Below are 57,671 nucleotides of genomic sequence, written 5' to 3'. Positions count from 1 at the left end.
GGCGGGCGTCCCCCGGAAGAGCGTCGCCCGCTCGCCCGCCGCCAGACGCATGCCGAGCACGGTCTCGGCGGCGACGTAGTCGTCATAGGGCAGGATCTCGGCGATCACGTCGACGGAGCAGGAGCAGCGGCGCAGGGCGTCCGGAGTCTGCCCGTTCACGGCCATGCAGCCGAAGACGTATTCGACCCGCGCCTCGGTGGGATAATCGTTGAGCGTCCCGACCGCTCCGGCGGGCGAGGCGCCCAGAGCGGCCAGAGCGGCGGAAAGGAGGGCGAATCTGCGCATCAGGGAGCCTCCGGCGTCAGGGTGAGGCGCTCATGATAGCCCCCTTCCGCAGAGGGGGTATCGGCGGAAAGGCTGAGGAGCCGACCCTCCGGCGTGATCGTGAAGACGAGCAGCAGATCCGCGAATTCGCCCATGCGCGGGCGGTTGGGATCCTTCTCGAAGGGGCGGATCTCGACGCGGTGGGCCCGGACCTCGCCTTCGGGGGCGGCCGTCGCCAGAGCCTCGCCGAGGTCCGCCGCCACGAAGCCTTCGCGCAGCCGGTTGCGGATGTAGAAGGGGCTGCCTCCCGAGGTCTCCGCCATGGAGCGCACCACGGATTCCAGGAAATAGAGCGCCATCGGCCCCGCGGAGCCCGCGGCGAATTCGGCGATCTCCACGCCCGGACGCCCCTCGACGGGTTCGCGCGCGAGGATGAAGCGCGCGCGGCCTTCGGCGTCGGTCCCGGCGGAGAGGCGCAGGAGCTCGTCGAGCGGCGGCAGGGGCGCGGGGGGCTCGATCTCCGGACCCTGGCCCGCGCGGGGCTTCGGCGCGGGCGTGACGCGCTCATGGCGCCAGAGCCCCGGATGGGGGCTCTCGGGCGCCTTCTCGCCGAGCAGCAGGTCCGACAGGGGCCCCGCCTGCGCCTGAGGCGCCGTCAGGAGGGCGCCGCCGCCCAGCGCCAGAAGCGCCGCGAACATCATCGTCTTCATCTTGATCTGCGGGGAGAGCTTCACGTCTCCTCCTCCTCGTCGTCGCGCGTGAGCATGAAGCCTCGTCCGCGCAGGGTGCGCAGCGCGAGGCCGTAATCGGAAAGCGGCGCCAGCTTGCGCCGCAGATATCCCAGATAGACGTCCACCACGTTCTCCGTCGCGCCGCCGTGCGGCGACCAGAGCGCCGCGAAGATCTCGGCGCGGGTCAGCAGCTTTCCGGCGTTGGCGATCAGCCAGGCCAGCAGCTCGCCTTCGCGTTCGGTGAGCGCGGCCTTGCGTCCGCCGGCCCCGCCCGAGACGGTCCGCGTCTCCGGATCGTAGCGCAGATCCCCGAGGCGCAAGGATTCGACCTTCGGCGCGGCCCGCAGAAGCTGCACCCTCAGCCGCGCGAGCAGCTCGCTGAGCTGGAAGGGCTTGACCACATAGTCCTGAGCCCCCGCCTGAAGCCCCTGGGCGCGGTCCTCGACCCGCGAGAGGGCGCTCAGCACGAGGGCGGGCATCATGTGGCCGCGCAGGCGCATCTCGGCCAGAAGATCGGCGCCGCTCTCCTCGCCGAGCATCATGTCCACCACGGCGGCGTCGAATCTTTCGGCCTTCAGCCGCGCGAGGGCCTCGGCGGATCCCTGCTCCCAGGCGGAGTCGTAGCCCTCCGCCGCGAAGCCTCGCCGCAGCAGGGAGGCGATGTCGGCGTCGTCCTCGACGATCAGGATCCGGGTCATGCGCGCTCCTCCTCCAGATTCGGGCCCCGATCAGGGCCCGCGTTCAGGTCCGGCCTCCGCTCCGCGAGCGGCAGGAGGAAGCGCAGCCCCAGGCCCCGACCCTCCGGAGCCGCCGGACTGAACCCCTCCACCGAACCGCCATGGGCCTCCGTCACCCAGCGCGCCAGAGCCAGCCCCACCCCGAAGCCGCCCCTCGGGGGGCCTTCCTCGGGTTCGGCCCGCTCGAAGCGCGCGAAGGCCCGCGCCAGAAGCTCCGGCGGCAGGCCCGGCCCGTCGTCGCGGATCTCGACCAGAGCCGACCCCCCCTCGCGACGGCCCGAGATCGTGACGACCGCGCCGCGTCCGGCGTATTTGGCGGCGTTCTCGAAGACGCCCGCGAAGACCTGACGCAGCCAATCCGCGTCGCCCTCCACGATCAAACCCTCCGGAGCCTCCCGACGCAAGCCCACGCCTGCGCGTTTCAGCAGGGGCGCGGCGTCTTCGGCGGCCTGAGCCAGCGCCTCGCCGAGATCGGTCGGGGCGCGCTCGAGGTCCAGCCGCCCGCTCTCCGAGCGCGCGATGCGCAGCAGATCCTCGATGCGCCGATAGAGCCGCAAGGCCCGGCTGCGGATCGCGCCGAAGCTCTCGCGCCGCAGCGGATCGGGATCGCGCAGGCCAAGCTCGGCCTCGCCGAGAATCACCGTCAGAGGCGTGCGCAGCTCATGGCCGACGTCGGCGAAGAAGCGGCGCCGCTCGGCGTCGACGCGTTCGAGGCGCTGGTTGGCCGCCCGAAGCGCGGAGCCGCGCTCCTCCACGATGGCCTCCAGCCGCTCGCGGTCGGCGGCGAGCCGCGCCTGTCGGCGATCCAGACGCGCCCGCATCTGGCGGATCCGCGCGAAGAGGAGGCCGAGTTCGTCATGGCCGCCCGCGCCCTCGGGGGGCGCCAGGCTGAGCCCTTCGGCCGCCCGCGCCGCGCCTGCGAGCCTGCGCCCCAGCGGACGCACCAGCAGCAGATGCAGCGCGAGCAGAGTCAGGGGAGCCGCCGCCGCCAGAATCAGCGCCAGACGCCGCAGCCGCAGCCTGAGGGCCTCCATGTCGCCGAGGGCGCGGTCCCGGCGTCGGGCGTCCTGCTGGATGCGGGCGGCGATCAGCGGATCCGCCTGAAGCGAATGCTGGTTCAGAGCCGCCATGCTGGCGGCCGGATCTCCGTCGGCGAGCCGCAATTGCCGCTCAAGAAGCGAGAAATGGCCGCGCAGCCGGGCGAGGTCGATCTTGCGGCCCTCGCGGCGCAGACGCTCGGCGGCGTCGGGCGCGGCCTGGACGTCCTCGTCGAGGAGGACGTCGAGCAGGGCGAAGGTGGCCGCGACGGCGAAATCCTCCGCGCCTTCCTGAGCCCCCTCCGAGACGCCCGACACCCGCCGCAAGGCCCACTCGTTCACCCGGGCCGAGAGGCTGCTCAGACTCTCGATGCGGTGTTGAGCGGCGATGGCCTCGCCCGCGAGGGATTCCGTGCGCGCCAGCCCCCGCACCGCCAGCCCCGCCGCGAAGACCGCCAGAGCCGCCAGAGCCGTCGCCCCGAGACTCAGCCTCAGCCGCAGGCCGGGCGGCCTGAGCCTCACGCCGCGCCTCCGGGCGGCGCCGCCAGACGCCGCAGCCGGGCGCGCAGATCGGCTTCGGCGAAGGGCTTGGCGAGGAATCCCACGTCGCCGGGGAGTTCGGGCGCTTCGGCGCGGATCTCCTCCAGCCGCTCGCCGCTGAGCAGAAGCGCGGGGATCGGGCTGCGGAAGGCGGCGCGGATCTCCAGGATGGCCTTTGCGCCGGTCTCGCCGTGATCGAGGCGGTAATCGCTGAGCAGAAGATCGGGCCTCAGCCCGATCCGCCGGATGGCCGCCACCGCCGCCCGCGCGCCCGAGCCCGCGAAGACCTTGAAGCCGAGCCCCTCCAGCGAGAGGGCCAGAGCATGACGCATGGCCGGATCGTTCTCCACCACCAGCGCGACGCCTCCGGCGAAGCTCTCGGCGAAGCTTTCGGCGGGCTCCGGCGGCGCGGCGGAGGCGGGGAGGGGGCGGCTCTGCGGCGAGGAGACGAGCCCCTCGGGCGCCAGAGGCAGACGCACCCGGAAGAGCGAGCCGCGTCCCACCGCGCTGTGCAATTCCAGATCATGCCCGAGCTGGAGGCAGGCCCGCCGCACGATGGAGAGCCCCAGCCCCGTTCCGGGCTGATCGGCGCGCGACAGCCGCTCGAATTCGTTGAAGACGCGTTCGCGGTCTTCGGGAGCGATGCCCGGCCCGGTGTCATGGACCTCCAGCCAGACGGAATCGCCGTCTCCCTCCTCGTCCTCGGCGGGAGTCGCGGCGCGGCGCACGCCGACGATCACCCGGCCCGCGTCGGTGTATTTCAGCGCATTGGAGACGAGATTCACCGCGATCCGCCGCAGATAGGCCGGGTCGCTCAGCACCACCCGCGAGGAGGGCACGAAACGCAGCTTCAGTCCGCGCGCCTCGGCCTGGGCCTGGAGATCGGTCGAAAGCCTCTGGAAGAGCCGTCCCAGCGCGACCGGCCCGACGTTGATCTCCAGCTTGCGGGAATCGAGCTGGGCGATTTCGAGCAGCGTATGGATCAGCTCCTCGGCGGATTCGAAATTGTCGGCGATGCGCCCGATCAGATCCTGTTGCAGCGGCGCGGGCGCCGCCTCGCTCAGATGCGAGAGGAAGAGCTTGGCCGCGCTCATCGGCTGGAGCAGGTCATGGCTGGCCGCGCGCAGGAAGCGCGATTTGGCGCGGTTGGCCTCGTCGGCGGCCTCGCGGGCCATGGCCAGCTCGTGATTGGCCGAGCTGAGCTGGGCGAGGGTGCGCTCCAGATCGAGGTTGCGCGCCATGACCTCCTTCTCCAGCATGGCCGCCGCCTGGCTCAGGGCGTAGGCGGAGCTGCGCGTCTGCTCCAGCTGGTCGATGCGGCGGATGAGCGCCTCGTTGATGCGCTTCATCTTGGCGAGGGCGCGGGCCGGATCCTCCTGCGTCTCCTCAATCGTCCAGGGGGGCATCTTCCGCGCTCTCCGTCGCCGACCTGTCGGGGCGGGCCATGAAGGCCAGTCCGACGAAGGTCTGGTTCACATGCATGCCGCCATGCTGCTCGCCATAGGTGTTGAAGCCCGCCACCCTGTGGCGGCGGAAGATGCGTCCTGCGGTCTCCTCCAGCCCGGCGCGCTCCAGCGCGATGCGCCGCAGGATGCAGTCGAAGCCCAGCACGAGGGCGGGTTCGGCCTCCAGCAGCGCGAGCCGGTCCTCCAGGCCGTCGGTGAGGTTCTCGGCCCGCCCGAGGGTCATGACCATGCCCGTCTCCACCGAGGACATCAGCCGCAGGGCGCCGCCTTCGGCGACCTCGCTGATGGCGCGCACGAAGTTCCGTCCGCCGATGCGCGCCAGAAGCGGATTCTCGGCGAAGGCGCTGGGCCCGAGTTCGGCGGGATCCAGCCCGATCAGCCGGGCGTATTCCTGGACGGCGGGCTCGGCGTTGATCTCGAGGATGAGCCGGTCTTCGGGCCGGGCGTCGGTGACCACCAGCCGGGTTTCGGTCGGGAGGATATGGTCGAAGACCACCTCCTGGACGTGGAAGTCGGCGGCCATGAGGCAGAAGACGGCGCTGTCCTGCCGGACCTCGCCGTCGAGCGCCACCCAGGCGCTTTCGAAGCGCAGGCCGTCTCCCGCCGAGCCCCCGAGCGTCAGCAGGCCGGGCAGGGCGGCGTCGGCCATGGCGCTGACCAGCTCCTCGCGCTGGCTGAGCCCGTCGATGAGCAGCACCCCGAAGCGCGTCCAGTCGGGAGCTTCGGCGGCGATCTCCTCGGCGGCGCGCCGCAGCGCGCCCATCCAGTCGAGCGCGCTGGAGCGGCGCAGGTCGCGCAGCCAGACCGGCCGGATCCGGAAATGGCTGCGCGGGAAGGCCACCGCCGCCACGCCTCCGCCTCCGGGGCGTCCGAAGGCGAATTCGCCCGCCGTCGAGCAGCCGAGGATGCGGCATCCGGCGCCGAAGGCCTCGGCCAGCAGCGCCGAGACGGGGGCCAGGGTTTCGCCTTCCGAGGCGAAGATCATGATGGCCGCCGGATCCAGTCCGGCGAAGGCCTCGGCGAGGGCCGCGGCGACCTCTTCGGGCGCGCCCCTGGCGCCCGCCGCGTGAGGATCTCCGCGCGCCGCCCGAGGAGCCGCGCCGGGAGAGAGGGCTTCCGGTCGGGCTTCGGGCCTTGCGGCGGGCTTGCGCCGGGATGCGGCTTCGCCCGGCTCCATCACGCGGGTCTTCATGCGGGGCGGTCTCAGCGCGAGAAGATGCGCGCGCGATTGGCGAGGAAGGCCACCTGCGTGCGGTTGCGGACGCGGATCTTGGACATGATCGCCGCGATATGCGTCTTGACCGTCGCCTCGGCGATGGAGAGCTCGTAGGAGATGAGCTTGTTGGGCCTTCCCTCGCAGATCAGCCGCAGGATCTTGAACTGTTGGGGCGTGAGGGTGGCGAAATCGCGGGCGAGGGCTGCGGCGTCCTCTTCTCCGGCTCCGGCGGCTTCGCAGCCTTCGGGCAGCACGACGTCTCCGGCCCACATGCGCGAGAAGGCGGCGACCATCTCCTTGCGCTCCAGGGTCTTGAGCACGTAGCCGCGGGCTCCGGCGCCGATGACGCCCTCGACAAGCTGCGGGTCGAGGGTCGAGGAGATGACCGTGAGCGGCGCGTCCTCGGCGAGCCGGCGCAGGCTCATCACGCCTTCGAGCCCTTCGGCGTCGGGCAGATTGAGGTCCAGCGCCACGGCGTCGGGCGGCCCGTCCTGCGCGAGGCTCTCCTTGGCCGCCGCGAGGCTGGAGACGGTGCGCACGCGCTTCAGGTCGAAGGCGCGCTTGAGCGTGAAGGCGAGCGCGTCGCAGATCAGCGGATGGTCGTCGACGATGAGCAGGTCCCGCACGGATGCGATCCTGGCCCGGCGCGCGATCTCCTCGCCCGAGATGGGGGTGTCCATGTCGTCCTCCCTGTCGCCTGCGGTCTCTGGGTCCGCTGGGCTTCTTGAGAGAAGTTTAAGACCAAATCCTGCGAAAGACATATCAAACTTTGCGCGAAGGGCCGTTTTCCGGAGAAATCCCGGCGCGGAGGGGCGTCGGGCGGAGTTCGGCGAAGCTCGGGAGCGGGGCCGGTTCAGGGCAGATGCGCGCGGGCCGCCCTTCCGAGGGCGAAGGCGCGCTGCTCCAGAATCACCGGCGTCTCGCAGACGTAGGTCAGGGATTGCTGACGGTCCTGGAAGATGCGGGTGGACCAGTCGAGCTCCTTCTCGGCGGCGTCGAGGGCGTCGAAATCGGGCGGATCGGCGGCGTTCAGCTTCTCGAATCGGGCGCGCAGATCCTCGATGGTCCTGTCCATGGCGGCCTGCTTGTGGGCGTAGCGCGTGATGCCGCTCATGACGCGGCTGCGCGCGGCGTTGATCCGCTCGAAGACCGCGAGATAAAGGGCGGCGACGTCTTCGGGGGGGGCCTCTGCGGCGAAGGCGGCGATCAGCGCCTCGGCTTCGGGCAGGGGCGTGCGGCGCTGGGCGAGCCGCGCGGCGAGATCCTGGATCTTCGCCTCGCGGGCGCGGGCCTCCATGGCTTCGTCGGGCGCGGGGCCGCTCCAGACCTGCCCGAGCGTGATCTGCGGCACGCGCCTCTGGATGCAGGGCCAGTCCGGATCGAGGGGCCCCGCCGCCTGCGCGCTCCCGAGGCCGCAGACCAGAGCCGCCGTCGCGGCGAGCAGCGCAATCCTGAACATGCCGGGTCTCCTCCATCCTGCGCGGGCTTCAGGCGCCGCGTTTGCGCCAGAGCCCTCTGGCGGGATCGTACATCACGACGGTCAGGGCGAAGAACGCCATGGCGCATCCCGCCACCGCCAGAAAGGACTTCAGGTCGAATCTGCAATAGAGCGCGAAACGGATCAACTCCACCGCATGGGTGAAGGGGTTCCACTGACAGATCAGATGCAGCAGCGGGCTCGATTCGCGGATCCGCCAGAGCGGGTAAAGCGCGCTGGAGGCGAAGAACATCGGGAAGATGACGAAGTTCATCACGCCCGCGAAGTTCTCCAGCTGCCGGATCGTCGAGGAGATGAAGAGCCCCAGAGCCCCCAGCATCAGCCCCGAGAGGATCAGCGCGGGCAGCACCGCCACATAGCCCCAGAGCGGCGGCTCCACCCGCCAGAGCCAGGCGATGAAGAGGAAGGCGTAGACCTGAAGACAGGAGACCATCACGCTCGCCGCCAGCTTCGAGCCCAGCAGGAACCAGCGCGGATAGGGGCTGACGAGCAGGGTCCGCATGGCGCCGGTCTCGCGGTCGTAGACCATCGAGAGCGAGGATTGCATCCCGCTGAACAGCAGGATCATCGCGCAGAGCCCCGGCGCGACGTAGGTGTCATAAAGCACGTAGGTCTGGTAGGGCGGGATGATCGAGAGCCCCAGCACCGAGCGGAACCCCGCCGCGAAGATGAACAGCCACACCAGAGGCCGCACCAGAGCCGCCAGAAAGCGCCCCTTCTGACGCAGGAACCGCAGGCCCTCGCGCCAGAGGATTCCGCGGAAGGCCGCGAACCATCCGGGCCTCACGAGGCGCCGCCCGTCAGCGCGAGGAAGGCTTCCGTCAGGGTCTGGTCTCCGGCGAGCTCCGCCGCGCGGCCTTGCGCGAGAACCTCGCCCTTGTGCAGCAGGATCACGCGGTCCTCCGGTTCGATCTCGTCGAAATTATGGGTGGCCCAGAGCGTCGAGACGCCTTCGCGCGCGATGAGGCCGCGCACCAGAGCCAGCACTTCGGCCCGCGCCCGCACGTCGAGCCCCGCCGCCGCCTCGTCGAGGAGCAGGAGCTCCGGCTTGTGGAGCAGCGCGCGCCCGATCTCGGCGCGGCGCTGCTGGCCGCCCGACAGGGCCGCCGCCCGCGCCTCCATCTTCTCCTCGAGTCCGACCATCGCCGCGACCTCTTCGATGCGCGCCCGCGCCCTGCGCCCGGAGATTCCGTGCAGGGCGGCGTGATAGGTCAGATTCTGCCGCAAGGTCAGATCGAGATCCAGCGCCCGGCTCTGGAAGACCACCCCCATCCGCGCGAGGGCCTCGCCCGACTGGCGGCGCAGATCATGGCCCGCGGCTTCGATCAGGCCGCTCCGGCTGTCGTAGAGCCGGGTGATGACCGAGAAGAGCGTGGTCTTGCCCGCGCCGTTCGCGCCGAGCAGAGCGGCGAAAGCTCCGCGGGGGACCGCGAAGCTCACGTTCTTCAGCGCCTGGAAACGGCCGAAGCTGTGGCCGACTCCCTCGACCCTCAGGGCGGGGGAGCCGGAATCGGGCCGGGGAGCGGTCAGGCTCACTCCTTGCGCATGCCGATGACGTTGAAGTCCTTGTCCAGCTTCACGTCATACTGGCCGTCGCGACAGGCGACGTCGTCCACGTCGAATCCGCCGTTGTCCTCGACGTCGATCTCGTCGGGATCGACGTCGCAATCCTGGGCGGCGAGAACCGCCGTGATGCGGGCGATCTGCTCGGCGGTGGGATCGTCGTCGGCCAGGGCGGGCGCGGCGACGAACAGGAGCCCCGCGGCTCCGAAGGCGGCGAAAAGCTTCTTCATGGAGACTTCCTTCCCGAAAACCCGCTCAGCCCCGATGGCGAAGCGGCGCAAGAATCTGGAGAATCACTGGCCGGTGATGACGAAGGTGGCGCGCTGGCTCTCGCCCGAGGATCCGGGGATGCTCAGGTGATAGGTGCCCGGCACCACCGCCACGAAGGAGATCAGGGCCTCGCCCGCCGCGTCGAACTCGATGGAGTGGACGCCCATGGGGCGGATCTCGATCTTGTTGATGACGATCTCGTTGATCCAGATGGCGCGGAAGAAGTCGCCGCCCGAGAGCGCCAGCTCCGCCGAGCCGTCGGCGACGAGCTTGACCCGGTAATACTTGCCCGAGATGAGATTATAGGTCTCGGCGGCGACTGGCTTGCCGGAGGCCAGGGTGATGTCGGGCAGATCCTCGCGGTTGGTGCGCGAGAGCAGTCCCGCGAAGCCGAGTTGCGCCCGAGCGCTCTCGGCGCCGATCCCGAAGGCGAAAGCGCCCGCCAGCACGGCGGCGGCCAGAGTCTTCTTCATCACGTTTCCTCTCGAGTTTCTGATTTGAAGTTCGGGGCTCGGGACCGGGGGTCAGGGGACGGCCACGACGCCCCAGGGCTGTTCGCCCACCTGAACGGACTTGAGCACCTTGTCCGTCGCGACCTCGATGACCGACACGTCGTTGGAGTTGCCGTTGGTGGTGAAGAGATGCTTCCCGTCCGCCGAGAAGGCCAGCTGCCAGACGCGCTGCCCGACGAGGAGGTAATCCTTCACGGCGTAGGTCTCGGCGTCGACCACCGCGACGCGATTCGCCGGGCCGAGCGCCACATAGGCCTTCTTGCCGTCCGCGGTGACGCGCAGGCCGACCGGCTGGAGCGCCTCGGGCAGCACGCCGGGGACGGCGAATTCGATCTTGTGCGCGATCTCGTAGTTGTCGGCCGGATCCAGCACCGAGACCGTGCCGCCGATCTCCGAGGTCACGAAGAGCTTGCCGCCCTCCGGCGAGAACTGCGCGAAGCGGGGACGCGAATCCACCAGGGTGTTGGCGAAGATCTCGAAGGTCTCGGTGTCGATCATGTGGGCCATGTTGGTGGTCTCGGAGGTGTTGACCACCACCTTGCCGTCCGGCGAGACGCCCATGCCTTCGGGCTCGACGCCCACGGGGATCTCGGCGAGCACCTGCCGCGTATGGACGTCCACCACCGTGACGATGTTGTCGTCCTCATTGGCGATGAACAGCGGATTCCCCGAAGGATGCAGCACGAAGAGCTCGGGATCGGGGCCCGAGGGCAGGGAGGGAAGCTCCTCGTAGGTCTCGGTGTCGAAGACCCGCACGAGGTTGTCGTCCGAGGCGCAGATGTAGAGGGTCTTGCCGTCGGGAGAGGCGGTGATCCCGCGCGGACGCTGCCCGCCGTTGAAGGTGTGGATGACCTCGAAGCTCGTCCCGTCGAGGACGGTGATGGTGTTGCCCTTCTCGTTGCTGACGAAGATCTTCGAGGCGTCGGCGGGGGTGGCGAAGAGCGCGGCCGAAGCCATGAGCGCGGCGAAGACTCGGTTCACTGGACGTCCTCCCTGTGGTCTTGTCGTTGCGTTCAGAACTTGCAGGCGGTTTCCGGCCGGTCGATCCCCAGGCTGTCGAGCTGCGAGACCTGATGGAGAAACTGCTCCTGCGGCGAGACGGAGGCCGTCACGGGGCCGGAGGCCAGCAGGATCGGCTGACGCAATTGTCCGTCCCAGGGGCGGAAGCTCAGGGCCTGCCCCTTGAAGGCGGCGAGCTGGAGCTGATCGCCCCGGACATAGGCCGAGAGCGTGGCGAAATCGCCGGATTTCGTCCGCGAGGCCGCTTCGCCCACCGCCCGCAGAGCCGCCCAGGCCTGATAATCCTCCGGACGGGCGGGACGGGCGGATTGCCGCTCGAAGCGGGTCTGCCACTGGGTGGCGCCCCAGGCTTCGTGGGCCGGATGCCAGCTCACGGGACGCAGCCCCGCCGAGCCCGTCACCAGACGCGGCTCCCAGGTGTGATAGGGCAGCCAGGAGGCGAAGACGTCGGCGCGGTCGGCGGCGACCACCACCTCGTGAGCCTTCGCGCCCTGCATGAAGACCGGAAGCTGCGCCTGAATCTGCGCATGTCCGCTGTCGGTGCGGCGGGCGCCTCCGGCGTCCTCGAAGGTCCGCTCCTCGACGATGCGGGCGCCGAACTTCTTCGCCGCGCGCCGATAGGCCTCCGCGAGGGCCTTGTCCTCGGGGTGGCTCCCCGAGACCAGCAGCCAGTCGTCCCAGCGCTTCCAGATGAGGAATTGCGCCAGAGCGTCGGCCAGCATGGCGTCGCTGGGGGCGGTGTGGAGCAGATTGGCGCGGCAAAGCCCGGCGCGCAGGGAGTCGTCGGTGGCTCCGGCGTTGAAGATCAGGGCCGCCTCTCCCGCCTGATCGGCGAGCTTCGCGGTGGTTTCGGCGTCGGCCAGCACCACGATGAAGGGGATTCCGGCCTCCAGCAGCTTCGCCATTTCGGCTTCGACGGTCTCGGGGCTGGCGACGGCCTCCGTGAGGGCGAAGCTCTGGCCCATGAAGCGGCCCGTGGTGGCGTTGTCGGCGGTGGCGAGCTTCGCCCCCGCGAGCCCCAGATCCGCCGGAGGCAGATCCAGCCGCGAGATCGGCGCCGGACCGGGGGAATCCACGCGCAGCACGGCGGCGCGGATCTCGACGGGCTCCGGCGCGGGGGCTTGGGCCGAGGCCGTCGAGGCCGGAGCCAGCGCCAGAAGGACGGCGAGCGAAGGCGCGCGCGCGGCGGTCGCGGCGAAATTCATGAACTCCTCCCAAAGCCTTTTCGCGCATTGGGGAGGCCTCCAGAAGATTAGGCAACAGCTTTTTTTTATTAAGAATTGAATAAGACAATGAAATCATCAAGACTCATACTTTTGTTTGAAATCCACCAAAGTGGGATTGTTCTCAAGAATTTAAGCGGCGGATAATGGCGACGCGAAGCGTTTCCCGATCTGCGAAGAAACGCCCCTTGGGAGGATTTTCGAACATGCGCCACCCCCTCACCGCCGCCGTGCTTGGACTGGGCCTCGGCCTGTCGCTGCTGGCCAGCGCCGCCGAGGCCCATGGACCCTCGCGTCAGAAGACGTCTCAGGAGGCGCTGCTGAACGCCTCTCCGGATGAGGTCTGGGCGGCCGTCGGCCAGTTCGGGGACATGAGCTGGCATCCCGCCGTCTTCTCCACCGAGGCCCCCCAGGGCAACGAGATCAAGGGCCGGCGCACCCTGACCCTCGGCGCCGCCGACGGCCCGCAGCTCCTCGAGGAGCTGACCAAATACGACGCCGACAAGCGCAGCTACTCCTACCGCATCTCGAAGGACGACGTCACGATCCTGCCGGTGACGAACTACTCCTCGACGCTGAAGGTCGAGGACCGCGAGGGCAAGGCCCTCGTGACCTGGAGCGGCGCCTTCTATCGCGGACATCCGAACAACAACCCGCCTCCGGAGTTGACCGACGAAGCCGCGATCAAGGCCGTGAACGACCTCTATCGCGCCGGACTGGACAATCTCGCCGAACGCTTCGGCGCCGGAGAAGGCGGCTGATCCGCTTCCTTGCGCTGTGCTGCGCGGCGGCCCTGACCGTCGCGCCCCTCGCTGCGCGGGCGGGCGAGATCGCGGCGATCACCTCGCAGAACGCCGACCTGCTGACCCTCTACGACGTGGGCGAGGGGACGGAGATCGCGCGGGTTCCCCTGCCGGGCAAGCCCGCGGCGGCGGCGGCCTCTCCGCGCGGCGGAGCGGTCTACGCCGTTTCGGTGGAGCCGGGGCGGCTCTGGCGGGTTTCGACCTCGGGCGAGGTTCTGGCCGAATTCGCGCTTCCGGGCTGGAGTCCGCTGGGCCTGGCCCTCGACCCGGTTTCGGGGCGGGCCTACGTCTCCGACTGGGCGGAGCGGCGCGTGGTGGAGGTCTCGCCGGACCTCGAGGAGAAGCTGCGCGAATTCCCGACCGGCGGCGCGCCTTCGGGTCTGGCGGTCTCGGCGGACGGGCGGCGTCTGGTCGTCGCCGAGCGCGACGAAAACCGCCTTCTCGTGATCGACCTGGCCTCCGGCGGGAGCTTCGCCGTCGCGGTCGGCGAGCATCCCTTCGGCGTGACCCTGCGCGGCGATCTCGCCTTCACGGCGGACGTGCTCTCGAACAGGGTCAGCGTGGTGGATCTGGAGAAGCGCGCGAAGATCGCGGAGATCCCCACCGGCGAACGCCCCTACGCCCTGGCCTTCGCCAGAGGGCGCGGCTTCGTGACCAATCAGTATTCGGAAAGCCTCACCGTCTTCGACGCCGCGAGCCTCGCCGTGATCGGCGAGATCGCGGTGGGCGAATATCCCGAGGGAATCGCCGCCACGGCCGACGAAGGGCGCCTCTGGGTCGCCAACTGGTTTTCCGACAGCGTGACCCTGATCGATCCCGAAAGCCTGGAGGCGGTCGGGGAAATCGCGACGCCCGCCGGTCCCCGAGCCTTCGGCGCCTTCATCGGGCCGCGCGAGGCCGCCCCCTGATCGGGCGGGGGATCTGCGGAAATCCGATCCATTCCATATGCTTGAGAAGATCATGAGAAATCCGTCGCGGGATCGTGAGACTAAAGTCCATATTTGAAGGCGGGAGTCCGGCCTCTATGGTCTTTGCGTGACGGATTTCTTGGAAGCACGCCTGTCCGGGAAGCATTCATCAAAGACAAGCCAAGAATAACGGACGCCATCGGGGAATAATTCTCCGGGGAAATGGCGGAAGTTCGCGGAGGAGACTCATGAAGAATTCGCTGTTCAAGTCGGGAGTCGCGCTTCTTGCGCTCGTCGCCCTGCCGGCCCTGGCCGTCGCCAAGGACGTGACCTGGGAAGACATCCTCAACGACGCCGAGACGCCCGAAGACGTCCTCGGATATGGCGTCGGCCCCAAGGCCCAGCGCTTCAGCCCGCTCGAGAAGATCAACGTCGACAACGTCGGCCTGCTCAAGCCGAAGTGGGCCTTCTCCTTCGGCGACGAGAAGCAGCGCGGCCAGGAGGCCCAGGCCATCGTCCATGACGGCGTGATCTACGTCACCGCCTCCTATTCGCGCATCTTCGCGCTGGACTCCAGGACCGGCCGCCGCCTCTGGAAATACGAGGCCCGCCTGCCCGAGGACATCCGTCCCTGCTGCGACGTGATCAACCGCGGCGCCGCCATCTTCGGCGACAAGGTGTTCTTCGGCGCCCTGGACGCCAGCCTCATCGCCCTGAACAAGGAGACCGGCAAGGTCGCCTGGCGCGAGAAGTTCGGCGACCACAAGGTCGGCTACACGATCACCGGCGCCCCGACCATCGTCAAGGACGCCGAGACCGGCCGCATGCTGCTGATCCACGGCAACTCCGGCGACGAATTCGGCGTGATCGGCCGCCTCTACGCCCGCGATCCCGAGACCGGCAAGGAGATCTGGTCGCGTCCCTTCGTCGAGGGCCACAAGGGCACGCTCGACGGCGCCGAATCCACCCCGACCGGCGATCCCTCCGCGCCCTCCTGGCCGAACACCGAGTCCGGCGAGAAGGTCGAGGCCTGGAGCCATGGCGGCGGCGCCCCCTGGCAGTCGGCGAGCTTCGACGTCGAGAGCAACACGCTCATCGTCGGCGCGGGCAACCCGGCCCCCTGGAACACCTGGGAGCGCACCCCGGGCGACTCGCTCTACACCTCGGGCCAGGCCTACGTGAACCCGGCGAACGGCGAGCTGGTCGGCTTCTACCAGCACACCCCGAACGACGCCTGGGACTTCTCGGGCAACAACGAGATCATCATCTTCGACTACAAGCAGGAAGACGGCACGACGATCCGCGCCGGCGCCCATGCCGACCGCAACGGCTTCTTCTACGTCACCGACATCGAGAAGCTCTCGGCGCGCGGCGGCGAGATCAACCGTCCGACCGCCCTGCTCGCGGCCTATCCCTTCGTGGACCAGATCACCTGGGCCAAGGGCATCGACCTCGAGACCGGCCGTCCCATCGAGGTCGAGGGCCAGCGTCCGCCTCCGCCCGCCGAAGGCGAGCGTCAGGGCGCGACGATCCAGGTCACGCCGCCCTTCCTCGGCGGCAAGAACTGGAACCCGATGGCCTACAGCCCCCAGACGGGCCTGTTCTACATCCCGGCCAACAACTGGACCGAGGATTACTGGACCGAGAACGTCACCTACAACCCCGGCGCGGCCTATCTGGGTCAGGGCTTCCGCATCAAGCGGCTCTATGACGACCACGTCGGCATCCTGCGCGCCATGGACCCGACCACCGGCAAGATCGTCTGGGAGCACAAGGAGCACATGCCGCTCTGGGCGGGCACCCTGACCACCGCGGGCAACCTGATCTTCACCGGCACCTCCGACGGCTACGTCAAGGCCTTCAACGCGGCCACCGGCGAAGAGCTGTGGAAGTTCCAGACCGGTTCGGGCATCATCTCGGTGCCGGTCACCTGGGAAGAGGACGGCAAGCAGTATCTCGGGCTTTCCTCGGGCTACGGCGGCGCGGTTCCGCTCTGGGGCGGCGACATGGCGGTCCTGACCACTCAGGTCAGCCAGGGCGGCAGCTTCTGGGTCTTCGAGCTGCCGAGCGACGAGCACGCCGCGAACTGAGCTTGAGCCCCTCGCCGAGGCGAGGCGGATGTGAAGGGCGCGGGGCGCGGGCGGAGAACGTCCGCGCCCCGTCGCGTCTGGAGCCCCGAGGGGCGTAGGATTTCGGAGATGTCGACCATGAAGAAGCTTGTCGCGGCCCTGCTCATGACCGCTTTCGGAACCGGAGCCGCTTGGGCGGTCTCCGCCGGAGATTTCCCGATCATCACGGATACGGACGACGGTCCGCTGGTGATCAACGGCTGCGAGATCAAGGCGGGCGCCAAGTGCCCCGGCGTGGATCTGCGCCACGCCGACCTCAAGGACGCCAATCTGGCGGGGGCGGACCTCAGCCACGCCCTGCTCGACCGCGCCAACCTGCACCGGGCGAATCTGCGCGGCGCGAACCTGACCGGCGCGAGCCTGGTCGGCGCGAACATCTTCGGCGGCTTCATGCAGGGGACCAAGGCGCCCGGCGCGAACTTCACCGGGGCCAATCTCTATTACGTGCGCGGCCAGGGCGGAAACTTCCAGTATGCGAACTTCACCAGCGCCGATCTGGAGGCCTCGCAGTTCAACCGCGCCGATTTCCTCGGGGCGCGCTTCGAGGGCGCCAATCTGAAGGAAGCCAAGCTCTACGACACGAACTTCAACTCGGCCTTCCTGAAGGACACCCGCATCACCTTCGCCATCTGGGAAGGCGCCTACATGGGCGGCTGCAACGGCTGCCCCTTCGACTGGTGATCGCGTGAGCCCGCTCCGGATCCCCGGGAGGAGCCGCAGGATGTCGAGAGGGGCGCTTCTGACCGGAGCGGCCCTCTTCCTTTCGCCCGCCGCCGCGCAAGAGGCGCTGCACGAGACCCTTTCGGGGGTCGCGGCGCGCGGCGCCGAGGGCGCGCTCATCGCCCGGCTGGAGCATTGCGCGGGCCTCTCCGAGGCCGGGCGTCGGCTGGCCTGCTTCGACGCCCTCGCGCTGGATCGGGTGGAGCCCGCCTTCGAGGGTCGTCTTGGGTCGCGCACCGAGCCCTTCGAGGTGACCGCGCCCACCTTGCTGCGCTTCGAGAGCGACGACGTGATCATGGTCGTCTATCTGCTCGACGAGGCGGGCGAGGTGTTCCAGAATCTGCATCGCGCCGGGCGAGGCCTCGGGGAATACGAGATCCGGCGCCTCGGGACCTATTCGCTTCAGGTCAACGCGAGCGGCTCCTGGCGGGCCTGGCTGACGCCTCTGACCGGGGGGGAGGGGGCGGAGGCCGGAGACGCCGCCTCCGGAGTCGACGAAGGCGAGGGCCTGCGGGATCTCTCCGCGCCCTGAGCGGTCTTCAGCGCTCCTGGGCGGGATTGGGCGCCGAGAAATGCGTCCCGGCGGGCAGGCTGCGGGTGAGCCAGGCGTGTCCGCCGACGGTGGCGCCGCGCCCGATGGTCACGCGGCCCAGCACCGTGGCGCCGGCGTAGATCACCACGTCGTCCTCGACGATGGGATGGCGCGCCGCGCCCTTGATGAGGAATCCTGCGGCGTCGGTGGGGAAGCTGCGCGCGCCGAGGGTCACGCCCTGATAGATCCGCACCCGCTCGCCGATCACCGCCGTCTCGCCGATCACCACGCCCGCGCCATGGTCGATGAAGAAGCTGCCGCCGATGGTCGCGCCGGGATGGATGTCGACGCCGGTGCGGGCGCGTCCGATGTCCGAGACGAGCCGCGCCAGCAGGGTGGCCCCCAGCCGGTGCAGGGCGTGGGCGAAGCGGTGATGCAGGATGGCGCTCACGCCCGGATAGCTCAGCAGGATCTCGGGGAAATTGGTCGCGGCGGGATCGCCCTTGTAGGCCGCCCGCAGATCGCTGACGAGCAGTCCGCGGATCTGGGGAGTCTGGGCGGCGAAGGCGCGGGCCAGAGCCTCGCCCGCCGCGGCGAGGGTTTCGGGACTTTCCTCTTCTTCGGCGGCCTGGTCCGGGGCGCGCGAGAAGGCGAAGCTGCGGGCGGCCTGTTCGGCGAGCCGCTCCAGAGCGGCCTCGAGGGTGCGGGCGACGAAATCATCCAGCCTGTCCTCGTCGAGGTCTCCCTGGCCGTAATGGCGGGGGAAGAGGACGGCGGTGAAATCCTTGACCAGCCCTTCCAGGGCCTCGCGGGAGGGGGGGCGGGGGATGCGTCCGGGCGGACGGATGTTGTGGGTGACGTCGCGCGACCTGCGCAGCTCCGCGACCACCTCGGCGAGATCCCAGCGCCCCGAGGGCGCGGCGGGCGGCGGAGAGGTCGGGGCGAGGTCGGTCATCAGGCGTGCTCCGTGGAGGGCCGCGCGGATCTTCAGGCGGACGCGCGGAATTCATGGGAGAAATCCGCGCAAAAGAAAAATGACGATTTCGCATATGAAAATCTCTCCGGCGTCTCCGCGCCGTCTCTCGGCTTCCCCGTTGATTTGACGAAGCTCCGATGAGTCCGGAGCGCCACCGAGGTTCGCAGGGCGCTCGCTGCGGCGAGGCCAGATCAAACGGGGCCAGACCAAACAGGGAGAGCGAAGAAACGTGAAATCGTCGCGAGGTGAGGACGATGGAAGGCCCGTCCCGAAACCTTGCATCCGAAGCCCGAGATTGGCCGGAAATATCACGACCTTTGGGGCGGAGAGGCGCTATCCTGTCGGCGCACGCGCGAGGACGCCGGGAGAAACCCGGCGCGACGTCAGGCGCGACATCAGGGAGGATCATCCATGACGGAGCCGCGCGACGACGGCTTTCCGGCGCAGGGCCTGTCTTGGGTCCGGGGCGACCGGAGCAGACCGCTTCTCGAAGTCACGATTCCCCAGCTCCTCGCCGAACGCGTCGCCGCGCAGCCGGAGGACGAAGCCGCCGTCTTCTCCGCCGAGGGCCTCCGCTGGACCTGGGCCGGGTTCGCCCGCCGCGTCGACGCCCTCGCGGCGGGATTCCTGCGGCTCGGCCTGAGCAAGGGCGACCGGCTCGGGATCTGGTCGCCCAACCGCTCCGAATGGCTGCTGACGCAATTCGCCACCGCGCGGATCGGCGTGATCCTCGTGACGATCAATCCGGCCTATCGCCTGAACGAGCTGGAATATTCCCTCAAGCTCACCGGCTGCAAGGCGCTGGTTTTCGCGGAGCGCTTCAAGAGCTCGGATTACCTCGCCATGCTTCAGGAACTCGCCCCGGAGCTTGCGCAGGGCGCGCCGGAGCTGAAGTCGGCGCGTCTGCCGGATCTGCGCTGCGCGATCCTCATGAGCGCGGCCCCGCCGCCCGGCCTGCGCAGCTTCCGCGAGGTCGAAGCCATGGGCGAGGCCGCCGACCGCGCCGCGCTCGACAGGATCGGCGCGACCCTCGACCGCAACGACCCGATCAACATCCAGTTCACCTCCGGCACGACCGGCCTGCCCAAAGGCGCGACGCTCACCCATCGCAACATCGTCAACAACGCGAACGCCGTCACCGCCGCGCTGAACCTCGGGCCGCAGGACCGGCTCTGCATTCCCGTGCCCTTCTATCATTGCTTCGGCATGGTGATGGGGACCATGGGCTGCGTCACCAAGGGCGCGGCCATGATCCTCCCCGGCGAGGGCTTCGATCCGCAAGCGACTCTCGCGGCCGTGGCCGCCGAGCGCGCCACGGGGCTTTACGGCGTGCCGACCATGTTCGTCGCCATGCTGGAGACGCCCGACTTCGACCGCCATGACCTCTCCAGCCTGCGCACGGGGATCATGGCGGGCGCGCCTTGCCCCATCGAGGTCATGCGGCGCGTCCAGACCCGGATGAACATGACCGAAGTCACCATCGCCTATGGCATGACTGAGACCAGCCCGGTTTCGTTCCAGTCCTCCGTCGACACGCCGCTGGAGAAGCGCGTCTCCTCGGTGGGGCGGGTGCATCCGCATGTCGAGGTGAAGATCGTGGACCTCGACGACCGCGCGGTTCCCGTGGGCGAGCAGGGCGAATTGCTCACGCGCGGCTATTCCGTCATGCAGGGCTATTGGGAGGATCCCGCCCAGACCGCCGCCGCCGTGGATTCCGAAGGCTGGATGCGCACCGGAGACCTCGGGCGCCTCGACGCCGAGGGCTATTGCAACATCACCGGCCGGGCGAAGGACATGATCTGTCGCGGCGGCGAAAACGTCTATCCGCGCGAGATCGAGGAGTTCCTCTTCACCCATCCGGCGGTCAGTCAGGCGCAGGTCTTCGGGCTTCCCGACGCGCGGCTCGGGGAAATCGTCTGCGCCTGGATCGTGCCCAGATCCGGCGCCGCGTTGACCGAGGCCATGATCCGCGAGTTCTGCCGCGGGCAGATCGCGCATTACAAGGTTCCCGCCATCGTGCGCATCCGTGCGGAGCTGCCCGCGACGGTCACCGGCAAGCCGCAGAAATTCCTGATGCGCCGCGCCATGGTCGAGGAGCTCGGCCTTCAGGAGGCGAAAAGCGCCTGAACCCTCAGAAAGACGCCAGAAAAACCATCCGGGAGGAAAACATGTCCGAATATCGGCTTCTCATCGACGGCGCGCTGGTCGCCGGAGACTCCACCATGGAGGTCGTGAATCCCGCGACCGAGGAGGTGCTCGCCCTCGCGCCGCGCGGCTCCGAGGCGCAGCTCGACGCCGCCGTGGCCGCCGCCAAGGCCGCCTTCCCCGCCTGGGCCGCCCGCGACATCTCCGAACGCCGGGCGCTGATCCTCGCATTCGCCGACCGCTTCGAGGCCCGCGCCGACGAATTCGCCAAGCTGCTCACCCAGGAGCAGGGCAAGCCCCTGCCCGAGGCTCAGATGGAGGTCGCCTATTCCTGCGTCTTCATCCGGCAGATGGCGGGCTATGATCTGCCGGTGAAGGTGATCGAGGACAGCGAAACGCGGCTGGTCCAGCAATTCCGGCGTCCGCTCGGGGTGGTCGGGGCGATCATTCCGTGGAATTTCCCGCTGCTGATCGTGGCCTTCAAACTGCCCTTCGCGCTGCTGGCGGGGAATACGGTGGTGCTCAAGCCCGCCCCCACCACGCCTCTGACCACCCTGCGCCTCGGCGAGATCCTCGCGGATCTTCTGCCGCCGGGCGTGGTCAACATCGTCACCGATCTGAACGACCTCGGCGGGCGGCTCTCGGGACATCCGGATGTGGCGAAGATCAGCTTCACCGGCTCCAGCGCGACGGGCCGCAAGGTCATGGCCAGCGCGGCGGGCACGCTCAAGCGTCTGACGCTGGAGCTCGGCGGCAACGACGCAGCCATCGTGCTGCCGGGCGCCGATCCCGAGAAGATCGCGCCGGGCATCTTCGGCGGCGCCTTCTTCAACGCGGGCCAGACCTGTCTGGCGATCAAGCGCGTCTATGTCCACGATTCCATCTATGACGAGGTTTGCGCGCAGCTCGGCCGCCTCGCCGACGCGGCGGTGGTCGACGACGGGCTCCGGCAGGGCGCGACCATCGGGCCGCTCCAGAACCGCATGCAATACGAGAAGGTCAAGGGCTACCTCGATTCGGCGCGCGCCGACGGACGCATCGTGGCGGGCGGCGAGGTCGAGGACAGGCCGGGCTATTTCATCCGCCCGACCATCGTCGCCGACGTCGAGGACGGCGACAGGATCGTGGACGAGGAGCAGTTCGGGCCCATCCTGCCGATCATCCGCTTCAGCGACGTGGAACAGGCGCTGCACGCCGCCAACAGCCTCGATTTCGGCCTGGGCGGCTCGGTCTGGGGCGACGACCGCGCCCTGGCGCGCAGCGTGGCCGAGCGCATGGAGAGCGGCACCGTCTGGATCAACAAGCATCTGGATTTCGGGCCGAACGTCCCCTTCGCGGGGGCCAAGCAATCCGGCATAGGCTCGGAATTCGCCGAAGAGGGCCTGCATGAATTCACCCAGATCCGCATCGTGAACGAAGCCCGCTGAAGTCTTCGTCCGCACAGCCGCCAAAGACGCGCCATGGGCCTCCATGGCGCGTTTTTCACACCGGGCGGGCCTCCCGGGCGAAGACCTCGGGCAGGCGCAGGGCCGCCGGACCCCAGCGCTCCGCCAGCTTCTGCGCGCTGTTCTCCGCCGCGAAGAGCCGCCAGGCCTCGACGGCGGGAATCTCGCCGAACCAGCCGATTCCGGCGGGCGTGCGGGGGGTGCGCAGAATCTCCGCCTCCTCGATCAGGCCGCCGCGCACCACGGGCCCCCGCACGACCTGAAAGCCGTCGAGGGTCTCATGGGCGGGCTGATCGTCGGGGAAGTCGCGGCGGGCGCGCCAGAAGGGCGCCTCCTGAAAGCGGGACTCCATGCGGATGAAGTCGCGGCCGATGCGGGCGTCGCGCAGGGCGGTTTCATGCGCCCGCACCGCGAGGAAGTCCCGACAGAGCCGGTCCGTCTCCGCCCCCGGACGCGCCCTCCGCGTGCGGCGGGCCGCCGCCGCCGCCAGAGCGCCGGAGACCGCCCGGAACTGGCCATGACCTGACAAGGGATCCATCGCCGCGCAGGCGTCGCCGATGGCGAGAAGGTCCAGATCCTCCACGGGTTCGGGCAGGATCGGCGCGGCCTCCCGGGCGAGGGGCGGCCCGATCAGACGGAAATCCCGCGCCTGAGGCTCGGCGGCGCGGAAGGCTCCGGCGAGGCGTTCGGCGAGAGCGCCCGGCGCGGCGGCCTCGCCGCAGAACTGCAGCCAGAGCCGCCCCCCGGGCAGGGCGACCCGCCAGAGCCACCCCTCCTCCAGCGCCGCGACGCGCGTTCCGGGCGTCAGGCCCTCGGCCATGGCCCATCCGCAGATCGCCAGAGTCGCGGGCGCCCGCAGATCCCGCGCGCCGCCCGCCTTGCGGCCTCGCGCGTCGAGGATCCGCGCCGCCGCAAGGCTCTCCCCGCCCTTCAGACGCAGGACTCCCGGCTCGGGCCGCCCCGCTCCACGGATCAGGCGCGCGCCCGCCTCTTGCGCCCTGGCGCGCAGATGGGCGTCAAAACCGGCGCGCTCCACCACGAACTCCAGATTTTCCGAATTCGGGGACTCGCCCCAATCGACCGCGCGGCGCAAGGGGCCGATCAGGCCCGCGAATCCCGCGAGCAGGCCTTGCGCCTCCAGCCAGAGCCGCAGGCGCGGACTCAGACCCTCCAGCCTGGGCGTCGTCGTCTCCGGATCGACCAGCGCGACCCTCAGCCCCTCGCGCGCGGCGAGCCAGGCCGACACCGCGCCCGCCGGGCCTCCGCCGAGCACGGCCAGATCGAAGGCTTCCTGTCGGGTCATGGCTCCTCCCTGCTCCGCCCGAGCAAAGGCGCGCCCTCGCCCCCGATCTTGACATTTCCGGCCAGAAGCGCCGCGCTGCGACGTTCAGCCGCGATTTTGGCCGTGAATGTCAAGAATTCCGTCGCGCTCTCGTCTTCCATGACTCCAGCAAAGGCAGGCTCGCCAGAAAGCCGCCGGACAGCCAGGGAGGCCAATTCGTCATGACATCGCTTTCGCGTCTTCTCCTCGCGACGACCGCGGTCCTTCTCGGCGCGGGGGCCGCCCGGGCCGCCGACGGCGCGGAAGTGCTGGATTCCGCCTGCGGCGCCTGCCACGCCCGCGAGGAGGGCGGATATGACCGCATCGACGCCGTGCGCAAGACTCCCGAAGCCTGGGACATGACCGTCCAGCGCATGGGGCGCAATCACGGCGTCTCTCTGGAGCCCGAGGAGCGCGCCGCCGTGGTGCGCTATCTCGCCGACACGCGCGGCCTGAGCGTCGCCGAGACCGAAGACTGGCGCTATATCCTCGAACGCGAGCCGGTGGCTCAGGATCTCGGCCCCAACGCGCGGATGAGCGAAACCTGCGGGCGCTGCCATTCCTACGCCCGCGTCGCGCTGCAAAGGCGCACGCCGGAGGACTGGAGGCACCTCGTGAATTTCCACCTCGGGCAATTCCCGACGCTGGAATATCAGGCCCTCGCCCGCGATCGCGACTGGTGGGGCATCGCGCAGAACGAGATCATGCCCTTCCTCGCCGAGACCTATCCTCTGGGCGAGGCGCCGCCCGCGGCGGATCTGGACCTCTCCGGCGAATGGCCCGTCGCGGGGCGTCAGCCGGGGCGCGGAGACTACGCCGGGCTTCTCACCCTGACCGCGACGGAGAGCGGCCATGACGCCGCCCTGAGGCTCGATTTCGCCGACGGCTCCTCCGAGAGCTTCACCGGCTCGGGCGCGCTCTACGGCGCGGGCGAATGGCGGGCCAGCCTCGCCAGCCCCGAACGCGAGATCCGGCAGGTCTTCGCCCTCAAGGAGGACGGAGTCCTTGAAGGCCGCTGGTTCGAGCTCGGCCGCGACGTCGTCGGCGGACGCCTGACGGCGGCCCGCGCCGGAGAAGGCGCCGCGCCGCGCATCCTCGGGGTTTCGCCCGGTCGTCTGCGGGCGGGCGAGACGGCGGAGGTTCTGGTCACGGGCGTCGGGCTGACGGGCGAACTCCAGCTTCCCGAAGGCCTGACGGCGGAGATCCTCAGCGCCTCGGACCGCGAGGTGAAGCTGAAGCTCTCGGCGCCTGAGGCGCTCGGGGCGGTTTCTCTGGCGCTGGGCGAGGCCGCCGCGCCGGAGCCCTTCGTGGTCTTCGGCGCGCTCGACCGGATCAGCATCTCGCCCGAGACGGCGATCAGCCGCGTCGGCGACGGAGGCGGCCCGATCCCCAGGACTCCCGCGCAATTCGAGGCCTTCGGCTGGCTGAACGGCCCCGACGGCGCGCCTTCGACCGAGGACGACGTCTTCGTGGGGCGCTTCCCGGCGCAATGGCGCACCGAGAATTTCGACGCCGCCGCCGAAGCCATGCGCGACGCCGATTATGCGGGCTCCATTGATCAGAACGGGCTCTTCACGCCCGGCGTGGCGGGGCCCAATCCGGAACGGCCGATGATGGCGAACAACATCGGCAATCTGAAGGTCGTCGCCGAGGTCGAGGACGCAGGCCGCAGCCTGCAGGCCGAAGCGCATCTCTACGCCACCGTCCAGCGTTTCGTCGACGCGCTCATTCGCTGAGGTCCGCCATGGGAGAACTCACCCTCATCCGGCATAACGCCCATCAGGTGGAGGTGGACGGCCTGAGCATGCTCATGCATCCGCCCACCACCAGCCTCTTCGAGATGGACGCCGTCAGCCGCGACGTCTACGCCCTCTTCCGCCGCCACAAGACCGTCGGCAGCGATCTGATGCAGGCCGAACTCGGCGGACTGCACGGCCCTCAGGAATTGGCCGACTGCCTGCGCAGCTTCCTCGATCTCGACATTCTGCGCGACGCCGACGCCCCGGAGATCCCGCGCCCCATCGTCAAGGTGGAGGAGATCCCCCTCTCGACCATCGTGCTGAACGTCAACACCGGCTGCAATCTGGCCTGCACCTATTGCTACAAAGAGGACCTGACCACCCCCGCCAAGGGCGAGAAGATGGCCTTTGAAACGGCGCGGGCCTCCTTCGAGCTTCTGCTGAAGCAGGCGAAGGACCGCGACCGCGTGAACGTCGTCTTCTTCGGCGGCGAACCCCTGTCGAATTATCCGCTGATCAAGCAGATGGTCGAATACGCCGAGCCTCGCGCGGCTGAACTGGGCAAGATCGTCGATTTCTCGCTGACCACCAACGCCACCCTGCTGAACGCGCAGATGATCGACTGGCTGAACGCCCATCGCTTCGCCCTGACCGTCTCCATGGACGGCCCCAAGGCGCTGCATGACGTCAACCGGCGCACGGTGGGCGGCAAGGGCACCTATGATCTGGTGGCGCGCAATGTGAAGCTGCTGCTGGAGCGCTACAGGGCGCGTCCCGTCGGCGTGCGCGTGACGCTCACCCGCGGCGTCACGGACGTCATCGGCATCCACGACCATCTGAAGAACGAGCTCGGCTTCGCCGAAGTCGGCTTCGGCCCCGCGACCTCCGGCCCGGTTTCGGTCTTCAACCTCGACGAGGCGGGGCTCAAGCAGGCTTTCGAGGACATGAAGACCCTCGGCCGCCGCTATGTCGAGGCCGCCTGTCGGGGCGAGAACATCGGCTTCTCGAACATGCACCAGCTTCTGACCGACATCGCCCAGGGCACGAAAAAGGCCGTGCCCTGCGGCGCGGGGCTCGGGATGCTGGCGGTGGACAAGAAGGGCGATCTGCATCTCTGCCACCGCTTCGTCGGCTCGGAGCAGCCGACCTACGGCAACGTCGAGACCGGAATCGAGATCCCGAAGCTCGCCGCCTTCATCGAGGGCGCCCAGGACCGCAGCCAGTTCGGCTGCAAGACCTGCCGCATCCGGTCGATCTGCGCGGGGGGCTGCTATCACGAGTCCTACGCCCGTCAGGGCGATCCCTTCGCTCCGGTCTATCACTATTGCGACCTGATGCGGGATTGGGTCGATTTCGGCGTGGAATCCTACGTCCGGATCATGAGGGCCAATCCCGGCTTTTTCCGCAGCCATCTCGAACCGAGGAGAGCCAAGGCATGAAACACCTCGCCCCCGCCAACGCCAAGGCGAAAGCCTTCGTCGAAGCTCAGGACGAAGGCCGCGCCGAAGAAGTCGTGGCGATGAACACGCTGGTGGGCTGCACCACCTCCTTCGACCCCGGCTGGGAGATCGACGCCTTCGGCGCCCTCTCGAACCTCTGCCAGCCCATGGAGGCTGATCTCTACGGCTGCGCGGATCCCTGCTGGTGGCCCGCCCAGGTGGCCGACACCCTGAACAGCTATCCGGACTGGGGCGCCGACGCCCCCAACGTGATCGAGGACTGGCGCAAGCTGCAATCGGTCTTCCCCGACGCGAAAGGCCGAAGCTGATGAAGATCCGCCCGCTGAGCGCCCTTCTGGGCGTCGCGCTCGCGCTTCCGGCCCTGTCCCGGGGCGAAGCGCGCGACTACATCATCGCCCCCTCGCGCCCCGACAAGCTCGTGGTGGTGGACACCGAGGCCATGGCCGTCGACAAGGTGATCCGCATCAAGGACGCGGGCCCCACGCCCATGGTGCCCGTGCTCAGCCCCGACGCCAAGACCGTCTACGCCATCGTCAACCGCTCGGAGAGCGTGGTGAAGATCGATCTGGAGAGCGGCGAGACCCTCGCCCGGGTCGATTTCAGCACGCCCGAACGGCGGGTCAAGGCGCTCTTCGGGATGGATATTTCTCCGGACGGCTCCACCTTGGCGATCTTCCAGACTCCCGTGAAGCTGGGGACGACCCATTACGAGGTCGAACCGACCTCCATCGCCTTCTACGACGCGGAGACTCTGGAGCTGAAGCGCGAAGCGCCCTCGCCGCGCCAGATCACGCTGATGATGTATTCCGCCGACGGCGCAAAGCTCTACGCCATCGGGCGCAACCTCCACATCTTCGACGCCCAAACCGGAGAGATGATCGAAGAGCGCCCGATCCAGGGTTGGGAGAACGACAAGCGCACTCCGCCGGACGTCCTCGCGGTCTGGAGCCAATATGAAAGCTCGGGGGTGATGTCGATCCCCTTCTACTCCTTCCTGCTCGACAAGGAGCCCACCGACCCCGAAGCCGGACGCACTGGCCTCTTCACCCTCGACCGCGAGACGGGCGAATCCGTCATGCGGGACGTCGAGGCGATGGACGTGTTCTATTTCTCCACCGCGGTGAATCCGGCGAAGACCCGGGCTTACGGCGCCTATAACGTGCTGCAATCCTTCGATCTGACCACCGGCAAGCCGATCAAGCGGGTGGCCCTGCCGCGCAGCTATTATTCGGTCAACGTCAGCTCGGACGGCAAGATCGTCTGGCTGAGCGGCGCCCTCAGCGACGTGGCCGCCTATGACGCCGAGACCCTGGAGCGGCTCGGACATGTGGATCTGCCCGAAGGCGCCTCGATCTCGCTGAATTCGGTGCGGCTCTTCTCGCGGCCGGATTGAGGAGATGGCGCGGGTCGGGGTGATCGACAGCGGCGGGCCGGCTGAAGATCTGGCTCAGGCCCGCGCCTTCCTGCCGGACGGGACGTCCTGTCCCGCCTGGCCGGACCGTCTCGGCCATGGCGCCGTCGTCGCGGAGATCATCCGCCGGGGATGTCCCGAGGCCGCGATCCTGCACGGGCAGGTCTTCGACGACCAGCCGCTGACCTCCGCCTTGCGGATCTCGGCGGCCTTGCGCTGGTTCGCGCAGAGGCCTCGGGCTGAGCGCGTGGACATGGTCTGTCTGAGCCTCGGCCTCGCCGCCGACCGCACGCCTCTGCGCGCCGCCTGCGCCTTCGCGCGCAAGGCGGGGATCCTGATCGTGGCGGCTCATCCGGCGCGGGGGGCGCCCTGCTATCCGGCGGCCTATCCCGAGGTGATCGCCGGAACCGGAGACGCCCGCTGCGCCTGGGACGAGACCTCGCGGCTCGGCCCGGCGCTCTTCGGGGCCTGGTGCGATTCTCCGGAGCGGCGGGCTCAGGGCCTGGGCGGCGCGAGTCTCGGGGCGGCGCGTCTGGCGGGACATCTCGCGCAGGAGATCCGGACCAACGGCCGCCCCGCCGACTTCGCCGAAGCCGTGGAGCGGCTGGCGGCCCGGGTCTCGCATCACGGGCCGGAGCGGCGCCGCGCGCCGGATTCCGCCTCGTGACGACCTGGGCGGCGCGCCTCGCCCGGCCTGTGGCGCGGCTGCTCTTCGGCGCGGCGGATCAGGTCTGGCTGGCGCCGATCATGGCGCGGGCTCTGCCGGGAGCGGGCGTCGTGCTGGCGACGAGCCTGACCGCCGCCGCTCTGGGTCTGGCGGCGCCCCTGCTGACCGGCTCCCTCATAGATCAGGGGATCATGGCCCGCGACATGGACGCCCTGCTCTTCTGGGCGGGGGTGGGCTTCGCGGTGGGACTGGGGGCGGTGGGGCTGGGAATCCTCAACGCCATGCTGCATCTGCGGGCCTCGGCGCGGATGCTGGCCGATCTGCGGGGACAGGTCATGGCGGCGGCGCTCGCGCGAGACCCCCGCCTGCCCGAGCCGCCCATCGGCGAGACCGCCGCCCGCATCGACGGCGACAGCGCCGAGATCCAGCGTTTCGCCTTCGATTCGGTGCTGACGGCGGCGGGGGCGGTCTTCCGTCTGATCGGCGGGACGATCATGATGGCCTCGCTCGACTGGCGATTGACCTTGCTTCCGGCTCTGGCGGCGCCTCTGGAGCTCTGGTTCCTCAGCCGCGCGCGCCCCGAGACCGCCCGTCGCGCCGAGGAGGTTCGGGAGACGCGCGGCGAACTCGGCGCCCATCTGACCGAGAGCCTCGCCGCCCGGTCGACCCTGCGCAGCCTCGGCGCCGAGGCCCGGCGCATGGAGGCCTTCGGCGCGCTTCAGGATCTCCAGATCGGCGGCTTGCTGCGTCAGCGGATCTGGGGCGAGATGGTCGGGGCTTTCGGCCAGATCCTGACGGCGGTCATGCGCGCGGGAGTCTTGCTGATCGGCGGTTGGCTGGTGATTCAGGGCCATTGGGGAATCGGCTCTCTGGTGGCCTTCCTCGCCTATACGGGCATGATGTCCGGGCCCTTGCGGAATCTTCTGGGGCTTTATCACGCTCAGGCGCGGGCGCAGGTGGCGCTGAAGCGGCTTTCCGGCCTCATGGCGGCGGCGGTCGATCCTCAGGCCGGGCGGGCGCTCGGCGAGGCCGAGCCCCTCCTCGAATTCCGCGCGGCCCGGGCGGCGGGCGGGCGCCACGAGCCCCCGAGCTTCACCCTGCGCCCCGGCGAGCGCGTGCTGATCGACGGCCCTTCCGGGGTCGGGAAATCGCGGCTGATGGCTCTGCTGACCGGCGCCGCGCCTCTGGAGACGGGCGAGGTCCTGATCGACGGAATTCCCGTCGGCGAGATCCGGCGGAGGGATCTTCAGGGGCGGATCCTGCATCTCGAACAGCGCCCCACGGCCCTGCGCGGGAGTCTGGCGGAGAATCTGCGGCTCGGCGCGCCGGAGGCCGGAGAGGCGGCGCTCTGGGCGGCTCTGGAGACGGTGGGGCTGGCGCTCTGGGCGCAGGAGCGCAAGGGGTTGGCGACGCCCATCGGCGAAACGGGCGGCGATCTCTCCGGCGGCATGCGCCAGAGGATCGCCCTGGCGCGGGGTCTTCTGCGGCCCGCCCCGGTCCTGATCTTCGACGAGAGCTTTTCCGAAATCGACGACGAAGGCTGTCGCCGGATCCTGGCCTGCATCGAGTCGGAGCAGGCGGCGCGCCTGCGGATCTTCATCGCCCATGCGGGACCGGCTCGCGAGGGGGAGTTCAGTCAGCGGATCACGCTTTCGGCCTCCGCGCCCATCTTGCGCAGGTCGCGCGGCGAGACGCCGATCCAGCGCGAGAGCGCGCGCGAGAAGGCGGTCTGATCGGAATATCCGAGCAGAAAGGCGATCTCGCTCATGGGTTTGCGCGAACGCACCAGCAGGGCGAATCCCTGGGCTCTGCGGCATTCGTCGAGGATGGTCTGAAAGGAGGAGTCTTCGGCGGCGAGAGCCCGCCGCAACGAGCGTTCGGAGAGTCCGAGCGCCCGGACGATCTGCTCCTGAGCGACTCCTTCCCGTCCGATGCGCTTGAGGATCTCCTCGCGCACGCGATGAGCGAGGGGCGTCCTGCGTCGGCGCTCGACGAGGGCGTCGTCGAGGGAGCGGCCCAGAGCGGCGGCGCCCTGAAGCTCGCTATGGGGCGGCAGGCGCCGCGCCGCGAGGGCCCGCGCGGAGATCAGGATGGAGTTTTCATCGCGTCCGAATCGGGGGATCACGCCGAGATGCCGGGTCAGGGCGCGGGATCTGTCGTCCCTGTCATGTTCGAAGGCGCATTCGCGGATGGCCTCGTGGGGCACGCCGTAGAGGGCCCCGATTCCCACCACCAGCCCGAGGGTGAGTTCGGCGTCGGCGCGTCTTGGCCAGATGCGCGAGTCGAGCACGCGATAGACGAAGCGGATCTCGTCTCCCTCGACGCGCAGCGAGACTTCGGTGTCGGATTGCACGAGGGGAAAGCCCTGGACGAACATCCTGAGGGCTTCTCCATAGGTGGCGCATCGCGTGAGGGCCTGTCCCATGGGCCCGAGGTTTTCCTGATGGATGGCTTCTCCCTTGCGCCAGACGATGAGGTCTCCGGCGTTTCCGGCCTGCTCCAGGAGGTCGATGAAGCCGCGCAGAGGCAGCATGTCCTGAGCGTCGGCCTGGTCCAGGATGCGGCTTGATGCGGAATCGCGCTGCGCGCCGAAGACCTCCACGAAGGCGGCCTTGCTGATTTTCGACGTGTCCATGTTCACGGCTCTGCGTTGAGGGGTCGAGCCCCTTTGCGTGGTCGTTTCTTTCTCCCTGTGCTTCGAGGATATCACTCCCGGCCCCGGCCTCCAATGCGCGCCGGGTCTCTGGCTTCGCAAGCCGGGTGGTGCGTTCTTGTGTCGAGTTCTGTCTTTGGTTTGGCGTGCTGCCATGTGGTTTTTCGGTTGCGATCTTGATTTGGGGCTGAGGGGGGGGGTCTTTTCCGGGGAGGGCTCAGGGGGGATCGGCCTTGATCTCGGCATGGTCTGGTCTGGGTTCTTCTTCTCCCGGGCCTGCGCCGTCCGGCGCTCTTCGCACGAGATCAGGGAGGCTCTTTGCAATCTGCAACCGATGATGCATGATCTTCCCGGACTTTCCCCTGAGCCCCGAACCCCGGAGGTCGGGGCGAGGATGCGGAGCCCGCAAGCCTCCCTGCGGGGCGCCTCGGCGCCGCCGATGAGGACGTTCCTTCGGCACGGTCTTCGGGCTGAGGGGCGCCGCGCGCCGCGTCCGCCTCTCCGCCGGGGAGCAGGCGGCGGCGCGGCCATGGCGCCTGACCGCCCCTTCTGCGCCTCTCTGGGTGGGGGCGAGCGTCCTGCAATCTGCGGCGGGGGTGATCCGGACCTCCCGGCGCGCGCAATTCCCGTGATGGAGCCCCCCCATGCGACCAGCCCGCCTCCTCTGCGCCCTCCTCCTCGCCGCCTGCGGTCTGGCGCCTTCTGCGGCCGCCCGGCCCGCCGGAGGCGCGGCGGAGGTCGTCGTCATCTACGACGCCTCCGCCTCCATGACGCAGCAGGTGGACGGCGAGGCGCGGTTCGTGATCGCGCGCAAGGCGCTGTCCGATCTGGCGCGTTCATGGCCCGCGGAGATGGCGGTCGGGCTCATCGCCTATGGCCACCGCGTCTCCACTGGAGAGGGGAAATCGAAGGCGTGCCGGGATATCGAGGTGCTGATCGCTCCGGGGGCGGTGGATCGCGAAGGCTTCATCCGCCAGGTGGCGACGATCGAGCCTCGGGGCTACACGCCGATCGAAGCCTCCTTGCGCCAGGCCGCGGACCTCATGTCCTGGCGGGAGCAGCCTGCGACGGTGGTGCTGATCTCGGACGGCGTGGAGAGTTGCGACGGGGACCCTTGCCGCGCGGCTGCGGAGCTGGCGCAGAAGGGGATCTCCTTCACCGCCCATGTCGTCGGCTTCGACCTGCAGGGCGCGGATCGCCAGCGCCTCTCCTGCATCTCCGAACAGACGAACGGTCTTTTCGTGCAGGCCTCGGACGCGGAGGGATTGCGGAGCGCGCTCGCGCAGATCCAGATCGCGATCGAGGAGCCCCCTGTCGAGCTTCATGCGCCCGCCCGGGTGACGATCGGACAGGCTTTCGATGTGGCGTGGTCCCTGGCGCGCGATCCGCGCGATCTGGTGGTCCTGCTGCCTGCCGGGGCTCCGGAGGGGGCGTCCGACGGCGCCCTCGAGGTGGGCGCGACGACCTCGGCCGAAGTGCGGGCTCCTGCGGATCCGGGCTCTTACGAGGTGCGCTATGTGCTGCGCGAAACCGGGGCGACGCTCGCGCGCGTCGCCGTCGAGGCGCTTCCGGCGACGATCTCCCTGCAGGCTCCTCTTCAGACCGTGATCGGCGCGGAGGTCGAGGTCTCCTGGTCTTCGTCCATCCATCCTGAAGACGTCATCAGCATTGCGCCGGCCGGGGCTCGGGAGGATTGGCGGGGCGGCGGCTTCGCGATCGGAAACCTGGATCGGGGCGTTTTGCGGGCTCCTTCGAAGGTGGGGGTCTACGAGATCCGTTATGCGCTTGGCGCTGGAGGGGGGACGATCGCCCGCGCCAGGCTGGAGGTCTATGGGGCCGAGGTCCTTCTTCAGGGGCCTGAGCGCGTGAAGGCGGGCGAGATCTTCAGCGTCGCCTGGCGGGGGGCCGTGAATTCGCGAGATTCGATCATCATCGTTCCGGAGGGCGCGGCTGACGGGCGAGCAGGCTATGGCTTCGTCATCGGCGCGGCGGCTTCGGGCTCCTTGACGGCGCCTGTCGAGCCGGGTCCCTACGAGATTCGATATGTCCTGAGCGAGGATCTCAAGACCATTGCAAGAATTCCGATCATCGTCGCCCGCTGAATCGACTCATTTCGGGAATCTCGATATGGATTCCTGTCTTTCCCGATCGTTTCACGTCGGACGCCTCCTTAATTCTATGTGCGTACTATAAAACACTTGAACGCAGGTTGAGTTGCCCCCACGATATGAACCTGTCCTGTAGCAGAGCCCTCTGCTGCGCTACGCCTTGATGTCTCGAAATGAGTGACGCCAATGCCCGTGATTGCAAAAAAGGGAAATTCTCTCGGATTTGTTTCTCTGGCCGCGATGGCGTCCATATTCCTATCCGCCCCATTCTCCACAACCGGAAGCTTCGCGCAGGGCATCGGGCCTTCGCAAGGCTCGGTGTCCATCATGATCGATTCGAGCGGCGCGGCCAGACCTGCGCCTCCTCCCGCTCAGGCCATGGCGCCCGGTCCCGCCGACGCTCGCCGGATCGGCGTCATTCAGAGATTGCTGGCGCGTCTCGGCTATCTCGCGCCGGGCTATGCGCCGCGCTCGCTGGACGCGCCGACGCAGGCGGCCTTCGCGAGATTCAGGCAGGACAGAGGAACCCTGGACGCGGAGATCCATTCGGAAGGCTTCCTGCGTCAACTCATCTCCGCCGTCTCCAGGGGGGGAAAGATCGACGGGCTGGATCTCGTGGTGGATCAGGCGCAGATCCACGAAACCCAGAGCAACCTCAGGAAGCTGGGCTATGCGCCGGGCCCGATTGACGGGATCTTCGGTTTCGCGACCATGTCCGCGATCGAGATCTTTCAGGAAGACTTCCGCATGCAGGAGCTCGGCCTGCTGACCACGAACATGTACGACGCGATCCGGCGCGCCGCGGAGAATCAGGACGTGCCGTTCAAGGGCGAGGTGCGCGTTCTCAACTGGACGGATTACATCGATCCCGAGATTCTGCGGTCCTTCGAACGCGAGACCGAAATCCGGGTCGTCTACGAGGTCTTTTCATCGGCGGAAGACGCGGATCGGATCATGGGGCCCGATTATGACGCCTATGACCTTGTTCTGAACCCGAGCTACAAGATCCCGGGATGGATCTCCAGCGGCCGGCTCGCGCCCATCGATGCGGGGCGTCTGACGAATTACGCCGGAATAGATCCCGGCTTCTGGGCCTATAGCACGGACTGGGATCCGGGCCGGGCCAAAGATACCCCCTATGCGATCCCCTACATGTGGGGCGTCGTCGGGCTCGTCATGGATTCCGGCAAGGTCGGGCGGCTGCTGGGCCCGACCTCCGAGAGCTGGGGGCTTCTGTTAGATCCGGGCAAGGTCTCTCGGCTCGCCTCCTGCGGCGTCATCATCGCCGACGAGCCGAACGAGATGCTGATGGCGATGGCCGGCTACGTCACGAGCCCCAAAAGCCGACTGAGCCCGCAGGTCGTCGCGGAGCTGGGCCAGTTCTTGTCGCAAAGCGCGCAGCATATCGAGGTCGTCGATGCGGAACGCTTCATCGAACGCGTGAAGTCCGAGAACTTCTGCCTGGCGGTCGGCTATTCCGGAGACGCGATGACGGCGATGCGCGCCCATGCGGCGGACAGGAGCAAGACGGCGAGCATCAGGTATTTCATCCCTGAAAAGGAAGGCTCGAGCGTCTGGATCGATTATTTCACGCTATCGGCGAGGAGCGCCAACCAGGATGCGGCGCTGCGGTTTCTGGACTATCTGCTGAAGGCGGAAGTCGCTGGCCTCAACACCAATCATGTCAATTACGCGAATCCGGTCGCGGCTTCAGGACCCTTCATCGACAAGGCCCTGCTGGAGAACCCCGCCATCTATCCTTCGACGCAGGTCTGGGGGACCTTGAGCATGGCCAACCAGGTCGACGCCGCTCTGCAGGATCAAATCGACAGGATCTGGAGTCAGCTGAAACGTTGAGCGGGCGCCTTCCCGGCGAAGGCCGCCGTCATGCTCGGTCCATGAGCGGCGCGCCTTTGTCGGGATCTCTCGTCCGGAAGCGGCGACCTGCCGGACGCGCCCGGAGCGTCATGCGAGACGCCATGATTTCGAAATCCTGAAACGACAGGGATTTTCCGGAGGCGCCCCAGACGGCGGGGCCCTTTTCGACAGGGATCGTTCGCTCGAAGCGTTCCGACGCGCGCGGCGCGAGCGTCAAGGAGGCGGCCCGCCAGCGAGGCGCGTCCGATCGCGGCTTCGGCGCGACGGAGGGCGCGCATCCGCCAGCTCCGTCGCTCCGTCGAGCGCCATATCTGATGATGAGGGAGAAAACATGGTCGAGGAGCATGCGTTTACGCCCACGCTGATCGTGGGCGTGGGAGGCACCGGATCGAAGATTGCGGAAAAGGTCTATACGCGCGCATGCCGCCGGAGCCTGAAGGAGAAGGGCCGCATCGGCGTTCTGGCCTTCGACACGGACGCCAACGACCGCAAGCTCAGGAGGGACCTGGACGATCGCTCCCGCATCCAGTTCGCCTCCGCCTCCGAGGTCGACCGGATCCTTCAGCGGCGCGCCGAAACCCAGAATTCCTGGTGTCTGCCGCGGGCGCAATGGCCCATGGAGGTCCAGCGCATGAGCCTGATCGACGGCTGCGGCCAGGTCAGGATGCTTTCGCGCCTCGCGCTTTACGATTCCTGCGCCAACAAGCTGATCGACGGTCCGATAGAGCAGGCTTTCTCGGAGCTGGCGCGTTATGACAACCGGGCTGGCTACGACGGTCAGGTGGACGTCCTGATGATCGGCTCGCTTGCGGGCGGCACGGGCTCCGGCTCCTTTCTTCAGCTGGCTCTGCTGCTGGGCAGGATCGCACAGAACAAGAACATCACGACGAACATCCGCGGCCTTTTCCTGATGCCGGACATCTACATCCGCTCCGGCGTCGCGCCGAGCGGGCAGATTCCGGGCATGCTGGCCAACGGCTACGCGGCTTTCAAGGAGTTCAACGCCGTCGTCATGAAGGCTGTCGAGCGGGGCCGGAATCTGGATTTCGAATTCGAGTTCGCTCCGGGCGAGACCATGCGCGCGGGCGACATCCCCTTCGCTTCGATGACGTTGATCGATTACGAGAACATGACCGGCGGGAACCTCGGCCGTTCGATCGACGCTTACGCCCGCATGGCGGAGCGGGCGGCCTTCACCATGCTGTTCACGCCGATCGGCGGGCGCATCAAGAGCGTTTCGGTCAACGACATCCGCCAGACCACCGCGGCGGCTGCGAACGGCATGCAGAACCGGATCGTCGCGATGGGCGTGGCTGTGGCGCTCTATCCGAAGGCGGAGGTGGAGGATTATCTGGCCAAGCAGCTGGCGCGCGATTCCCTGGTGGGCGACTGGCTGCGCCTGGACGCGCAGTTCAAGAGCCGCCTGACGCGCTATCAGAGCCAGCGGGCCGCGGGCAATCTTTCGCAGAAGGAGCCGCATCAGGGCCTCGCCTATCTCGAGGATCTTGCGCAGCTGGCCGACGACGGCGAGCTTCCGTTCTTCCGCGAGATTCAGGAGGAGCTTTTCCCCTCCGAGCCGGACCCTTCCGGCGAGCCGCGCCAGCCCCTCCACATCGTCTATCTGGATGCGCTGGAGGAATACATGAAGCGCAATTTCTGGAACGCCGAGGAGCTGCGCAAGACCTATCAGCGCGGCAAGGCGGACGTGGCGCAGTTCTCGAGCAGATCCGCGCTCGCCGAGGAGGTGCGGCGCCGGGAGGGGTTCCTCGACGAGGATCTCCGTCTGATCGACCAGGCGCTGGCTTATCGTCCGCGGGACATCTTCATCAATCTGATCTCGAACGCCGACGACCTGCCGGAGCAGGAATGGCGCCTGCATCATCTGCAGCATCACCTCGTGCGCTCGGGCCCTCATCTCGTGCGCTCGCGGGCCTTTCTCTATGCGCTGCAGAAGGAGCTTGAGGCCAGGATGGCGGCGAGCGCTTCGGCCGAGACTCGCTCCAGCCTGATGCGGATGGCTCATTCCCAGTTCGACAGGAACGCCGCTCTGGCGAGCGGGCGCGGCGGCGTTGCGCCGACGACGCGCTCTTCGCCGGCCGTTCACGCCCAGGCGGCGGAGGCCGCCCAGCGCGGCTTCCTGGCCAGCATGGTGAGGGGCGGGGTCTCCGGCTTCGTCGAAGATTACGTCAGCTATTACAACTCCTCCATGGACCTCACCCGGCGTTTCGCCGAGGAGAGGCTGATGGAGGTCGTCCACGATCAGCTCTCCCTGGAGCTGCAGACGCAGATTCAGGCGATGCATCAGCTCTTTCAGGAGGTGGAGGGCGCTCTGGAGCGTCTGTCTCAATCCGTCGCGGCCGACGAGGAGCGGCACGCCAGGGACGTGGTGGATGAGAACACGCTCTACGTCTGCGCCGACCGCGCCTGCAAGCGCGCCCTCTGGCGCGATCTTCAGGAGGCGTCGGGCGGCCAGAGGCTCGACGCCAGGGCGAACGCCGAGCTTGGGGCGCGCGTCTACGCCTATGCGCGCGCCACGCGCCTTGCGCGCGGGCGCGGGAAGACCGTGCGGACGGAGACTCTGGGAGAGCTGTTCTGGTCCACCATGGTCGATCGCTTCGCCCGGACGAAGGTGAAGGAGGATTATGCGAGCTTCTACGACTTCTCCATCGTGGCGGCCCTGCGCAAGGAGGCGGAGATCATCGACGCGGATCCCGCCGAATTCATTCGCCGGGTGGTTTCGATCGTCGACATGCAGTCTCAGCCGATGATCTCGCTCACGGAGCCTGGCGTGGGGCAGGGGATCAAGTTCTGGGCGATCACGCCGGGGGTGCGGGAGGAGTTGCGAGGATTGGGCGATCCCGAGCGCCTTCTGAGCACGGCGGAGCAAGGCGCGGACATCGTGCAGGAGCAGGAGTTCAACCCTGCGGAGCTGCTTCGGGTCTCCATGCAGGTGAATCTGGAGCTGCAGCATCTCTCCAAGCTCAGTCCGCCGCGCAACGGGGCTCAGTCCGACGAGCGTTCCGGCCGCTATTACAACGCCTATGCGGGGATGGTGGACGAACTGGTGGAGGCCGACGCCGAAAGGCGTCCCGCGACGACCATCACGCCGCACATCCATCTCAAATGGCATAATCCCGGCTTCCTTCCCGAGATTTCGGTCAGCGAGACTGCGCGTCTGGTGCGTCGGGTGAACAAGGCCTTCGCCGCCGCTCTGGGGCTGGGGGTCCTGCATTTCGATCAGGTCGACGGCAAACCCGTGGCGGAGATCCGCACCTTCAATCTGGCTCCGATCAAGCGGGGCGCCCGGGTGCAGGTTGCCGACCGCCATGACCTTTACGAAGCATTGCGGGGCTTCGTGAGCAAGCCGGTGGCCTGGCGTTCCGTGGACGAGCTCTGGGAATACGAGAAATCCCGCCTCGACGACGCGTTCGACCAGACGCTCGAACGGATCTCGGCTTCGGAGAATCTGGAGCGCATCGTGCTGATGGCGATCGACCGGAGCGGCGGCGCGGCGCGGGACCACCAGATCCTCGAAGCGGTCGTCGGCTATTGCCAGCTGCTGGATGAAGCTCTGAGCCACAAGCGCCGCGACCTTTCCCGCGCCGCTCAGATCCGCCTCGTCGAAGGGCGTCTTGCGGAAGCCGTGGCGGATGTCGTGCGGCGGGTCGGCGAAGCGCTGCCCAACGAACACAAACTGCAGATCGAAGCCCTGCTGAGCCGCGGCGCGGAGATCTGGCGCGCAGAGGTGGCCCAGGCGGCCTGAGGAGGCGTGGAGAATGACGGGTTCGAGGGATCGCCGTTTGCGTGAGATCTATGTCGTCGCTCTGGACGGGTCGGATCGTTTTTCGGAGTTCGTCTGGCTGCACGCGCTCGATCTGGTGGACGAGGAGCCGCGCGTGCATTTCTGGTGCGCCGTGGAGCCGGGCGGGGCGGATCGCTCCGCCGAGCTCACGATCGGGCGTTGTCCGCGCCCCTTCGTGGATGGGATCGAGGTGATCTTCGACCATCTTGAGGACGCCGGAAGAGGGCGCCTGCGCGATGACTGGGCGATCCTTCTGGTCGCTCAGGACGCGCGCGCGCTGGAAAGCGAGCAGTTCATCCGGGCGGGGCGCAACTTCCTCGAAAATTTCGAGAGGGAGAATCTGCGGCCTCATATTCTGGCCGCGGTCCGCCGGACAAGGAGCCTCGAGGAGGAGATTGGAACCCGGCTCCAGGGCGTCGTCGACATGACCATCGTCATGGAGCAGGGAAGCGACGCAAACGAACAACTGCGGATGGTCATCGACCTCGCGCGGGAGAATCCCGAAGTCTTCCGGCCGGATGGCGTGGGCAATCCGAACGGGCGCTGGCTCTGGCTGCAGGAACGACGGTCCAGCGGATCCGCCGCTCCACCGCGCGTCAGGAGGCTGCGGGATTTCATAGGCTCGACCTTGGGCGCTCTGCGCGAAGACGAACAGGTCGAGACGGCGCAGAAGGAGCTGGAGGATGGCGTCAGAAACCGCCTGCACCAGATCCAGGGCTTCCTGGAGGCGAATCCGCCCGCGCACGCCGCGCGGCCTTTCACAGGAGCGTCGCCGACGACAGGGTCCCGCGCCGAAGGGCGTCGCATGGCGGAGGAAGCAGAAGCGGCGTTCGTGAGCTATCTGGCTGCGGAGAACATCGCGCTGCACGAGCAGCTGGACGAAGCCAGAGAGCGTCGCGGCCGCGAGCTCAAGGATAAGCGCGACGATTTCGCCCTTTCCCCGCTGCAGTTCGATCCTGGCGTGGCGAATCCGATGCGCGGCGCGGTCGCCGCGCAGATCAAGCTTGTGGCCGAAGCGCGAGAGGCCTGCGTCCGCCGTGCGAGGGAGCGGCGCAACGAGATCGCCTCGGTTCTGGGCGCGGAGAAGGGGGAGCTTTCGCCGCGACAGAAGTCGGCGGTTGGGGCGGCCGTGGAGAAGCTGCGCGCCGCTGCGCGCCAGATGCCGCCTTCTCCGGGGTTCGTGTTGTCGATCGCAGCCATCCCTTTCCTCTATCTGGCCTTGCTGGGGGGAGCCGGCTTTCAGTCCACCCTGCGCTGGGCCTCCGTCAACCAGCCGCCCAACCTGCAGGATCTGCGTCAGGCGGGTTATGTGGTGGCGGGCTGCCTGGCGATCTTCATGGTCCTGGTGGCTCTGATCCTGATGCGCCGGATCCGCAAGGCCCGCATGGTTTTCGAGGAGACCCGCATCCAGACGATCAACGAGATCCAGGACGTCGCCAATCTCGCGGCGAAGGACGTCGTCGCCATGGAGGAGTACGAGCTTCTGCGCGGCGGCGCCGTTCTGCTTCAGGACCTGCGCGAAGCGCTGTCACGGACGGACGCCGCCCGCATAGACGAAGTGACCAGAGAGATAGAAAAGCTTCTGGACATCGACCTGGCCAGCTCCGGGGATGGAGGGGCGAGGGGTTTGCTCGGCAATGGCCTGCCGCCTGAGGAGTGGGTGCGCGACCTGATCCGGCAATGGCGTGGAACCCAGACCACCTCCCCCGGAGGCGGTTGGCGCCTTCATGTCGAATCTGCGGCGAGGGCGCAGAAATACAACGAGAAGATGCTTGATGAAGACGGGATCATCTCTCAGGCGATCTCGTTCCCATCCAGCTGGCGGGCCGACGATACGACGCTCTACGCTACGCCGCTCAAACCCCTTTCGTCGGCGGAGGCTTCCTCATGAGCATGGCGCAGGATCAGGCTGCGGATTTCGCGGGGTCTTCTCCTCAAGGATCTTCGCGCCGCGCCTATCTGGCGAGCGCGGCGATCGGCGTCGCGGCGTCGGTCTGGCTCTTCGTCGGAGACTGGCAGAAATGGGGGGTGCTCCTCCTCTGCGTGGTTTTTCTGGTCTGCGCCTTTCTTCTGGCGTTCTGGGCGACGCGACGGGGCGGGCTCGCGTCGCATGGCGTCTGGGCGGGCGCGGGGGCGATCTTCGCGCTGTGTTTCGTGGGTTTCTCGAGTTTTCCCGACCTGCAGACGCCGGACCGACTGCCTGACATGGCGGGTTTCGTGGATAGAACCCGGTCCTGGTCCGCCGAATGGGTCAACGACGCCTTGCAGCGGATCTTCATCGACGTCTTCAGAGCGCATGGCGCGCCTCCGCGTTTTGCGGACGTCGCGTTTCTGAACGGCGCCTGGATCATCATCTGTCTGCTCCCGGCGCGCTTCGTGGCGTTGGCGATCGACCGTCTGGCCGGACGGCCGGAGGGTTGGGGAGGCTTCATCCATCCGCTGTTCAACAGCGCGGTGATGCGTTCCGCCTTCATGCTGTTCGGCTTCGTCGTTCTGCCGCTTCTGACCCTGCTGATCGCTTTTTCTCTGGGTCACGACAGTTCGATGAAAGGCCCTCTCAACGCTCTGCTGAAGGTGGCTCCCGTCTTCGCCTGGGGGCCTTTCGTGGCGTTTTCCGCCTACATGACGGCGCTGGCGCTGCGGCGGCCGCCGGCTGCGGCGGTCGTTCCGGAGGCGGCGTCCGGAAAACAGGAGGTTCCGTCTCCGCAGAGGGATTCGGTCAGGCCGCTCTATGAGCGGCTCACCACGAAATCCTCGCTCATGCGCGAAGGCTGGATTCTCGATCATGACTGGAAGCCCGCCGCAGCCGTCCGGCGGAGCGCTGCCGCGCAGGAGAAAGCCTTCGCGCCGGATGAGGTCGTCTTCTATCCGGATCGAGCCGACGCCAGCTTTTACGATCTTCTGGCGCGAGGGATCGCGCAGGTTCAGGACGGGCGCAGCTTCACTCTGGCGGTTTGCCCCGAGGGATGCGGCGAGAGCGTGCGGCAGGCGATCGAGGGGCGCAATCCTCTTCTGGCCGGTCTCGGCGGCATCGTGGTCTGGAACACGCATGCGGAGAGAAACTGGCTTCTTTCCGGCGCGGAGGTTCTGGTGATCGAGGAGGCGCCTCGCAACGGGCGCGACCTCCTGAAGGACACGGAGCTCAAGGGGGCGCTCGAGCGGCTCAGCCTGGTGGTGGTCGTGGACGCGCATCGTCAGGATCTGGCGCGTCTGCATCACTTCCTGCATCTGGTGGGGCAGGCCCGGCCGACCGGCGCGAGAACCGGATTTCTGAGCAATGCGCCGCATCGTCCGGGCCTGCGGCGCGAGCTTGAAAAACTCGCGCACAAGTTGAGCCCCCGAACCCCGTCGAAGGCGTTGACCGTTCTCGCTTCAGCGGGCGCTGAGGCCTCGGCGGCTCGCGCGCGTCTGCTGGTCAAGAGCGCGACGCCCCTGCGCGGCGCGATCTTCGAAGGCGGAGAGCCTCCTTCGTCATATCGGAAGGCGATGGGCTTCTGGCGAAGGCTTCTGGAGATCATCCGCAGCTTCTTGAGGAGAGACGCGAAGCAGGGGTCTCCCATGACGGGAGAGGAGGAGCCGGTTTCCGGACGCCTGGCGTTCGTCGGCCCTCAGCGCATGGAGGCGGATTTCGCCATGGCCGCCGAGAAGGCGGGCGAGACGCAGGAGATCTTCTTCCACCGGCAGCTTTCGGAAGCCGACGACGCTCAGGTGCTTGTCGTTCAGGAGGCGGGCAAGGGAGCCGTGGCCTCTCTGGAGGCGGGACAGCGCGGCCTTCCCGGACATCCGGATCTTCTGACCTGCGCCGTCCACGCCTGCGATCTCGCGACGGAATATCTCCTGGATCGCTACAAGCAAGCCGACCGGAAGCTTGAGGAGAAGTTCCTGCCTCTGGCCCAGACGCCGGCGCTCGGCGTCTCGGACGTGGCCGATCAGATCATGGGGGCTCTGCGCAGCGCCCCTCAGGATGAAGGGATCTCGGAACATGAGATCGAGGCCGCAGTGAAGCTTCTGCCCGGTCAGGTGGCGGAGAGCCTCGGCGTGCGGGCCTCGCGCAGGGGCGTTGACCGCCTGCTGAATCTGGCGCTCGGCGCGCCGAGCGCCAATACGTCCTTCGTGGAGACCTATGTCGGCGTCGGCCAGAACGAATTCTACCGCCTGCAGGTGCGCGGGGGCGTGGCGTCGGGCGAAGAGCGTCTGCGCATGAGCGAGGACGGCGGCGCCTTCTTTTCGGTGACGGAGAAGGACGAGGGCCTCCTCTTCGCCGTCGGCACGTTGTTGTGGCGAGGCGAAATCCTTCGCGAAGTGACAGGGTGGGCGCCCGGCGCCGTTCCCCGCACCTTGAGTTCGCAACCTGCGAATGAGGATGTGCGACATGCGCCGATGCTCTCCTATCATTTCCGTCGGCGCTATACGCTGCAATGCGGAGGCGATCATGCGTCGGCGCCTGTGATCGAACATGGCCTGGCGGTGGATCTGGAGCATGCGCGCTGCGAGCTCCTTCATCTGCATGTCGGGATCAGGCGCCGCGCCGACAAATGGCTCGCCGTGCCGGCGAACGAAGTCTTGCGGCCCGGAGTCTTCCGTCCCCAGAACGATGTGCGGGCGGATGTGCGGCGTCCCTATAGAAGCGTTCTGCTTCTCCGCCTGCGGGTGGAGGAGGCCCAGGCCCTCCAGGCCGATGCGGAGAGGGCGGCGGCGGCGGCTTTGCAGCTCGCCCTTGTCGCGGCCTTCCCGTCGCTCGCCCCTCATCTCGTGGCTCTGGGGCTGACGGCGGGGAGCGAGGAGCGGCGCGCCCCAGGCGCGAGGACGAGCGTCGATTTCTTCTTCCCGCAGGGCGGCGCGGACGATCCGCAGCGCCTTGAGGCGATCTGGACGGAAGTCTTCCCCCCGGACTCCGAGGAGGAGGCGCCCGCGAACGGCGTCACCTTCGCGATTCTGGAGGATGCGGATCGGGATCTGGGCGCCGTGCGCAGTCTGCGGGCGGAGGGGGGGGCCCTTCTGATCTCGCGTTGGCTCGACGCCGCCCGCTGGGCTCAGGAGGCGGAAGGGTGGAAAGACCTCGGTGGGCTGGATTTCAGCGCCGCTGCGGCGTTTCTGGCCAGGATCAAGGGAGAGATCCCATGAGAGGGCTGGCCGCGGTTCTGCTCCATTTCGGATGGCTGATGATCGCTGCGGTCTTCGCCGCGCCGCCCGTTGAAGCGCGCGTGGTGGCGGTGGTCTTCGACGATTCGGGAAGCATGGAGGATCAAACGAACTTCCCGGCTTTCGGCGTCCAGATGCTGCTGTCGACGCTGGAGCTGGAGGCGGGCCGCGATCGGCTGCTCCTGACGCGCCTGAACAAGGGGGCGACGCCGTTCTCGGGCGATCTCGGGTCTGCGCTGAACATCGTTCGTGACGAATGGGGACGCCAGTGGGAAGGGAGCACGCCGTTCAAAGCGATCGAAGCCACGCTGCGGCGCATCGCGGAGGAGAAGGAAGAGAATGAAGAAGCTTTCCTGATCATCTTCACCGACGGCGTTTTCGACGAAAACGAAGATTTCGCCGCGACTCTGGCCCGCCTCCCTGAATATGCGGACAAGATCAGGGGGGGGCTTCGCGTCGATTTCATCTTCATGGGCGATGAGAGCCATTCGATCCAGAATGATCCTCGACGCAGGACCGTAGGAGAAATCCTGAGGAGCCAGGGCCTGCGCGCCGGGCTGCTGTCGACCTTCAACGGCCGCGCCGACGACGGCGCTCATCAGGTGCGTGACGGCGCGGAGTTGATCGCCACCCTGCGCTCGATCGTTGCGCGCGTCGGAGCGACGGATCCCGAGATCATGAGTCCGCCTTTCGTGCGTCGCGATGCGAACGCCCTGAGGCTGGAGACGCCCCTGGCGATCCGCCGCATCGTCTCCGTCTCTTACGGCGAGAAAGGCGCGCCGCTGGCGCAGCCGGAGGTTTCGGGCATGGGCGGTTCTGCGACGACGGAGAAGTTCGCCTTCCGGATGGCCGGACCTGACGTCGAGAACGCGCCCTGGCGCAGGCTGGACATGCAGGGGCTGACGAGCCGGATGGTCTTCGATCCTCCCCTGCCTGCCGGGAGCTACGCGTTGCCTTACGACTCCTCGCCGGACGAGGGGGTTTTCCTCCTTTTCCAGACCGCCGCCGAACTGCGCCTCAGGCTTCTGGACGCGCAGGGCGTCGAGGTCGCCGATGAGGAGGGGAGAGCGCTGATCGCGCGGGGCGAAGAGGTGTTCGTGGAGCTCGCCCTTCTTTCCGCCGACGCCGGCGGCGTTCTGGCGCCCGTGGAGAACACGCCGCTGTTGCGGGACCGCTTGAGCTATGGCTTGAACGTCAGGACGGATCAGGGCGCGCCGCGCAGCCTCGTCGTGCAGCCTGATCCGGCCACGGGCCTGGGCCGCGTTCTGCTGCCGACCGACGCGATCCTGGCGGGCGAGCTGCTGGCGACCGCCGAAGTCCGGGGCTTTGCGCGGACGGAGGCTGCGCTCCGCAAATTCGAGATCGCCTCTTTCGATGCGGCGGTGGACCTTCGGCTGACGCCGGATTCCTCCTGCGCGTCCTGCGCTCCGAACGAGCGTCGCCTTCTGCTCTCCGGAGGGGAGAGCGCCGTCTTCGCGCAGGGCGAGGTCGGAGTCTCCGCAGAGGTCGATTCGACGACGACCCTGCGTCTGGAGGATGATCTGGGCGGTTTGCTGCGGATCGTGGGCTTCACGCCATTGGAGGGCCGTCCCGGCGGCCCCTCCGTCGGCTCCTTTCAGCTGATGGTTCAGGGCGCGCCGGAAGAGCTTCTCCAGAGAAAGGCCCTGAGTTATCGCCTTCTGGCCGAGACGAAGCGAGGCGGGCGGACGCTGGGCCGGAGTTCTCTCGACGGCGTTCTCGGCTTCGCGCTTTCCGCCGCCAGCCTGCTTCCGCAGTCTCCGGAGCCCTTGAAGCTGGATGATCTGGAGGCTTTGCGGCTTGGCGCGGAGGCGCCGATCCTCCGCCTTGAAGGCGCCTTCGACTCCACAAGCTACGCTCGGGCCTTTCTCGACCTGCATCCGGAGGCCTTCGAAATCTCGGGAGGCCCTCGCTTCGTGGATTGGACTCTGCGTCGTGAGGGGGAGAACGTGCTGGCGACGCCGAAGATCCGCGCCTGGTGCTCCTGCTGGCTCTATCTTCAGGGAAGCAAGAGCATCGCGACGATCCGCTGGACAGGTCCGGCCGGCTTCCAGACGGCGGAGGGGAGACTGGCGGTGGATCTGCGCCCGCCTTTCTTCTGGGGCGGCGCATTGAGCTGTTTCTACTGGCTGCTTGGTCTTCTGGCGGGCCTCTATCTGCTCTGGGCTCTGCGTTGCGGCCTCATCGCGCAGCGATTTCCCCGCGGCGGCGGCGTCGATGTGATCTACAATCACGACGAGCCGATCTTCCGGCCTTTTCCGGGTCTCGGGTGGTTGCCTCTCCAGGCGCTGCTCTGGCCGGTTTACGGCGCGCCTCACCGCGTCCACAGCATGGAGGGTGTGACGATGGAGGCCGCGCCAAGCGGCGTGCGAATCCGGCTTTACGAGAGCGACCCCAGTTATGTCCCCGCCAACGCCGGACAGAAGATCGAGCAACTTCTGCAGGAGGCTCCCAAACGTCTGACCTACTCGCTGCCCTGGGGCGGCGTGGTGGAAAGTCGGCAGGGTGGGCGGCGCAGATTGCAGGTTCTTCGTCGCCCTGAAGATCGGGCGCGAAGATGAAGCAGAGGAGAAAGGCCGACCGCTCGCCGTCTTGCGGCGGCCAGGCCGGGAGAAGGGGGAACATGATGCGGCGGATCGGGATTCAAGCCCTCATCTTCTGGGGGTGTCTGACGTTCTCCGCTTTCGCTCAGCAGAGACCGGATCCTCTCGCACATGTGGTGATCATCCACCCTGTGTATTTTCAGGCGAACGAGCAGCAGACCAAAGACATCATATCGCAGCTCTTGCGGGCGGCGGAGGATAGGGACATCTTCCGGGTCTATTTTATCGACTTGGCTGGCGGCTGGAATACAAGCAGCTTCTTCCAGTGGCGGAGAGATAAAGGGGAGGATTTGCAGAAGAAGTTGCGCGAATGGTGGGAGGATCCCGAAAAAAAACGGATGCGTACGAACCTGCCGCCCTGGAGCATCCAGCATACTGAGGGCTTTGTTTCGACGTTGCTCTCGGCAGAGAAAGGCCAGTTGTCGCGCTTGGAGTTGACTCTGTTGCTTGATGACAAGATCGTCAGAGATGGGTCGCATGATCTCGTCGGGTATCGTTCGGACGGCTGTTTCCACGCTGTGGCCGGAGATCTGCAGTTGACGGAGCGGTTGAATGTCGGTTTCGCCCGCTTTGCAAATGGGCGTCTGACCGAGCGTTCTCCTCATTTCGCTGAACTCCGAGGGTTGGCTCTGGCGGCGGGCGCTGCGAAGAAGGGCGACCCGCCCGTCGTCGATTTCATCTTCCCCTCCTGCATGCCGAGGCAGGTCTCCTTCCCAGAGCCACCTTCAGTCCAGACGAGCGCCGCCGAGTGTCAGACGGCGGAGCTGATCCTCGACCTCGGCCAATGCACGCCCCTGCCGGACGCGGCGCAGAAAGCGGCTCTTGAGGCGGTGATAAGCGATGCCCTGAGGGAGGCGAAGCAAATTGCGGATCAGGCCGAGAACGATCTGAAGAGCTTGAGGCAGGATGCGTCGGATGCGGCTTCCTCCGCCGAGATCGAACGCATCTTGCAGCAGATCCCCTCTCTTCAGAGCAAGATGCGAGAGCTTCGGGCGCGCGTCGACACGCGCTCACCTCATATGCAAGATCCTGCTTTTCAGATGGCGATCGATAAAATCGATAAAGCCTCGCACGGCATTGATGCGCAAGTTGGCATATTGCAAACGCAAAAGAACAGATTCGTGCAGCAGGAGGAGGAGAACCAGATCAGGGGGCTGGGCGCAGCTCCGCGTGCGTTTTTGCGGGATTTGAGCGCCCGGATCTCCTCGACCCAAGACTTGAACGAATTGCAGGCTCTGGAGAGACAGGCGCAAGAAGCCAAGATCAATTTGGACGCTCTCACCCAGCGCGCCCAAGGCGCGAATCTTTTCGCTTTGGCTCAGGAGCTGGAGGCGTCCGCTCACTCCGCCAAGGAGGCGGTTGGAGAAATAGAGAAGCGGCGGGCCACGCTGAATCAGCACATGGCGGATATGGAGGCCCTGGAGACGGATGTGGCAAGGTTGGAGCAAAGCATGTCGTATGCGATTGCTCCGGCCGATATCGAAGCGCAGTTGAGTCAACTCACTGCTCTTCGACAAAAATTGCAAGATCTGCAGGCGCGCGTGATCTCTGGCGGCCAGAGCGCTGCTGGGCAGGGCATGATGGGCAAACTCGCCTCAACCTCAGGGCGACTTGAGAATCTGGAGAAGGAGTTCTTGAGTCGGCGGCGCGAGCTTCAAGAGATGGAGCAGCGGCTGAAGGAGAAAGTGGAAAGCCTCGCAAGCGAGGCCCTCGCTCTCTTGGGCAATTCGCGTTCAGGCGCTTTCCGGAGGCCTGAGGAAGAGAGCGCCATGAAGGAGCGGCTTCGCGCCATTCGGAGCAGCATGCAAGCCCTCGCCGCAATGGTGGAGCAAAATCAACTGACGGATCTCACGAGGAGTGAGTTGAAGGAGTCTCTTGGGCGCATTGAGAGCGGGCTCAGGGAAATTGAAAGTCTTGTCCAACCCTCATCATTGCCGCCTCCATTCCCCGCGCCGCTGGGGCGTCCGGCTGTTCCGCCATCGCCCAGCCCGCCCGCTCAGCCTTCCGGGCAGCTTCATCAGGTTCAGCCGCCTTTACCACTTCCTGCGCCGCTGGGGCGTCCGGCTGTTCCACCATCGCCGACGACATCCTTCCAACCTTCAGGACAGAGCAATCAGGTTCAACCGCCAATGCCGTTTTCTACGCTTTCAAGCGGAAGGCCTGATCAGACGTTGCCGCAGGCCGCAGTATATCCAGATTCAATTGCGACTGTTTCGGATTCAACTTTAAAAAACAATGAATTATCAAGAGATCGTCTCAATGATATAATAATGATTTATGGTGAATTTCACAAGCCGAATAAAAACAACCTTGATCGTTTGAGAGAATTATTTGAGATTGCAAAATCTCATAGAGATGAAATAAAAGAATTTTACAGTTCATCTGTTGATGATTACAATAAATTCGGAACAAATTATTATATTTATATCAAAGAAAATGTTGAGTCAGATTTGAATAAATCTGAGATATATATAAAGATTATGAGTGGATATTTTAATTAAATTATTTTAGATATTATTTATATAGTCATTTGATGTAATTTATATTTTATTTTAATGATACTTATGATAATGATGCATATTTTATATGCATTGAGCATCATGAATATTTTTATTAAAAAACTGCTAATCCGAATGCCTCAGTGGGAGGCATCATGCCCAGAGCCTGACATGGCCGCCTGTTATTGTGGAAAATGATCCTGAGTAATTGCTCGTGTCGATCACGTGAGCAATTCGCTCCTATTCGTCAGAGATTCTCAAAAAGACGATTTATGCAATAAGTGCTGGAATAATTTGCGATAATGCCCGTATAGAGAGAATCTGCGATTTTTCTGCAAACCAAGAAGAAATCTTGCATTCATCCGTGCGTCTTGCTGAGCTTTCGAGAAACCGCCGACCAAAGGCATGCTCAGGGCCTTCTGGAGATTTTCAGGGTCTGAGTCCTGAAGCTGATCAACGCCTATCCCTTCCAGGGAGCGCAGCCAATTCTTTACACGCAAAAGCTGTATTTCTTCGTTGCAGGCCGCTAGATGGGCGAGCATTGCGACCCAGCCTGCTCTGTGACTGACGACGGCACGTCCCAGCGCCGACCATTCATCGGCGACGAATTCGGTCGCCTCAGCCGCCGACCCTGAACGACTGAGCCTGTGTTGTTTCAGCGCGAATTCCGGCCAGCGATCGTGCCATTCGGGCCCGCTTTCCTGCATAAACCGCCAAGCTGGGAGTGTTTCCTCCATGGCGAGAACGGCGATCAGCCGCAGCGCAGGCGCGACAGGGGGGCCTACGAGGCGGAGTTCTGGTTCGGGGTTCGTCACAAAACGCCAGAGATTGCTGCAACCCTCCCCGAGGTCGGCAAGCCACCGCTCTTGCCAAGGACCTTTGCCCCTGCCCGAGCGTTGTGCATGCGGTTGAAGATCGAGAACGCGCCTCCCAAACGCCTTCGCGTCCCCCTTGTTCTTTCCGTAAACATCCCACCATGTGTTCAAGGGGGCGACGATTTGCCTTGGGCCTATGACTTCCGGTCGCGTCAAGATGAAATACGCGATCCATGCTTCGTCCCAGGGTTCGCTTGGCGGATGATCGGCCTTGCTCCTCGCCAGATTGGCCCGAACTGCGGCGTAGGCGTATCTCGACCGCTCGGCCACGCTCAGGGTTTTATTGGGAGTCGCCGTGCGGTTGCCGTCCGCCCATAGCGTCCGCCAGCAGTCCAGAGAAATCGGGAAATCGTCAAGCCCTTCCCGCCCGTCGCCGATCTGCTGGAGAAAATCGGATTTGAGGATCGCGCTGACCGCAGTGTCGATATAGGATCTTGCGTCGGCCATACGAGGATCCGTCAATGGCAGCCCCAACATGCGCAAGGCGAATATCTGGCGAGACAAGAGGTGCCGCAGCCGACGCTGCCGCGCTGATTTGGTGAGGCCCTCGTTCTTCAGGCCATCCATGGCCCTGTCGACCATCTCGATGATCTCCAGCGCCTGCGGCTCGATGCTGTCCTTGCTTTGGTTCTCGTTCTTGAAGACGCGACCCATGGTTTCAATGGCCAAGCCCACGACGGATGAGGGCGGCTCCCGCCCCCTTGCCTCCCTCTGCGCTGACAAGAGCTCACGGCAAAGGTCGACGCTCTCCTGTCGGGTCACGGAATTGACGCGTAGGCGCAGAACCGTATCCCAGTCCGGGGAGGTGCGGACGAAGGTGAGCAACGCCTGAGAATCCGGAACAGGAGGCAAGCCGTCTACTGTGCGCCAACGTGAACGGAAGCGCCACGGGACGAGATCGAAAGCTTGCTTGAGGTGCCAAGTCGCTTCAAGGACGCTTTCCGGCTCGAGTTGACGATCCCGGTTCGTAGAAATGCGCGCTCCTTGCGGATGGAGAATGGGGCATAGCGCCAGGGCTGCGTGGCGATGCGCAAGGCCGCAACGCCATGGGTCCCTGGAAAGGTCCATGTCTGCGAGCGCCCGCCGCCCCTTGGGCGTGATGGTGAGGACGTTGCCGCTGACCGAAAGCAGTCTTCGCGCGATCAAGACGTCCGTGATCTGCGTGAACCCCTTCCAGGTCAGGCGCGCGGACCCCTCGATTTGGAAGTTCGCCATCGCATAGCCTGCGTGCCTGCTGCATCCGAAGCGGAAGATCCCGAGCTGTTCAAGCAAGGCGCGTTCCTGGGACGGCAACTCCGCTTCAGCGACATCAGCCCGAGGCGCTGACGCTGCGGTCATCTCTTCCTTGAGAACAACGAGGATGCGTGTCTTGAGATCACGGATGCCGCGGTCATGCTGCTTCAACGCTTTGTCCAGATGATCGAACTTGTGGTTGGTCTGGTGGCGCGGATTGAGCAGATCAATGAACTGATGATGGAAGTCTTCAGGAAAGATGGAGTTCGTCCGTCGTGTGGCCAAGCTGGCGTCATCAAAGACGATCAGCAGATCGGGCGCCGAACCCGGACTGATCCGGGGATCCGCATGGTGGTTGCAGAGAAGTTGTGCAAGCAGATCAGCCGCTTCAGGCAGGTCGGCCCACTGAAATTTCTCCCACCAGCCGTCATCGGCGTCGAGCATTTCGGCCAGAGCGGCCCAGAGCCGCGTCTCGGTGTCTCCTTCCGCCGTCCGCAACGTCACCACGCCGAGTCCGGGGCCCTTGCCGCCGCTCTCTCCTGCGCGCACCTGATTGTCCTTCCATGCAGCCCATTTGCCCAAGGCTTTCTCAACGGATAAGCTTGGGGCGATCCGGCGGACGGCGGAAGGCTCGACGTGCTTCACCATTCGACCGGTTCTGGACAGCAGGAGTCGATCCAGCATCTCCATTTCTTGGGTTTCATCATCGCGCCAGCTGTTGCGACGATAGTCCGCGATTTCCTCGCGCTTCAGGCGGCGAGCGAGCAGGCGGCGCCCAAGGGCGTCCCGGATGAAGAGACGCTTTTGGGTTCGGCCGAACGTCCGTTTGAACTCAGGCGTCCTGAGAAAGTCCGTGCGACGCCAGCCGGAGGGTTGCATCGCATCCGCAGCGGCGCGGGCCGTACGCGCGAAATTCACTTCCAAGGTCTTGCGGGCCTGATGCGCCTCCAGACGATCCTGAAGCCCCTTCAATTCAGGATGGATTTCACGGGCCTCCAGACGATCCAGGAAAGCTTTCAACTCAGCCTTGACCCTATCCGCTTCAGTCGCGTCATCGGCGGATTCGCGGCCCGCATCGACTTCAGAGGAGGGAGGGTCGCCGCTGACGCCTTCTCCCACGTCGAGCTCATCTGCTTCGAGGGGATTCTCCCCATGGAAATCACGGCCGTCGCCCGGGACGACGACCCTTGGGAAACCCGCGCGGTTCGCGTATTCGAGCTTCTCGACCACACCTTTGACATTGCCAACTTCAAACTCGCCATCATGATAATCAATGGTGCCGGTGCAGAGGCCCATGGGGAGATCGCCGGAGGGCAGAAGAAGCGCGAGCACGCACTGAACCCAATAGGCCTCAGCGCTTCGATCCGCGACAATGAAGAAGTGCTTTTCCTGACCGAGTTTGCTCCAGTCATCCTCTGGTACGGACGAGAACACCGACTCGACGATGTCGCAGGCTGCCCGCAAGTCGACATTCAGGCTCGCCTGCAGCTTTCTGTCTGCTGCTTCGCTGGCTGTAAATCTGAACCTTCCATTCTGACTGGCCCACAGCTTTTTGGCGACGTCCATCCCGATTGCGAAGGCTCGCCACCATTCCTGGGTCAATCCGAAGCGGAAGCCGTCGATATGGGAAGGCAATCCGTCACGCGCCTCCCGAAAACGAGGCTCCGCCCTGACCCTCTCCTCGGACCGGGACAGCTTGTATTTGAACCAGATCCTTTGGCCTCGGGGGTTGGGTTCCGGACGCCATCTGGATTTCCCGTCCTCGATCATGAAGAGCGATATCGGCAGGCTGAGGCCGCGCGCGCCGCCATCCTCTTTGCTGCTCGATCTTTCCGTCAGCAGCGGCCAGCAAAAAAGGCTGCTCCGATAGGCCATGCAGATGCGCGCCCACCAGATTGAGACCTGATCGCGTTGCTCTCCAGCGGCCTCAAGAACCAATCCATGGAATGCATCTATGCCGTCAAGGCGGTCGCGAGTCTGCATGAAGGCGTCCCGGCTCTTCGCCAGCGCCTCTTCAACTTGCGCTCCCATCGTCGAGTTCGTTTGCAGCAAGCCCGCAAGGACCCGCTTCACGCCCGGCGCTGCGTGAGGCGCCGCGCGATTCAACCATTTCAGGAATTTGAGACATGAAAGATGCGGCCGTCTCAACAAGTAAACTGCATGGGAGATGAGCACCCGGTTCAGCCCGTTCGCTCCTATCCCATCACGTTTCGCAAGTTCCGCCTGCGCCGCCGTTACGGCCAGCTCCAACGGGTCAGCCACGCTTAAAAGCTGAAGCAGATCCCAATTTGCAAGCCTGTCCTTGTCGTAGTAGTTGCGGTCGATCGTGGAGACTAGCGCCAACGTGCTGTCTGACAAGAGTCCCGCATGGATGGCGTCGATGCTTTCCGCAATCAAGCTCGCACAAGCGAAAGGGCGCGGCTCGAAAATCGCATCTATCTTGCCAAGCAGCGTCGCTGCGAACGCGATGGACTGATCCTGCAACCAGCAAGCTGCAAGGGCGTCCACATTTGGTCTGCCGGACATGGCTTTGTAAGCGATCGAGGATGTCAAATCCGCCAAGGCCTATTCCATCTCCACAAAAGGCAGCAAAAGGCGAGGATCTCCACCCTCTTTGCGCCCCTTCTTCGCGGCCTCTATGGCGCTCAGTCTTGCACTGAATTTGCCCACCGACATTTCCACACGATAGGCGCGATCACCAATCCGTTCGAGAGGGAACGCGACCAGTGCCGCTGGGGCATTGGGGTCGCCTGCAAGCGAGTGCTCTTCGATCCAGCAAAGTCGCTGCAGGCGCACGTCAGGACCTTCGTCGATGAGCAATGTCACCGCAAAAGGCGGCTCATTCTCGCAGTTCAAGACGAGATGAAGGTCTCCTTGTCTCCATTTGCGGAAGTTCTCACCTTCACGCTTTCTCCATGCGGTGCTCGCCCTCCCAGCGCTCGCATGGGCTCCCGTGCCCAGGCCCATTTCGCCTGGGCCGAGATCAAAAAAGCGCGGAGCCAGAAGAGCCCAATCCGACACACGGTCGAGGATGAGGGAAATCTGCTTTCGCCACGGAGCTCTGACCGCCGCTGCATCTTGCGGCGTGACAGCTGGCGCATTCTCTTCGGCCAAGTCTTCACCTGCCATACGGGAATTATCTGGAGTAGACAATTCATCCAATACCTCTTCCAGATCCACGCCAAGAGCCGTTTGCTTGAAAAGAACGGCAAGGCGTTCGTTCGGTTTTGCGTTCTTGATCGTGCTGTTTTCCATAATGTTTCTCAATGATTACATGGCGTCGAAATTTTTCGTATATACGACGCTGATTTAGTGGGAGGTTGGATCTATTTTGATCGGAAGTGTTTGTTCAGCATCGACAAAACTTCAGGATTTTCGAAATGATCATCCCATTTCTGCTTTAATCGAGAAATCGTCGAGGTGCTTTTGTTGATCCTCTTGCTGACCTGCGCGAGTGTCCACGGATTGTCATCAGGGGCTTCGCCTTTCTTGAGAAGAAGGTAAGCCAGAGCCTGATCCTCAGGCATCTGATACACGCTGACCGCAAAATCTAACACCTCCTGAAGTCCAATGTCGGCTGACCAGGTCTTGAAGGCTTCACGATCGACCAGGTCCTCCGCCCCAGATTCATCATCCGGAAAATCCCCATAAGCTTCATAAGCATGATCAATACTGACCAAGGATCCGCCGTTCATGAGATTTTCTCTATAGGTGCGACCCGCCTCCGTCAGCCGCAAGGTCGTGGCTACGTTCTCTTCATAGCGCCAAAGTTGATTTGGGGCGTCGCAGCGCTGCTTCTCAAGGTAGCCGCAGCTCAGGAGAAACTCCAAATCCTGATGTCCCCCGCCAAAACCCTTGTCGGTCGGCCGCAAGGTGACAGGACCGAGGTCCGCATCCCGCGCCCATACCCCGAGATTCTCTTCCGTTGGGACCTCCCAGACCTTCTTCATCTTCGGATCCAGCAGCTTCTTAAGGATCAATCGTTCGGAGTCAGGCAGCCTGTCGCCGACAAGGGGAAACAACATGCCGTCTTGGCGACAAGCGGCGAGCCTCAGGAACAGGTTTTGTCCAGAGGTCGTCATCCTCGGCATGGCGCCGAAATGCTGACGCCACTGCTCGGAGATCTCCCAAGCCAGCCATCGCCTCCAGAAAGGGTGCTGACGAACAGCGCCCACCCCGTGTTTCCCCACATATTCGCGGAAGCTCTCGTTGGTGCGATAGGCGTCATCGAACTGCAGAGCCATCCGGTTGGCAAGATCGCCGCGATCTATGCTGCGTGGCGATCTACATCTATGACTTGTCAAATAGGCTCTGTGCTGTCGGTCGAATTCCAAGTTGATCTTTTGCCTGTCGCGTTCGATAGGAGGAGAAAATTTATCTGACATGTCGACATTCCTTTTAATTTTGATCGTTTATGTCTGGATTCCAGGAGCCGTTGCGGCTCCTAAAGAGATTTTTCGTCATACGCAGCGATCAATCACCCGCAGTCCGGTTTTCATCGGCGGAGGGAGATTGAGGGGGGGGCTGACAGGATGGACGCGCTGATAGCGCTTCGTCCCAGCCCGGTCGTTTTCAAGCGCGACGCCCGCATCGAAAGATCGGCCGACATACGCCGCCAGCAAGCGGCCAGACGACTTTTCCCTCCTTGATCGAGGGCGTCAATATTTATCCTTTTCTGGCTGTTGCGCCTCAGGAGGCGGACTCTTGTCAGACCTCGCTCGCGAGGGTGGTCGGTTTGTTGATCCCGTCCCCCGCGAAGGCGGTCGGAAGAAGCGTCAATCGAGCCCATTGCCCTGCCGCAGAGCCGCGCTGAAGCGACGGCGCAGATTTGCGAAGATTTCGCGCGTAGTCTCGTGTACGCCCTCGATGATCTTGTCCGTGCTCGCTTGGATGCTCGCCTCCAACTGTTCGTAGCGCCGCTCGCTCAGCCTTCCCGCATCGCGCAGCGCCCGCGCCTCATCGATCCGTGCGAGTTCGCTGGCGTAGGCCGCCTGTTCGCGGGTGTTGATGAGGCGCTCGAAGTTCTCAAGCGCGTCGCTGATGGTCTGGGCGATTTCGCGCTGGATCGCCTCGGTGTTCCTCATCGAATCATCAAGCAAGAGCTTGCGGGCGTGATCTTCGGCGAGGCCGACCGCGACCACGAAGGTCCGGCGCTTCGCAGCCATGCTTTCCACAAGCGCCGTTTCGGCCAGCTTGATCGCCTCGCGGCTACGGGCGCCCCGCAGGCGCAAGCGGGTGTAGAGCGAGCCGTCGCCTGCCAGCTGGTCGATCGCGGTGGTGATCGAGGAGCCCATCTCGTCGTTCACGCTGAGCCTGTGCGGCGTGACCGCGCTGCGGAGGGTCAAGGAGGAATCGGTCACGATGAAATCCTTGTGCTGAGATCTGGAGGTGAAGCTTCTGCGGTTCACAGCATGAAGCTGCTCAATACCTTCATCGGGGGACGCGCTGTGTTTTCTCGCTCGGTGCGAAAAAAAATCAAAATCGGCGCAGGCCCCCGAAGTCGGCATCCCGCCGGTCAGGCGGCCTTGCGGAACCGCCTGCCCAGTTCGGCGTTCACTTGCTTGTTGAGCATGCGGCGCGTCTCTATGGCGGCCCTCAAAGAGGAGACGCGTTCGTCGGCCACGTTTTCCGCCTCAGCCGCCCGGATACGGGCGTCGAACATTGACGCCATCGCTTCGGAGGTGGCCTGTTCTGCCCGTGCGAGGGCCTGCCGAATGGCGATTTCGGCCGTCAGGGCTTCGCCCAGCACGACCGTCTGAGGCGCTGGCATGAGCGACATGACAAGGATAGCGCTGATGTCCAGAACGACGATGGTCAAGAATACGAGCCAGATGCGCATAGCCAGCCAGTTCGAAGTCTTCGCCAAAGTTTCAAGCGCTTCGCCGCGCGCGATCAGACCATCGGGGAGAGGTGCGAAGTCAGGATCGGCCAGAGCGGCGGCCTGCACTGCGGCGTCTCGATCGGCCGTCAGCCGCTCAAGTTCGACCAACATGCGCGCACGCTGCGCAGTGATCCGGTCCAGAAGACCTTGTGTGGACAAGGAGATATCCGCTTGATCATCCGGATCGTCAAGAAGTGCGAGATGGGCGTCGATTTCTGCAAGGCGCGCCGCAGCGGCGGAGCGTTCAGTCTGAACGAATTTGGCCATATCTACCGCGAAATTATACCGGCTTCCTACGCCCGCCCGCGCCTCCAGCCCATCGCAACGCGCCTGACCATGATGCTCGGCGGAAATATCCTGGTTCAGACAGGCGAACTGACGTGTCAGCTCGTCAAGGCGCTGCCTCAAATCCACGCGCTCGGCAGCGAGCGCCTCGATGCGTGCAAACTTCGTAGCACCGGCCGCGGATGCATGTTGTGCGGCTTCTGCGAGGAGCGCCGCGGCGTGTGAAGAAAGATGTGCGATCTCCTCCCGCTGAGCAGAGATGATCGCGTCGACCCGTTCTCCTGCTGCAACGACGAGAGGCCGGTTCAACTCCCTGTTTTCTGTCGCGACATGCCAGCCCGTATCATGACGGAAAATTTCAA

Annotated in this window: 42 protein-coding genes (1 of these 42 running past the window's edge); 20 read left to right on the top strand and 22 right to left on the bottom strand. The window is 66.0% G+C overall.

What is annotated here, in order from left to right; all coding sequences use genetic code 11:
• From PHN62_RS01780 to PHN62_RS01715, 14 genes are all read right to left on the bottom strand, one after another.
• Positions 1-285, bottom strand: partial view of a hypothetical protein gene (locus PHN62_RS01780; protein WP_300145445.1) — the 5' portion only. Its footprint begins 63 nt before the window's first position; the window shows 285 of its 348 coding nt (coding positions 1-285); it begins with the start codon at positions 283-285; the stop codon falls past the left edge of the window.
• On the bottom strand, positions 285-998 hold the full coding sequence (locus PHN62_RS01775; RefSeq protein WP_300145441.1) for a hypothetical protein: 714 nt from the start codon (positions 996-998) through the stop codon (positions 285-287). The genes PHN62_RS01780 and PHN62_RS01775 overlap by 1 nt, the downstream gene beginning before the upstream one ends.
• A complete protein-coding gene (locus PHN62_RS01770; protein WP_300145438.1) occupies positions 995-1,693 on the bottom strand; it encodes a response regulator transcription factor in 699 nt (232 codons plus the stop codon). Before PHN62_RS01770 ends, PHN62_RS01775 begins: the two co-directional genes overlap by 4 nt.
• A complete protein-coding gene (locus tag PHN62_RS01765) occupies positions 1,690-3,291 on the bottom strand; it encodes a HAMP domain-containing sensor histidine kinase (protein WP_300145435.1) in 1,602 nt (533 codons plus the stop codon). The genes PHN62_RS01770 and PHN62_RS01765 overlap by 4 nt, the downstream gene beginning before the upstream one ends.
• On the bottom strand, positions 3,288-4,715 hold the full coding sequence (locus tag PHN62_RS01760) for a hybrid sensor histidine kinase/response regulator (protein WP_300145431.1): 1,428 nt from the start codon (positions 4,713-4,715) through the stop codon (positions 3,288-3,290). The genes PHN62_RS01765 and PHN62_RS01760 overlap by 4 nt, the downstream gene beginning before the upstream one ends.
• Positions 4,696-5,967: an FIST N-terminal domain-containing protein gene (locus PHN62_RS01755; protein WP_300145428.1), complete on the bottom strand. Its 1,272-nt coding sequence runs from the start codon at positions 5,965-5,967 to the stop codon at positions 4,696-4,698. Before PHN62_RS01755 ends, PHN62_RS01760 begins: the two co-directional genes overlap by 20 nt.
• An 11-nt stretch (positions 5,968-5,978) precedes the next feature.
• A complete protein-coding gene (locus tag PHN62_RS01750) occupies positions 5,979-6,671 on the bottom strand; it encodes a response regulator transcription factor (RefSeq protein ID WP_300145425.1) in 693 nt (230 codons plus the stop codon).
• Between the two features lie 173 nt (positions 6,672-6,844).
• Entirely contained in the window at positions 6,845-7,450 is a 606-nt protein-coding gene (locus PHN62_RS01745; protein WP_300145423.1) for a hypothetical protein, read from the bottom strand.
• 28 nt (positions 7,451-7,478) lie between these two features.
• Entirely contained in the window at positions 7,479-8,276 is a 798-nt protein-coding gene (locus tag PHN62_RS01740) for an ABC transporter permease (protein ID WP_300145421.1), read from the bottom strand.
• The gene (locus PHN62_RS01735) at positions 8,273-9,025 is read right to left on the bottom strand and encodes an ATP-binding cassette domain-containing protein (protein ID WP_300145419.1); all 753 of its coding nucleotides are present in this window, start codon (positions 9,023-9,025) and stop codon (positions 8,273-8,275) included. Before PHN62_RS01735 ends, PHN62_RS01740 begins: the two co-directional genes overlap by 4 nt.
• Positions 9,022-9,282: a PepSY domain-containing protein gene (locus PHN62_RS01730; RefSeq protein WP_300145417.1), complete on the bottom strand. Its 261-nt coding sequence runs from the start codon at positions 9,280-9,282 to the stop codon at positions 9,022-9,024. Before PHN62_RS01730 ends, PHN62_RS01735 begins: the two co-directional genes overlap by 4 nt.
• Before the next feature lie 63 nt (positions 9,283-9,345).
• A complete protein-coding gene (locus tag PHN62_RS01725) occupies positions 9,346-9,795 on the bottom strand; it encodes a hypothetical protein (RefSeq protein ID WP_300145414.1) in 450 nt (149 codons plus the stop codon).
• A 51-nt stretch (positions 9,796-9,846) separates the two neighbouring features.
• Positions 9,847-10,791 (bottom strand): YVTN family beta-propeller repeat protein, encoded by a 945-nt coding sequence (locus PHN62_RS01720; protein ID WP_300145946.1) that lies wholly within the window; start codon positions 10,789-10,791, stop codon positions 9,847-9,849.
• Between the two features lie 56 nt (positions 10,792-10,847).
• Positions 10,848-12,059: an ABC transporter substrate-binding protein gene (locus PHN62_RS01715; protein WP_300145411.1), complete on the bottom strand. Its 1,212-nt coding sequence runs from the start codon at positions 12,057-12,059 to the stop codon at positions 10,848-10,850.
• 224 nt (positions 12,060-12,283) lie between these two features.
• Here PHN62_RS01715 and PHN62_RS01710 point away from each other — a divergent pair, with 224 nt between their 5' ends.
• The 5 genes from PHN62_RS01710 (at position 12,284) to PHN62_RS01690 (ending at position 17,169) form a co-directional block, all read left to right on the top strand.
• Positions 12,284-12,838, top strand: coding sequence for an SRPBCC family protein (locus PHN62_RS01710; RefSeq protein ID WP_300145409.1), 555 nt, complete (start codon positions 12,284-12,286; stop codon positions 12,836-12,838).
• A gap of 116 nt (positions 12,839-12,954) precedes the next feature.
• On the top strand, positions 12,955-13,788 hold the full coding sequence (locus tag PHN62_RS01705) for a YncE family protein (protein WP_300145406.1): 834 nt from the start codon (positions 12,955-12,957) through the stop codon (positions 13,786-13,788).
• 248 nt (positions 13,789-14,036) lie between these two features.
• On the top strand, positions 14,037-15,878 hold the full coding sequence (locus PHN62_RS01700; RefSeq protein ID WP_300145403.1) for a methanol/ethanol family PQQ-dependent dehydrogenase: 1,842 nt from the start codon (positions 14,037-14,039) through the stop codon (positions 15,876-15,878).
• Positions 15,879-15,995: 117 nt separating this feature from the next.
• Positions 15,996-16,598, top strand: a complete 603-nt coding sequence (locus PHN62_RS01695) for a pentapeptide repeat-containing protein (RefSeq protein WP_300145401.1) — start codon at positions 15,996-15,998, stop codon at positions 16,596-16,598.
• A 40-nt stretch (positions 16,599-16,638) separates the two neighbouring features.
• Positions 16,639-17,169, top strand: coding sequence for a hypothetical protein (locus tag PHN62_RS01690; protein WP_300145398.1), 531 nt, complete (start codon positions 16,639-16,641; stop codon positions 17,167-17,169).
• A 7-nt stretch (positions 17,170-17,176) separates the two neighbouring features.
• Here the strand turns inward: PHN62_RS01690 and epsC are convergent, their stop codons facing one another.
• On the bottom strand, positions 17,177-18,124 hold the full coding sequence (gene epsC / locus PHN62_RS01685) for a serine O-acetyltransferase EpsC (RefSeq protein ID WP_300145395.1): 948 nt from the start codon (positions 18,122-18,124) through the stop codon (positions 17,177-17,179).
• A gap of 432 nt (positions 18,125-18,556) precedes the next feature.
• On the opposite strand from epsC, the gene PHN62_RS01680 reads away from it, so the two are divergent.
• Positions 18,557-20,272, top strand: a complete 1,716-nt coding sequence (locus tag PHN62_RS01680; protein WP_300145393.1) for an AMP-binding protein — start codon at positions 18,557-18,559, stop codon at positions 20,270-20,272.
• Positions 20,273-20,313: 41 nt separating this feature from the next.
• Positions 20,314-21,717: an aldehyde dehydrogenase family protein gene (locus PHN62_RS01675; RefSeq protein ID WP_300145390.1), complete on the top strand. Its 1,404-nt coding sequence runs from the start codon at positions 20,314-20,316 to the stop codon at positions 21,715-21,717.
• A 55-nt stretch (positions 21,718-21,772) separates the two neighbouring features.
• On the opposite strand, the gene PHN62_RS01670 is transcribed toward PHN62_RS01675, so the two are convergent.
• The gene (locus PHN62_RS01670) at positions 21,773-23,038 is read right to left on the bottom strand and encodes an NAD(P)/FAD-dependent oxidoreductase (protein WP_300145387.1); all 1,266 of its coding nucleotides are present in this window, start codon (positions 23,036-23,038) and stop codon (positions 21,773-21,775) included.
• 200 nt (positions 23,039-23,238) lie between these two features.
• Here PHN62_RS01670 and peaA point away from each other — a divergent pair, with 200 nt between their 5' ends.
• Genes peaA through PHN62_RS01640 form a run of 6 tightly spaced genes read left to right on the top strand, consistent with a single transcriptional unit; the run spans position 23,239 to position 30,066 of the window.
• Positions 23,239-24,792, top strand: coding sequence for a quinohemoprotein amine dehydrogenase subunit alpha (gene peaA, locus PHN62_RS01665; RefSeq protein WP_300145385.1), 1,554 nt, complete (start codon positions 23,239-23,241; stop codon positions 24,790-24,792).
• Between the two features lie 8 nt (positions 24,793-24,800).
• Positions 24,801-26,234 carry a quinohemoprotein amine dehydrogenase maturation protein gene (gene peaB / locus PHN62_RS01660; RefSeq protein WP_300145382.1) on the top strand — a complete coding sequence of 478 codons (1,434 nt, stop codon included), beginning with the start codon at positions 24,801-24,803 and terminating at the stop codon, positions 26,232-26,234.
• Positions 26,231-26,563 (top strand): quinohemoprotein amine dehydrogenase subunit gamma, encoded by a 333-nt coding sequence (gene qhpC / locus PHN62_RS01655; RefSeq protein WP_300145379.1) that lies wholly within the window; start codon positions 26,231-26,233, stop codon positions 26,561-26,563. Before peaB ends, qhpC begins: the two co-directional genes overlap by 4 nt.
• Positions 26,563-27,648: a quinohemoprotein amine dehydrogenase subunit beta gene (peaD, locus tag PHN62_RS01650; protein WP_300145376.1), complete on the top strand. Its 1,086-nt coding sequence runs from the start codon at positions 26,563-26,565 to the stop codon at positions 27,646-27,648. Before qhpC ends, peaD begins: the two co-directional genes overlap by 1 nt.
• 4 nt (positions 27,649-27,652) lie before the next feature.
• Complete coding sequence (locus PHN62_RS01645; RefSeq protein ID WP_300145373.1) at positions 27,653-28,333, top strand: S8 family serine peptidase; 681 nt, start codon at positions 27,653-27,655, stop codon at positions 28,331-28,333.
• On the top strand, positions 28,330-30,066 hold the full coding sequence (locus PHN62_RS01640) for an ABC transporter ATP-binding protein (RefSeq protein WP_300145370.1): 1,737 nt from the start codon (positions 28,330-28,332) through the stop codon (positions 30,064-30,066). The genes PHN62_RS01645 and PHN62_RS01640 overlap by 4 nt, the downstream gene beginning before the upstream one ends.
• Here PHN62_RS01640 and PHN62_RS01635 read toward each other — a convergent pair.
• A complete protein-coding gene (locus PHN62_RS01635) occupies positions 29,970-30,968 on the bottom strand; it encodes an AraC family transcriptional regulator (protein ID WP_300145367.1) in 999 nt (332 codons plus the stop codon). The two genes, PHN62_RS01640 and PHN62_RS01635, sit on opposite strands and share 97 nt — an antisense overlap.
• A 662-nt stretch (positions 30,969-31,630) precedes the next feature.
• Here PHN62_RS01635 and PHN62_RS01630 point away from each other — a divergent pair.
• The 7 genes from PHN62_RS01630 to PHN62_RS01600 all read left to right on the top strand — a co-directional run bounded on the left by PHN62_RS01630 (position 31,631) and on the right by PHN62_RS01600 (position 49,038).
• Positions 31,631-33,088 (top strand): VWA domain-containing protein, encoded by a 1,458-nt coding sequence (locus PHN62_RS01630; protein WP_300145364.1) that lies wholly within the window; start codon positions 31,631-31,633, stop codon positions 33,086-33,088.
• A 333-nt stretch (positions 33,089-33,421) separates the two neighbouring features.
• Entirely contained in the window at positions 33,422-34,951 is a 1,530-nt protein-coding gene (locus tag PHN62_RS01625; protein WP_300145361.1) for an extracellular solute-binding protein, read from the top strand.
• A gap of 352 nt (positions 34,952-35,303) precedes the next feature.
• Positions 35,304-38,735 carry a tubulin-like doman-containing protein gene (locus tag PHN62_RS01620; protein WP_300145358.1) on the top strand — a complete coding sequence of 1,144 codons (3,432 nt, stop codon included), beginning with the start codon at positions 35,304-35,306 and terminating at the stop codon, positions 38,733-38,735.
• 463 nt (positions 38,736-39,198) lie between these two features.
• The gene (locus tag PHN62_RS01615) at positions 39,199-40,665 is read left to right on the top strand and encodes a hypothetical protein (protein WP_300145356.1); all 1,467 of its coding nucleotides are present in this window, start codon (positions 39,199-39,201) and stop codon (positions 40,663-40,665) included.
• Positions 40,662-43,898, top strand: coding sequence for a hypothetical protein (locus tag PHN62_RS01610; RefSeq protein WP_300145354.1), 3,237 nt, complete (start codon positions 40,662-40,664; stop codon positions 43,896-43,898). Before PHN62_RS01615 ends, PHN62_RS01610 begins: the two co-directional genes overlap by 4 nt.
• Entirely contained in the window at positions 43,895-46,495 is a 2,601-nt protein-coding gene (locus tag PHN62_RS01605) for a vWA domain-containing protein (protein WP_300145352.1), read from the top strand. The genes PHN62_RS01610 and PHN62_RS01605 overlap by 4 nt, the downstream gene beginning before the upstream one ends.
• A 62-nt stretch (positions 46,496-46,557) precedes the next feature.
• Entirely contained in the window at positions 46,558-49,038 is a 2,481-nt protein-coding gene (locus PHN62_RS01600) for a hypothetical protein (protein WP_300145349.1), read from the top strand.
• Positions 49,039-49,292: 254 nt separating this feature from the next.
• Here PHN62_RS01600 and PHN62_RS01595 read toward each other — a convergent pair whose 3' ends face one another.
• The 5 genes from PHN62_RS01595 to PHN62_RS01575 form a co-directional block, all read right to left on the bottom strand.
• Positions 49,293-53,705 carry a hypothetical protein gene (locus tag PHN62_RS01595; protein ID WP_300145346.1) on the bottom strand — a complete coding sequence of 1,471 codons (4,413 nt, stop codon included), beginning with the start codon at positions 53,703-53,705 and terminating at the stop codon, positions 49,293-49,295.
• Between the two features lie 3 nt (positions 53,706-53,708).
• On the bottom strand, positions 53,709-54,398 hold the full coding sequence (locus tag PHN62_RS01590; protein ID WP_300145343.1) for a hypothetical protein: 690 nt from the start codon (positions 54,396-54,398) through the stop codon (positions 53,709-53,711).
• A gap of 71 nt (positions 54,399-54,469) precedes the next feature.
• Positions 54,470-55,528, bottom strand: a complete 1,059-nt coding sequence (locus PHN62_RS01585) for a hypothetical protein (protein WP_300145340.1) — start codon at positions 55,526-55,528, stop codon at positions 54,470-54,472.
• Between the two features lie 390 nt (positions 55,529-55,918).
• Positions 55,919-56,503, bottom strand: coding sequence for a hypothetical protein (locus tag PHN62_RS01580; protein ID WP_300145337.1), 585 nt, complete (start codon positions 56,501-56,503; stop codon positions 55,919-55,921).
• A 155-nt stretch (positions 56,504-56,658) separates the two neighbouring features.
• A partial coding sequence (locus tag PHN62_RS01575) for a DUF4407 domain-containing protein (RefSeq protein ID WP_300145334.1) occupies positions 56,659-57,671 on the bottom strand: 1,013 nt, incomplete at its 5' end.

This window comes from Neomegalonema sp. (genome assembly GCF_028688855.1).
GTDB lineage: Bacteria > Pseudomonadota > Alphaproteobacteria > Rhodobacterales > Rhodobacteraceae > Neomegalonema.
This window is presented reverse-complemented; position numbering and strand designations above follow the sequence as displayed.

Excerpts from the sequence above, each read along its gene's own strand:
- PHN62_RS01725 (WP_300145414.1), bottom strand. The coding sequence starts at position 9,795 with ATGAAGAAGACTCTGGCCGCCGCCGTGCTGGCGGGCGCTTTCGCCTTC.
- PHN62_RS01630 (WP_300145364.1), top strand. The coding sequence starts at position 31,631 with ATGCGACCAGCCCGCCTCCTCTGCGCCCTCCTCCTCGCCGCCTGCGGT.
- PHN62_RS01745 (WP_300145423.1), bottom strand. The coding sequence starts at position 7,450 with ATGTTCAGGATTGCGCTGCTCGCCGCGACGGCGGCTCTGGTCTGCGGC.
- PHN62_RS01675 (WP_300145390.1), top strand. The coding sequence starts at position 20,314 with ATGTCCGAATATCGGCTTCTCATCGACGGCGCGCTGGTCGCCGGAGAC.
- PHN62_RS01760 (WP_300145431.1), bottom strand. The coding sequence starts at position 4,715 with ATGCCCCCCTGGACGATTGAGGAGACGCAGGAGGATCCGGCCCGCGCC.
- PHN62_RS01770 (WP_300145438.1), bottom strand. The coding sequence starts at position 1,693 with ATGACCCGGATCCTGATCGTCGAGGACGACGCCGACATCGCCTCCCTG.
- PHN62_RS01710 (WP_300145409.1), top strand. The coding sequence starts at position 12,284 with ATGCGCCACCCCCTCACCGCCGCCGTGCTTGGACTGGGCCTCGGCCTG.
- PHN62_RS01695 (WP_300145401.1), top strand. The coding sequence starts at position 15,996 with ATGAAGAAGCTTGTCGCGGCCCTGCTCATGACCGCTTTCGGAACCGGA.
- epsC (WP_300145395.1), bottom strand. The coding sequence starts at position 18,124 with ATGACCGACCTCGCCCCGACCTCTCCGCCGCCCGCCGCGCCCTCGGGG.
- peaB (WP_300145382.1), top strand. The coding sequence starts at position 24,801 with ATGGGAGAACTCACCCTCATCCGGCATAACGCCCATCAGGTGGAGGTG.
- PHN62_RS01620 (WP_300145358.1), top strand. The coding sequence starts at position 35,304 with ATGGTCGAGGAGCATGCGTTTACGCCCACGCTGATCGTGGGCGTGGGA.
- PHN62_RS01585 (WP_300145340.1), bottom strand. The coding sequence starts at position 55,528 with ATGTCAGATAAATTTTCTCCTCCTATCGAACGCGACAGGCAAAAGATC.
- PHN62_RS01605 (WP_300145352.1), top strand. The coding sequence starts at position 43,895 with ATGAGAGGGCTGGCCGCGGTTCTGCTCCATTTCGGATGGCTGATGATC.
- PHN62_RS01610 (WP_300145354.1), top strand. The coding sequence starts at position 40,662 with ATGAGCATGGCGCAGGATCAGGCTGCGGATTTCGCGGGGTCTTCTCCT.
- PHN62_RS01720 (WP_300145946.1), bottom strand. The coding sequence starts at position 10,791 with ATGGCTTCGGCCGCGCTCTTCGCCACCCCCGCCGACGCCTCGAAGATC.
- PHN62_RS01590 (WP_300145343.1), bottom strand. The coding sequence starts at position 54,398 with ATGGAAAACAGCACGATCAAGAACGCAAAACCGAACGAACGCCTTGCC.
- peaA (WP_300145385.1), top strand. The coding sequence starts at position 23,239 with ATGACATCGCTTTCGCGTCTTCTCCTCGCGACGACCGCGGTCCTTCTC.
- PHN62_RS01750 (WP_300145425.1), bottom strand. The coding sequence starts at position 6,671 with ATGGACACCCCCATCTCGGGCGAGGAGATCGCGCGCCGGGCCAGGATC.
- PHN62_RS01625 (WP_300145361.1), top strand. The coding sequence starts at position 33,422 with ATGATCGATTCGAGCGGCGCGGCCAGACCTGCGCCTCCTCCCGCTCAG.
- PHN62_RS01690 (WP_300145398.1), top strand. The coding sequence starts at position 16,639 with ATGTCGAGAGGGGCGCTTCTGACCGGAGCGGCCCTCTTCCTTTCGCCC.
- PHN62_RS01680 (WP_300145393.1), top strand. The coding sequence starts at position 18,557 with ATGACGGAGCCGCGCGACGACGGCTTTCCGGCGCAGGGCCTGTCTTGG.
- PHN62_RS01715 (WP_300145411.1), bottom strand. The coding sequence starts at position 12,059 with ATGAATTTCGCCGCGACCGCCGCGCGCGCGCCTTCGCTCGCCGTCCTT.
- PHN62_RS01700 (WP_300145403.1), top strand. The coding sequence starts at position 14,037 with ATGAAGAATTCGCTGTTCAAGTCGGGAGTCGCGCTTCTTGCGCTCGTC.
- PHN62_RS01670 (WP_300145387.1), bottom strand. The coding sequence starts at position 23,038 with ATGACCCGACAGGAAGCCTTCGATCTGGCCGTGCTCGGCGGAGGCCCG.
- PHN62_RS01600 (WP_300145349.1), top strand. The coding sequence starts at position 46,558 with ATGATGCGGCGGATCGGGATTCAAGCCCTCATCTTCTGGGGGTGTCTG.
- PHN62_RS01645 (WP_300145373.1), top strand. The coding sequence starts at position 27,653 with ATGGCGCGGGTCGGGGTGATCGACAGCGGCGGGCCGGCTGAAGATCTG.
- qhpC (WP_300145379.1), top strand. The coding sequence starts at position 26,231 with ATGAAACACCTCGCCCCCGCCAACGCCAAGGCGAAAGCCTTCGTCGAA.
- PHN62_RS01755 (WP_300145428.1), bottom strand. The coding sequence starts at position 5,967 with ATGAAGACCCGCGTGATGGAGCCGGGCGAAGCCGCATCCCGGCGCAAG.
- peaD (WP_300145376.1), top strand. The coding sequence starts at position 26,563 with ATGAAGATCCGCCCGCTGAGCGCCCTTCTGGGCGTCGCGCTCGCGCTT.
- PHN62_RS01635 (WP_300145367.1), bottom strand. The coding sequence starts at position 30,968 with ATGGACACGTCGAAAATCAGCAAGGCCGCCTTCGTGGAGGTCTTCGGC.
- PHN62_RS01730 (WP_300145417.1), bottom strand. The coding sequence starts at position 9,282 with ATGAAGAAGCTTTTCGCCGCCTTCGGAGCCGCGGGGCTCCTGTTCGTC.
- PHN62_RS01615 (WP_300145356.1), top strand. The coding sequence starts at position 39,199 with ATGACCATCGTCATGGAGCAGGGAAGCGACGCAAACGAACAACTGCGG.